This window comes from Kocuria sp. (assembly GCF_030530945.1).
Lineage (GTDB): Bacteria > Actinomycetota > Actinomycetes > Actinomycetales > Micrococcaceae > Kocuria.
The window spans coordinates 122,162-176,090 of sequence record NZ_JAUMTZ010000004.1 but is presented as its reverse complement, the minus strand read 5'-3'; the positions used below and the strand labels follow the sequence as shown (position 1 = coordinate 176,090).

General features: G+C 70.9%; 56 protein-coding genes and 1 pseudogene (1 of these 57 only partly in view). 28 read left to right on the top strand and 29 right to left on the bottom strand.

The annotated features are described in order from the left end of the window. Positions 1 to 1,268 carry the 3' portion of a YeeE/YedE thiosulfate transporter family protein gene (locus tag Q4A22_RS11830; protein WP_368410595.1) on the top strand. The gene continues 190 nt to the left of window position 1, outside the view, so only the last 1,268 of its 1,458 coding nucleotides appear in the window; its start codon lies beyond the left edge, outside the window; the stop codon is at positions 1,266 to 1,268. Between the two features lie 116 nt (positions 1,269 to 1,384). On the opposite strand, the gene Q4A22_RS05975 is transcribed toward Q4A22_RS11830, so the two are convergent. Further along, positions 1,385 to 2,950, bottom strand: a complete 1,566-nt coding sequence (locus tag Q4A22_RS05975; RefSeq protein ID WP_303177822.1) for an MFS transporter — start codon at positions 2,948 to 2,950, stop codon at positions 1,385 to 1,387. A gap of 138 nt (positions 2,951 to 3,088) precedes the next feature. Between Q4A22_RS05975 and Q4A22_RS05970 the strand changes: the two genes are divergently transcribed. The 3 genes from Q4A22_RS05970 to Q4A22_RS05960 are packed head-to-tail and all read left to right on the top strand — an operon-like array spanning position 3,089 to position 5,144. Continuing rightward, positions 3,089 to 4,315: an inorganic phosphate transporter gene (locus tag Q4A22_RS05970; protein ID WP_303177821.1), complete on the top strand. Its 1,227-nt coding sequence runs from the start codon at positions 3,089 to 3,091 to the stop codon at positions 4,313 to 4,315. Next, complete coding sequence (locus tag Q4A22_RS05965) at positions 4,312 to 4,584, top strand: hypothetical protein (RefSeq protein WP_303177820.1); 273 nt, start codon at positions 4,312 to 4,314, stop codon at positions 4,582 to 4,584. The genes Q4A22_RS05970 and Q4A22_RS05965 overlap by 4 nt, the downstream gene beginning before the upstream one ends. Further along, positions 4,581 to 5,144, top strand: coding sequence for a DUF3349 domain-containing protein (locus Q4A22_RS05960; RefSeq protein ID WP_303177819.1), 564 nt, complete (start codon positions 4,581 to 4,583; stop codon positions 5,142 to 5,144). The genes Q4A22_RS05965 and Q4A22_RS05960 overlap by 4 nt, the downstream gene beginning before the upstream one ends. 97 nt (positions 5,145 to 5,241) lie before the next feature. Here Q4A22_RS05960 and Q4A22_RS05955 read toward each other — a convergent pair whose 3' ends face one another. Then, complete coding sequence (locus Q4A22_RS05955) at positions 5,242 to 6,102, bottom strand: helix-turn-helix domain-containing protein (RefSeq protein WP_303177818.1); 861 nt, start codon at positions 6,100 to 6,102, stop codon at positions 5,242 to 5,244. Positions 6,103 to 6,293: 191 nt separating this feature from the next. Here Q4A22_RS05955 and Q4A22_RS05950 point away from each other — a divergent pair, with 191 nt between their 5' ends. Both Q4A22_RS05950 and Q4A22_RS05945 read left to right on the top strand, forming a co-directional pair. Continuing rightward, a complete protein-coding gene (locus Q4A22_RS05950; RefSeq protein ID WP_303177817.1) occupies positions 6,294 to 7,223 on the top strand; it encodes an alpha/beta hydrolase in 930 nt (309 codons plus the stop codon). Between the two features lie 109 nt (positions 7,224 to 7,332). Beyond that, positions 7,333 to 8,199: an oxidoreductase gene (locus tag Q4A22_RS05945; RefSeq protein ID WP_303177816.1), complete on the top strand. Its 867-nt coding sequence runs from the start codon at positions 7,333 to 7,335 to the stop codon at positions 8,197 to 8,199. 240 nt (positions 8,200 to 8,439) lie between these two features. On the opposite strand, the gene nagB is transcribed toward Q4A22_RS05945, so the two are convergent. The 3 genes from nagB to Q4A22_RS05930 are packed head-to-tail and all read right to left on the bottom strand — an operon-like array spanning position 8,440 to position 11,701. Continuing rightward, positions 8,440 to 9,210 carry a glucosamine-6-phosphate deaminase gene (gene nagB, locus Q4A22_RS05940; RefSeq protein WP_303177815.1) on the bottom strand — a complete coding sequence of 257 codons (771 nt, stop codon included), beginning with the start codon at positions 9,208 to 9,210 and terminating at the stop codon, positions 8,440 to 8,442. A gap of 9 nt (positions 9,211 to 9,219) precedes the next feature. Continuing rightward, positions 9,220 to 10,449: an N-acetylglucosamine-6-phosphate deacetylase gene (locus Q4A22_RS05935; RefSeq protein ID WP_303177814.1), complete on the bottom strand. Its 1,230-nt coding sequence runs from the start codon at positions 10,447 to 10,449 to the stop codon at positions 9,220 to 9,222. Further along, entirely contained in the window at positions 10,439 to 11,701 is a 1,263-nt protein-coding gene (locus tag Q4A22_RS05930; RefSeq protein ID WP_303177813.1) for a PTS transporter subunit EIIC, read from the bottom strand. The genes Q4A22_RS05935 and Q4A22_RS05930 overlap by 11 nt, the downstream gene beginning before the upstream one ends. 183 nt (positions 11,702 to 11,884) lie before the next feature. On the opposite strand from Q4A22_RS05930, the gene Q4A22_RS05925 reads away from it, so the two are divergent. The 6 genes from Q4A22_RS05925 to Q4A22_RS05900 all read left to right on the top strand — a co-directional run bounded on the left by Q4A22_RS05925 (position 11,885) and on the right by Q4A22_RS05900 (position 17,425). Continuing rightward, on the top strand, positions 11,885 to 12,115 hold the full coding sequence (locus tag Q4A22_RS05925; RefSeq protein WP_303177812.1) for a PTS glucose/sucrose transporter subunit IIB: 231 nt from the start codon (positions 11,885 to 11,887) through the stop codon (positions 12,113 to 12,115). After that, positions 12,112 to 12,585 (top strand): glucose PTS transporter subunit IIA, encoded by a 474-nt coding sequence (locus tag Q4A22_RS05920; RefSeq protein WP_303177811.1) that lies wholly within the window; start codon positions 12,112 to 12,114, stop codon positions 12,583 to 12,585. Before Q4A22_RS05925 ends, Q4A22_RS05920 begins: the two co-directional genes overlap by 4 nt. A gap of 6 nt (positions 12,586 to 12,591) precedes the next feature. Continuing rightward, a complete protein-coding gene (locus Q4A22_RS05915; protein WP_303177810.1) occupies positions 12,592 to 13,299 on the top strand; it encodes a GntR family transcriptional regulator in 708 nt (235 codons plus the stop codon). A gap of 261 nt (positions 13,300 to 13,560) precedes the next feature. Beyond that, positions 13,561 to 14,478, top strand: a complete 918-nt coding sequence (locus tag Q4A22_RS05910) for an aldo/keto reductase (RefSeq protein ID WP_303177809.1) — start codon at positions 13,561 to 13,563, stop codon at positions 14,476 to 14,478. Between the two features lie 118 nt (positions 14,479 to 14,596). Beyond that, complete coding sequence (locus Q4A22_RS05905; protein ID WP_303177808.1) at positions 14,597 to 15,475, top strand: alpha/beta fold hydrolase; 879 nt, start codon at positions 14,597 to 14,599, stop codon at positions 15,473 to 15,475. Between the two features lie 495 nt (positions 15,476 to 15,970). Further along, positions 15,971 to 17,425, top strand: coding sequence for an amino acid permease (locus Q4A22_RS05900; protein ID WP_303177807.1), 1,455 nt, complete (start codon positions 15,971 to 15,973; stop codon positions 17,423 to 17,425). 142 nt (positions 17,426 to 17,567) lie between these two features. Here Q4A22_RS05900 and Q4A22_RS05895 read toward each other — a convergent pair whose 3' ends face one another. Next, positions 17,568 to 17,990, bottom strand: coding sequence for a MarR family winged helix-turn-helix transcriptional regulator (locus Q4A22_RS05895; protein WP_303177806.1), 423 nt, complete (start codon positions 17,988 to 17,990; stop codon positions 17,568 to 17,570). Positions 17,991 to 18,152: 162 nt separating this feature from the next. Here Q4A22_RS05895 and Q4A22_RS05890 point away from each other — a divergent pair, with 162 nt between their 5' ends. Next, positions 18,153 to 19,463: an HAAAP family serine/threonine permease gene (locus Q4A22_RS05890; RefSeq protein ID WP_303177805.1), complete on the top strand. Its 1,311-nt coding sequence runs from the start codon at positions 18,153 to 18,155 to the stop codon at positions 19,461 to 19,463. A gap of 25 nt (positions 19,464 to 19,488) precedes the next feature. Here Q4A22_RS05890 and Q4A22_RS05885 read toward each other — a convergent pair whose 3' ends face one another. Beyond that, the gene (locus Q4A22_RS05885; protein ID WP_303177804.1) at positions 19,489 to 20,544 is read right to left on the bottom strand and encodes a 3,4-dioxygenase subunit beta; all 1,056 of its coding nucleotides are present in this window, start codon (positions 20,542 to 20,544) and stop codon (positions 19,489 to 19,491) included. A 216-nt stretch (positions 20,545 to 20,760) separates the two neighbouring features. Between Q4A22_RS05885 and Q4A22_RS05880 the strand changes: the two genes are divergently transcribed. Both Q4A22_RS05880 and Q4A22_RS05875 read left to right on the top strand, forming a co-directional pair. Then, on the top strand, positions 20,761 to 22,086 hold the full coding sequence (locus Q4A22_RS05880; RefSeq protein WP_303177803.1) for a deoxyribodipyrimidine photo-lyase: 1,326 nt from the start codon (positions 20,761 to 20,763) through the stop codon (positions 22,084 to 22,086). A 23-nt stretch (positions 22,087 to 22,109) separates the two neighbouring features. Continuing rightward, positions 22,110 to 22,865 (top strand): SDR family oxidoreductase, encoded by a 756-nt coding sequence (locus tag Q4A22_RS05875; protein WP_303177802.1) that lies wholly within the window; start codon positions 22,110 to 22,112, stop codon positions 22,863 to 22,865. A 32-nt stretch (positions 22,866 to 22,897) separates the two neighbouring features. Here Q4A22_RS05875 and Q4A22_RS05870 read toward each other — a convergent pair whose 3' ends face one another. The 4 genes from Q4A22_RS05870 to Q4A22_RS05855 are packed head-to-tail and all read right to left on the bottom strand — an operon-like array spanning position 22,898 to position 24,842. Continuing rightward, positions 22,898 to 23,164 (bottom strand): type II toxin-antitoxin system RelE/ParE family toxin, encoded by a 267-nt coding sequence (locus Q4A22_RS05870; protein WP_303177801.1) that lies wholly within the window; start codon positions 23,162 to 23,164, stop codon positions 22,898 to 22,900. After that, positions 23,148 to 23,381 carry a ribbon-helix-helix protein, CopG family gene (locus Q4A22_RS05865; protein WP_303177800.1) on the bottom strand — a complete coding sequence of 78 codons (234 nt, stop codon included), beginning with the start codon at positions 23,379 to 23,381 and terminating at the stop codon, positions 23,148 to 23,150. Before Q4A22_RS05865 ends, Q4A22_RS05870 begins: the two co-directional genes overlap by 17 nt. A gap of 55 nt (positions 23,382 to 23,436) precedes the next feature. Then, positions 23,437 to 23,913, bottom strand: a complete 477-nt coding sequence (locus Q4A22_RS05860) for a GNAT family N-acetyltransferase (protein WP_303177799.1) — start codon at positions 23,911 to 23,913, stop codon at positions 23,437 to 23,439. A 14-nt stretch (positions 23,914 to 23,927) separates the two neighbouring features. Further along, positions 23,928 to 24,842, bottom strand: a complete 915-nt coding sequence (locus Q4A22_RS05855; protein WP_303177798.1) for a sulfite exporter TauE/SafE family protein — start codon at positions 24,840 to 24,842, stop codon at positions 23,928 to 23,930. Between the two features lie 244 nt (positions 24,843 to 25,086). Here Q4A22_RS05855 and Q4A22_RS05850 point away from each other — a divergent pair, with 244 nt between their 5' ends. Then, positions 25,087 to 25,254, top strand: a complete 168-nt coding sequence (locus Q4A22_RS05850; protein ID WP_303177797.1) for a hypothetical protein — start codon at positions 25,087 to 25,089, stop codon at positions 25,252 to 25,254. A gap of 73 nt (positions 25,255 to 25,327) precedes the next feature. On the opposite strand, the gene Q4A22_RS05845 is transcribed toward Q4A22_RS05850, so the two are convergent. From Q4A22_RS05845 to Q4A22_RS05835, 3 genes are all read right to left on the bottom strand, one after another. Beyond that, positions 25,328 to 25,606, bottom strand: coding sequence for a CDGSH iron-sulfur domain-containing protein (locus Q4A22_RS05845; RefSeq protein WP_303177796.1), 279 nt, complete (start codon positions 25,604 to 25,606; stop codon positions 25,328 to 25,330). Further along, the gene (locus Q4A22_RS05840; protein WP_303177795.1) at positions 25,603 to 26,661 is read right to left on the bottom strand and encodes an iron-containing redox enzyme family protein; all 1,059 of its coding nucleotides are present in this window, start codon (positions 26,659 to 26,661) and stop codon (positions 25,603 to 25,605) included. The genes Q4A22_RS05845 and Q4A22_RS05840 overlap by 4 nt, the downstream gene beginning before the upstream one ends. Before the next feature lie 229 nt (positions 26,662 to 26,890). Next, the gene (locus Q4A22_RS05835) at positions 26,891 to 29,110 is read right to left on the bottom strand and encodes a catalase (protein WP_303177794.1); all 2,220 of its coding nucleotides are present in this window, start codon (positions 29,108 to 29,110) and stop codon (positions 26,891 to 26,893) included. Between the two features lie 129 nt (positions 29,111 to 29,239). Between Q4A22_RS05835 and Q4A22_RS05830 the strand changes: the two genes are divergently transcribed. After that, complete coding sequence (locus Q4A22_RS05830; protein ID WP_303177793.1) at positions 29,240 to 29,827, top strand: GNAT family N-acetyltransferase; 588 nt, start codon at positions 29,240 to 29,242, stop codon at positions 29,825 to 29,827. A 37-nt stretch (positions 29,828 to 29,864) separates the two neighbouring features. On the opposite strand, the gene Q4A22_RS05825 is transcribed toward Q4A22_RS05830, so the two are convergent. From Q4A22_RS05825 to Q4A22_RS05815, 3 genes are read right to left on the bottom strand one after another with little or no spacing between them, the layout of a single operon-like run. Beyond that, the gene (locus tag Q4A22_RS05825) at positions 29,865 to 30,527 is read right to left on the bottom strand and encodes a hypothetical protein (RefSeq protein ID WP_303177792.1); all 663 of its coding nucleotides are present in this window, start codon (positions 30,525 to 30,527) and stop codon (positions 29,865 to 29,867) included. 5 nt (positions 30,528 to 30,532) lie between these two features. After that, a complete protein-coding gene (locus Q4A22_RS05820; protein WP_303177791.1) occupies positions 30,533 to 32,113 on the bottom strand; it encodes a PTS ascorbate transporter subunit IIC in 1,581 nt (526 codons plus the stop codon). Positions 32,114 to 32,155: 42 nt separating this feature from the next. Further along, positions 32,156 to 32,989 (bottom strand): PTS sugar transporter subunit IIA, encoded by an 834-nt coding sequence (locus Q4A22_RS05815; protein ID WP_303177790.1) that lies wholly within the window; start codon positions 32,987 to 32,989, stop codon positions 32,156 to 32,158. Positions 32,990 to 33,510: 521 nt separating this feature from the next. Here Q4A22_RS05815 and Q4A22_RS05810 point away from each other — a divergent pair. Together Q4A22_RS05810 and Q4A22_RS05805 are read left to right on the top strand one after the other, a co-directional pair. After that, the gene (locus Q4A22_RS05810) at positions 33,511 to 33,933 is read left to right on the top strand and encodes an organic hydroperoxide resistance protein (protein WP_303177789.1); all 423 of its coding nucleotides are present in this window, start codon (positions 33,511 to 33,513) and stop codon (positions 33,931 to 33,933) included. Positions 33,934 to 33,992: 59 nt separating this feature from the next. Further along, entirely contained in the window at positions 33,993 to 34,367 is a 375-nt protein-coding gene (locus tag Q4A22_RS05805; RefSeq protein WP_368410584.1) for a hypothetical protein, read from the top strand. A gap of 96 nt (positions 34,368 to 34,463) precedes the next feature. Here the strand turns inward: Q4A22_RS05805 and Q4A22_RS05800 are convergent, their stop codons facing one another. The 6 genes from Q4A22_RS05800 to Q4A22_RS05775 all read right to left on the bottom strand — a co-directional run bounded on the left by Q4A22_RS05800 (position 34,464) and on the right by Q4A22_RS05775 (position 38,671). Next, a complete protein-coding gene (locus tag Q4A22_RS05800) occupies positions 34,464 to 35,078 on the bottom strand; it encodes a bifunctional 2-polyprenyl-6-hydroxyphenol methylase/3-demethylubiquinol 3-O-methyltransferase UbiG (protein ID WP_303177788.1) in 615 nt (204 codons plus the stop codon). A 129-nt stretch (positions 35,079 to 35,207) separates the two neighbouring features. After that, the gene (locus Q4A22_RS05795; protein WP_303177787.1) at positions 35,208 to 35,717 is read right to left on the bottom strand and encodes a methylated-DNA--[protein]-cysteine S-methyltransferase; all 510 of its coding nucleotides are present in this window, start codon (positions 35,715 to 35,717) and stop codon (positions 35,208 to 35,210) included. Next, the gene (locus Q4A22_RS05790) at positions 35,714 to 36,658 is read right to left on the bottom strand and encodes a DNA-3-methyladenine glycosylase (RefSeq protein ID WP_303177786.1); all 945 of its coding nucleotides are present in this window, start codon (positions 36,656 to 36,658) and stop codon (positions 35,714 to 35,716) included. The genes Q4A22_RS05795 and Q4A22_RS05790 overlap by 4 nt, the downstream gene beginning before the upstream one ends. A 160-nt stretch (positions 36,659 to 36,818) precedes the next feature. Next, the gene (locus tag Q4A22_RS05785) at positions 36,819 to 37,319 is read right to left on the bottom strand and encodes a TspO/MBR family protein (RefSeq protein WP_303177785.1); all 501 of its coding nucleotides are present in this window, start codon (positions 37,317 to 37,319) and stop codon (positions 36,819 to 36,821) included. A 118-nt stretch (positions 37,320 to 37,437) separates the two neighbouring features. After that, entirely contained in the window at positions 37,438 to 38,193 is a 756-nt protein-coding gene (locus tag Q4A22_RS05780) for an alpha/beta hydrolase (RefSeq protein ID WP_303177784.1), read from the bottom strand. A 28-nt stretch (positions 38,194 to 38,221) separates the two neighbouring features. Then, positions 38,222 to 38,671, bottom strand: a complete 450-nt coding sequence (locus Q4A22_RS05775) for a pyrimidine dimer DNA glycosylase/endonuclease V (RefSeq protein WP_303177783.1) — start codon at positions 38,669 to 38,671, stop codon at positions 38,222 to 38,224. Between the two features lie 189 nt (positions 38,672 to 38,860). Here Q4A22_RS05775 and Q4A22_RS05770 point away from each other — a divergent pair, with 189 nt between their 5' ends. The 4 genes from Q4A22_RS05770 to Q4A22_RS05755 all read left to right on the top strand — a co-directional run bounded on the left by Q4A22_RS05770 (position 38,861) and on the right by Q4A22_RS05755 (position 43,368). Beyond that, a complete protein-coding gene (locus Q4A22_RS05770; protein WP_303177892.1) occupies positions 38,861 to 39,532 on the top strand; it encodes a DedA family protein in 672 nt (223 codons plus the stop codon). An 86-nt stretch (positions 39,533 to 39,618) separates the two neighbouring features. Next, on the top strand, positions 39,619 to 40,248 hold the full coding sequence (locus Q4A22_RS05765; RefSeq protein ID WP_303177782.1) for a TetR/AcrR family transcriptional regulator: 630 nt from the start codon (positions 39,619 to 39,621) through the stop codon (positions 40,246 to 40,248). Between the two features lie 74 nt (positions 40,249 to 40,322). Further along, complete coding sequence (locus Q4A22_RS05760; protein WP_303177781.1) at positions 40,323 to 41,531, top strand: PLP-dependent aminotransferase family protein; 1,209 nt, start codon at positions 40,323 to 40,325, stop codon at positions 41,529 to 41,531. 100 nt (positions 41,532 to 41,631) lie between these two features. Then, positions 41,632 to 43,368, top strand: a complete 1,737-nt coding sequence (locus tag Q4A22_RS05755; protein WP_303177780.1) for a choline/carnitine O-acyltransferase — start codon at positions 41,632 to 41,634, stop codon at positions 43,366 to 43,368. Between the two features lie 166 nt (positions 43,369 to 43,534). On the opposite strand, the gene Q4A22_RS05750 is transcribed toward Q4A22_RS05755, so the two are convergent. Next, positions 43,535 to 43,711: a hypothetical protein gene (locus Q4A22_RS05750; protein ID WP_303177779.1), complete on the bottom strand. Its 177-nt coding sequence runs from the start codon at positions 43,709 to 43,711 to the stop codon at positions 43,535 to 43,537. 3 nt (positions 43,712 to 43,714) lie between these two features. After that, positions 43,715 to 43,906: a hypothetical protein gene (locus Q4A22_RS05745; RefSeq protein WP_303177778.1), complete on the bottom strand. Its 192-nt coding sequence runs from the start codon at positions 43,904 to 43,906 to the stop codon at positions 43,715 to 43,717. 53 nt (positions 43,907 to 43,959) lie between these two features. Here Q4A22_RS05745 and Q4A22_RS05740 point away from each other — a divergent pair. Together Q4A22_RS05740 and Q4A22_RS05735 are read left to right on the top strand one after the other, a co-directional pair. Then, positions 43,960 to 44,157, top strand: a pseudogene (locus tag Q4A22_RS05740) (hypothetical protein); the annotation flags it as partial. A 94-nt stretch (positions 44,158 to 44,251) separates the two neighbouring features. Then, positions 44,252 to 45,052 (top strand): SDR family NAD(P)-dependent oxidoreductase, encoded by an 801-nt coding sequence (locus tag Q4A22_RS05735; protein WP_303177777.1) that lies wholly within the window; start codon positions 44,252 to 44,254, stop codon positions 45,050 to 45,052. A gap of 72 nt (positions 45,053 to 45,124) precedes the next feature. Here the strand turns inward: Q4A22_RS05735 and Q4A22_RS05730 are convergent, their stop codons facing one another. Next, complete coding sequence (locus Q4A22_RS05730; RefSeq protein WP_303177776.1) at positions 45,125 to 45,565, bottom strand: PaaI family thioesterase; 441 nt, start codon at positions 45,563 to 45,565, stop codon at positions 45,125 to 45,127. Between the two features lie 293 nt (positions 45,566 to 45,858). Between Q4A22_RS05730 and Q4A22_RS05725 the strand changes: the two genes are divergently transcribed. Then, complete coding sequence (locus Q4A22_RS05725) at positions 45,859 to 47,265, top strand: aldehyde dehydrogenase family protein (RefSeq protein WP_303177775.1); 1,407 nt, start codon at positions 45,859 to 45,861, stop codon at positions 47,263 to 47,265. 125 nt (positions 47,266 to 47,390) lie between these two features. Here Q4A22_RS05725 and Q4A22_RS05720 read toward each other — a convergent pair whose 3' ends face one another. After that, entirely contained in the window at positions 47,391 to 48,905 is a 1,515-nt protein-coding gene (locus tag Q4A22_RS05720) for an MDR family MFS transporter (protein WP_303177774.1), read from the bottom strand. A 191-nt stretch (positions 48,906 to 49,096) separates the two neighbouring features. On the opposite strand from Q4A22_RS05720, the gene Q4A22_RS05715 reads away from it, so the two are divergent. Together Q4A22_RS05715 and Q4A22_RS05710 are read left to right on the top strand one after the other, a co-directional pair. Continuing rightward, positions 49,097 to 50,179, top strand: coding sequence for an alkene reductase (locus Q4A22_RS05715; protein ID WP_303177773.1), 1,083 nt, complete (start codon positions 49,097 to 49,099; stop codon positions 50,177 to 50,179). Positions 50,180 to 50,439: 260 nt separating this feature from the next. Continuing rightward, on the top strand, positions 50,440 to 50,646 hold the full coding sequence (locus Q4A22_RS05710) for a cold-shock protein (protein WP_019310274.1): 207 nt from the start codon (positions 50,440 to 50,442) through the stop codon (positions 50,644 to 50,646). Positions 50,647 to 50,852: 206 nt separating this feature from the next. Here the strand turns inward: Q4A22_RS05710 and Q4A22_RS05705 are convergent, their stop codons facing one another. Together Q4A22_RS05705 and Q4A22_RS05700 are read right to left on the bottom strand one after the other, a co-directional pair. Further along, the gene (locus Q4A22_RS05705) at positions 50,853 to 51,800 is read right to left on the bottom strand and encodes an amidohydrolase family protein (RefSeq protein ID WP_303177772.1); all 948 of its coding nucleotides are present in this window, start codon (positions 51,798 to 51,800) and stop codon (positions 50,853 to 50,855) included. Positions 51,801 to 51,935: 135 nt separating this feature from the next. Continuing rightward, positions 51,936 to 53,540, bottom strand: a complete 1,605-nt coding sequence (locus Q4A22_RS05700) for a GMC family oxidoreductase (protein WP_303177771.1) — start codon at positions 53,538 to 53,540, stop codon at positions 51,936 to 51,938. Positions 53,541 to 53,929: the final 389 nt, after the last annotated feature.

The following is a 53,929-nucleotide window of genomic DNA, read 5'->3' as shown; positions in this document are numbered from 1 at the left end:
CGGACTACCCGTCCTTCATGCCGCTGGCGGTGGTCGTGGGCGGGTTCATGTTCGGTGTGGGCATCATCCTGGCCGGTGGCTGCGCCTCCGGCACGTGGTACCGCTCCGGTGAGGGCCTGGTGGGCTCGTGGATCGCCCTGGCCGCCTACGCGCTGTCCGCCGCGGCCATGAAGACGGGTGTGCTCAAGGGGTTCAACTCCGGGATGAAGTCCTGGGACACCGGGCTGACCACCATCCCGGGTGCGCTGGGGGTCTCGCCGTGGCTGTTCGTGATCGTGCTGGTCGCGGTCACGGGTGTGATGGTGCGCCACTTCCGCAACCGTGAGAAGAGCGCCGTGCAGCCCGCCCGCCTGGCCAACCGCCCTGCGTGGAAGCACCCCCTGCACGTCTACACCGCCGGTGTCCTGGTGGGCCTCCTCGGGGTCGTCGCGTGGCCGCTGTCCGCGGCGACCGGTCGCAACGACGGCCTGGGCATCACCACTCCCACCGCGAACCTGCTGAACTTCCTGGTCACCGGGGCGGACGGGAAGCTGGACTGGGGTGTGATGCTCGTGCTGGGCATCCTGGTGGGCTCGTTCCTCGCGGCCCGTGCCACGGGCGAGTTCCGCGTGCGCGTCCCGGACGCGAAGACCACCGTTCGCTCCATTGCGGGTGGTCTTCTCATGGGCGTGGGTGCCGCGCTGGCGGGCGGCTGCACCGTGGGCAACGGCATGGTCCAGACCAGCCTGTTCACGTTCCAGGGCTGGATCGCCCTGCTGTTCATCGCCCTGGGTGTGGCCGCGGCCACCAGGATCTGGCTCAAGCCCACCGTCACGCGTCCCGAGCAGGGTGCGGTCGGGGACACCTACTCCACCGCCGAGAGCCTGGACCACACCGTGGACACCACCGCCCCGGACGACAACTCGATCGACGCCGCCCCCTCCGCCACCGCGCCCCGCCCCACCGGCGGCAACGTGTTCCCGGGCTTCGCCGCGGCACCCACCGCACTCATGGTCAGGAACCCGAGCGCGGCGCCGTCGAAGAAGCTCACGGACCTGGGTGACGGCTACTACGCCCTGGACTCCCTCGGCGCGGTGTGCCCGTTCCCGCTGATCGAGGCCAAGGACGTGATGCGCACCCTGAACCCCGGTGACCACCTGGTGATCGACTTCGACTGCACCCAGGCCACCGAGGCCATTCCCCAGTGGGCCGCCACGGACGGCCACGAGGTCACGGACTTCGCGGAGAAGGGCGACGCCAGCTGGCAGATCACCCTCAAGAAGGGCTGACCCGCCCGCCGTTCCCACGGACGACGCCGCCGCGCCACCTCCACGCCTCCACTCCCCTCCGCGGGGGCCACGGCAGGGAGAGGCGCGGGGGCGTCGTCGTCCCGTCGAGCGGGAGGTCAGGCGGCGGGGGCCTGCCGCGCCCGGTGGCGCATGTCCCGCAGGGCCACGAGCAGCGCGAGCGCCACCACCAGGACCACCATCCCGAGACCCGCGGCGATGCCCACGGCCCAGCCCTGGGAGGCCACCGCGGCGTAGGCCGCCGCCGTGATCATGGCGATGCCCACGGCGGTGCCCACGCGCTGGCCGGTCTGCATGACGCCGCCGGCGCTGCCCGCGTACTCCAGGGGCACCTCCGCGAGGGTGAGCGTCTGGTTGGGGCTGACCACCGCGCCCTGGCCCAGGCCCACGAAGCCCATGGTGAGCACGAGCCACCACTCGCTGACGCCCCAGGTGTCGTGCAGCAGGATGATCCCGGCGCTGAGCCCGAGCCCCAGGATCACGCTGGCCATGCCCAGGACCACGATCCGGCGTCCCATCCGGTTCACCAGGGAGCCCGCGATGTTGGAGGCCACGGCACTCGCCACGGCGTTGAGCAGGCCCACGCAGCCGGCGGCCAGTGCGGTGTGCCCGAGGCCCTGCTGCATGTAGAGGGTGATGAGCACCCACACGCTGGTGATGCCCAGGAAGTAGAGGGAGATCAGCAGGGTGCCGTTGAAGAAGCTGCTGACCTTGAAGATGTCCAGGTCCACCATGGGCTGGTGTCCGGAGGCCTTGGTGCGCTTCTCCCACGCGATCCATAGCACCAGGAGCACGGCGGCCACGGCGAGCAGCGCCCACGTCCACGGGCTGGCGCCCGGGGAGCCGGCTTCGATGAACGGCAGCAGGGTGGCCAGCAGGGCGAGGCCCAGCAGCACGGCGCCCACGGGGTCCATGCCCTTCAAGGCATGGAGGAGGCCGGTGTCCTGCGGCCGGAGGACCAGGGGGCGCGGGAACCACAGGAAGGCGAGCACGAGCGCCACGACACCCACGGGGACGTTCACCGCGAAGAGCCACCGCCAGCCGTGCTCGGTGCCGCCGCTCTGGATGAGTAGACCGCCCAGGACGGGTCCGATGGCCACGGAGACGCCCACGGCGCTGCCCAGCATGCCGAACGCCTTCCCGCGCTCGGCGCCCTTGAAGTACTGCTGGATCATGGCCACGCCCTGCGGGTTGAGCAGGCCGGAGCCCACGCCCTGCACGAAGCGCGCCGCGATGAGCATGGTGGGGTCCGGGGCCAGCCCCGCGGCGATCGAGGAGAGGGTGAAGACCAGCACGCCGAGCATCCACAGGAACCCGCGTCCGAAGATGTCCCCGGCGCGACCACCCGCCACGAGCACCACGCCGAAGGTCAAGGCGTAGCCGGAGAGGATCCACTGCAGCTGGGACTCTGAGGCCCCGATGCCCTCCTGGATGGAGGGCAGGCCCACGTTGATGCTGCTCACGGCCACCAGGGACATGAAGATGGCCACGAGCAGCACGGCCAGGATCTGCCACCGCCGGGGATCCGTGCCGTGGGCGTAGCCCCGGTGGGTCTCCGGGTCCTGGCGCGGGGACACGACGGGCAGCTCGCCCGTTCCCGTGGCGGGGGAGCGCTCGTGCCAGTTCTCGTGGTGCTCGCCGCTGTGGTGGGCTCGTGAAGTCATGGGGGAAGTATGCGCGGGGGCTCAGACGCGGCCCGTGCCCGGGCCACCGGCCGGGAAGTGGGGTGCGCCTGCATGCTCTCCTGGGCCGTCCGGGGGGCGCGTTTGGACTGTGGGCGCCGGGGCGTTCATCCTGGGAGCATGACAGTCGAACTGGTGATCCTGGGCCTGGTGGTCGTGACCGCTCTGGCCTTCGACTTCACCAACGGATTCCACGACACCGGCAACGCCATGGCCACCTCCATCGCCACGGGGGCTCTCTCCCCCCGGACGGCCGTGGCACTGTCCGCGGTGCTGAATCTGGTGGGGGCGTTCCTCTCCGTGGAGGTGGCCACCACGGTCACCAAGGACGTGCTGCTGGTGCAGACCCCGGACGGTGGGTTGGTGCCCGGGCTGGACCCCACACTGGCGCTCACCCTGATCTTCTCGGGTCTGATCGGCGGCATCCTGTGGAACCTGGCCACCTGGCTGTTCGGGCTCCCCTCCAGCTCCTCGCACGCCCTGTTCGGCGGGCTCATCGGTGCCGGCCTGGCCTCCCTGGGGGTTGCCGGGGTCAATTGGTCCGGCGTGGTGCAGAAGATCCTGGTCCCGGCCGCGCTCGCACCGTTCATCGCCGGGTGCGTGGCCGCCGTGGGCACCGCACTGGTGTACCTGATCGGGAGGGCGGCCTCCCAGGACCACCGGGACAGGGGGTTCCGGTGGGGACAGGTGGGAACGGCGTCGCTCGTCTCGCTGGCGCACGGCACCGGTGACGCGCAGAAGACCATGGGTGTGATCGCCCTGGCGCTGATCGCGCACGGCAGCCTGAGCGTGCAGGGGATCGAGTCCGACGGGCTGCCCGTGTGGATCATCGTCAGCTGCGCCGTGGCCATCGCACTGGGCACGTACCTGGGCGGGTGGCGCGTGATCCGCACCCTGGGCAAGGGACTGGTGGAGATCGAGCCCCCGCAGGGCATGGCCGCGGAGGCGTCCTCCGCCGCCATCATCCTCACCTCCAGCCACTTCGGCATGGCGCTGTCCACCACGCACGTGGCCACCGGCTCCATCCTGGGCTCGGGTGTGGGCAAGCCCGGTGCCCGCGTGCGGTGGGGCGTGGCCGGGCGCATGGTGGTGGGCTGGCTGCTCACCCTGCCCGCCGCGGCAGTGGTGGGAGCGGTGTGCTTCGTCATCGCCCGAGCGGTCGGCGGTCTGCCCGGGGCCGTGGTGATCTTCCTGATCCTGGTGGCGGCCTCCGCCCTGATCTTCCTGCGCTCGCGGCACCAGAAGGTGGACCGGCACAACGTCAACGCGGACTGGGACGAGGACACCAACTCCGTGACCCCCGGTGACTCCGCCCGGACCGCGCCCAAGGAGGCCGCGCACTCATGATCGTGGACATGGCGAAATCCGCCCTGACCGTGCTGCTGGCCGGACTGTGCTTCGGCGCGGGGCTGCCGGCCCTGTTCACGGTGGGCATCACCCTGTGGAGCCGCGCCACCCCACAACCCCGCCCGGACGGCACCGCGCACCGCAGCGTCCCCGCCCTCGTGGGGGCTGTGCTGTGCTTCGCCGTGGTGGCAGCCGCGGTGGTGATCGGGGTTCTCTGGATCACCCGCAAGAGCTTGGACCACTACCTAGGGATCTCGGTGTTCGGATGATGACCTTCGACGCGGCGCTCGACCACATTCGGGCCGCCTACCCCCACGGCGTCCCCCTGGAGCAGCACGCACCCCTCGCGGAGCTGCTGGCCCGCACCGTGGGCCCCCACCGCACCGAGCGGCTGCTCGAGACGCTCGGGATCCCCGCGGGTGACCTCCTGGGGCCCGCCACCGCCTCCGAGACCCAGCTGGGCGACGTCGCCGCGGAGCTGGCCCGCGCCGGGTGGCCCCTGGTGGGCGCGAACCAGGACGAGGCGCCCCGCCAGCCTGGGTACGTGGCCCGGGTCATGAGCTGGCTGCGCGCCGACTACCCCAACGGGGTGCCCGCCCAGGACTACCTGCCGGTGCTCGCGGTGCTGCGACCGCAGCTCGCGGAGGAGGACATGGCCGCGATCGCGGAGCAGCTCGCGCAGGACGCCCGCGCCCACGGTGTGGCCCCTTCCGAGGCCGATGCCCGCGAGGCGATCCACCGCGCCACGGAGGACGAGCCCAAGCCGGAGGAGCTGGAACGCGTCCGCGCGATGCTCGAGGCGCACGGCTGGCCGTTCGAGGGGGAGTAGGGGCGGAAGCCGCACGGGCGCGGCGCACCCTGAACGTGTGAGACATCCGAGGCACGCTCTGCCCTGCGAAACAATGTTTCCGTGGGCAGAGCGTGCCTCAGATGTTGGCGGCGTCCGCGGCTCGGCTCAGCTCCGCCAGCTTCCGGGCGTCCTCCGTGCCCGGGTCCGCGGACCACAGCACGAGCTGCTGCCGCACCGCCCCTGAGTAGGTGAACGAGTCCCAGTTCAGGCGCAGCCGTCCGGCGGTGGGGTGGACCAGCACCTTGGCGCCGAAGTCCTGCTCGTGGATGCGGTGCTCGGCCCACCACCGGCGGAAGTCGTGGTCCGCGATGGACAGCCGCCCCACCAGGGCCGCGAGCTCCGGCTCCTCCGGGTTCTCGGTGGCCTCCCGGCGGAGGATCCCCACGCACGTGCGCGCCACCGTCTCCCAGTCCTCGTAGAGTTCGCGCATGCGCGGGTCCGTGAACATCAGGGAGATGTAGTTGCGGCGCGCGGAGGGGAGCCGGGCGAAGTCGGTGACGAGCGCCGTCGCCAACGTGTTCCACGCGAGAACGTCCATGCGCGGACCCATGACCAGGGCGGGCAGCTCGGTGAGCTGGTTCAGGAGGAGTTGCAGGCGCCCGTCCGCGGCCTCGTGACCGGGGGAGGGCGCCGTGTAGCCGCGCGCCCGGTTGAGCAGGTCCTCGGCGTACGCGGTCTGCTCGGGGGACAGCTGCAGCACCCGGCACAGCGCTGAGAGCACGTGCGGGGTGGGCGTCAGCCGTCCCTGCTCCACGCGCGTGTAGTAGTCCACGCTCACCGCCGCCACCTGCGCGACCTCCTCCCTTTTGAGCCCGGGAACGCGCCGTGCGGCCCCGGAGGCCACCACGTGCGCGGGCAGGGTGGAGGGGCTCACGTCCGCGCGGCGGGCGCGCAGGAAGTCGCCGAGGACCTTCAGCTGAGGGGAGGAAGCGGGCATGGCCCCACCGTAGCCAGCGGCGTGGCGCTGTTCCTGGGAGGGATTGTTCCCAGGTAGAGGCTGTCCCTGCACGTCGTCGGGCGGATGAGGAACAGTGGAGGACGTGGCACGGGGCTCCGTCCCCCGTCCCGCGGAGACGCACCAACCCTGCAACCCGTAGACCCTGACATCCAGAACCTTGAGGAGTCGAGATGACCGACATCCAGCACGTCACCTTCCGCAACGGAGACATGTACTGGGACATGGCGGCGGACCTGCACTTTCCGCCCGAGTTCGACGAGACCAGGAAGTACCCCACCGTCGTGGCGGCCCATCCGATCGGCAGCTGCAAGGAGCAGACCTCGGGGAACATCTACGCACCGGCGCTCGCGGAGGCCGGCTACGTGGTGATCGCCTTCGACGCCAGCTTCCAGGGTGCGAGCGGCGGCGAGCCGCGGTTCCTGGAGGACCCGGCTCAGCGGGTGCAGGACTTCAGCCGCGTGGTGGACTACCTGGTGACCCTCCCGTACGTGGACGAGGACCGGATCGGCGTCCTGGGCATCTGCGGGGGCGGCGGGTACACGTGGAAGGCCGCGCAGATCGAGAAGCGCTTCAAGGCCGTCGTCTCCATCACCGGCGTGAACTTCGGCCGCATGCAGCGGGACATGGCCCGCAAGGCAGGTCTGCACGCCGCCCTGGCCGGGATCGCGGCGCAGCGCACCAAGGAGGCGCGCGGGGCGGAGAGCGAGGCGGTCGGTTTCCTCCCCGAGACCGAGGCGCTCGCGAAGGCCACGGGTGACATCGACATCATCGAGGCCTACGACTACTACCGCACCGACCGTGGGCGCGCAGAGAACGGTTGCGTGACCTTCGAGGCCGCGCACGGCCCCGCCGCCATGGGCTGGGACGCCGTGCACCTGGCGGACGAGCTGCTGGACCAGCCGCTGCTGATCGTGGCCGGGGACAAGAAGGGCGGCTTCGGGGCGTACGACGACGCCCAGACGGTGTACCGCGTGGCCGCCTCCGAGGACAAGGACCTCGTGATCCTCGAGGGCGTGTCCCACTACGACCTCTACGACCAGCCGCAGGGTGCGGGCAAGGCGCTGGAGCGGGTCATCCCGTTCTTCGACGCGAAGCTCTGAGGCTTTTTCCGACCCCCTCCACCCGGCTCTTCCGCCGCCCTCTCGCTGCTCCGGTGGCGACCCTCCGACTTCCGGGCCGATCTCCTGACCCGCACACGAAAGGACTTCCATGAGCACCCCCAAAACCTGGTTCATCACCGGTGCATCCTCCGGTTTCGGCCACGCCCTCGCGCAGGCCGTGCTGGAGCGCGGCGACCGCGCCGCGGTCACGGCCCGCCGCACCGAGACGCTCGAGGAGCTCGCCGCTCCCTACGGGGACCGCGCGCTCGCGCTGACCCTGGACGTGACCGACGACGCCGCCCGCCGCGGTGCCCTCGCACAGGCCACCGGGACGTTCGGTCGCATCGACGTGCTCGCCAACATCGCGGGCACCGGTGCGTTCGGTCCGCTGGAGGGGTTCACCTCCCAGCAGATCCGTGATCTGCTGGAACTGGACTTCTTTGCCCCCGCGGAACTGGCGCGGGAGGTGCTGCCGCAGATGCGCGAGCAGGGTTCCGGGCACATCCTCAACCTCACGAGCATCGCCGGGCTGGTGTCCTTCCCGGGCAACGGCCTCTACAGCTCCGCCAAGTTCGCGCTGGACGCGTTCAGCGAGGCCCTGCACCACGAGGTCAAACCCTTCGGCGTGGACGTCACCACCATCGAGCCGGGTGCGTTCCGCACCGGTTTCGCGGGCAGTGCCGCCATGCGCGCGGAGAAGGATCTGCCCGCGTACGCGGAGCTGGTGAGGGCCACGGACGAGTACTTCGAGGACCAGGACGGCCAGCAGCTGGGCGATCCTGCCAAGGCCGCGCAGGTCATCATGGACGTGGTGGACAGCCCCGAGCCGCCCGTGCGCCTGCTCCTGGGCAAGGACGCCTACGACCTCTGGGACAGCGCCGTGGAGTCCCGCCGCAAGGACACCGAGCCCTGGCGCGCGCGCTCCGAGGCCACCGCCTTCCCGGACGGCAAGGAGAACACCATCCAGGCCCCGTGAGCCGCTGACCGCCGCTCAGCACAGCACCGCCCCGGGTGCCGTCCCACGACGGCGCCCGGGGCGTTGCTCGTGTGCGGAACCGGGCGGCGTCGTCCTCCGATGGCGGGCCGCCGACGACGCCGCCCGCCCACCGTCGCTTCGCCCGGCACCCGGGTGCCCGCGTGGGTGCCCGGCGGGGGGGGGGCAGTGCGGCGTCGTCGGGCCGGTGCGCCGGCGGGGAGTGGACGGGGAAGGCGCGGGTCAGCGATGCCCGCGGAGTAAGCGCGCGGCCTCGCGGTAGTAGTCGAGGTACTCCAGCTCGCCGGCGGCCTCACGGTCCAGGACCACAGTGGCCCGGGGGTGGAGCTGCAGGACGGAGGCGGGGCAGCGGGCGCTGACGGAGCCCTCGGCCATGTCCCGCACGGCGCGGGCCTTGCCGCGGCCCTCGGCCAGGAGCAGCAGCTCGCGGGCCTCGCGGATGGTGCCCAGCCCCTGGGTGAGGCACAGGTGTGGGACCTCCTCGTCCGTGAAGAACCGGGCGTTGTCTGCACGAGTCTGGCGGGTGAGAGCGCGCACCGTGGTGCGGGAGGCCAGCGAGGACGTCGGCTCGTTGAACCCGATGTGCCCGTTGGTGCCGATCCCCAGCAGCTGCACGTCCACCCACCCTGCGCGGGCCAGGGACTCCTCGTAGCGGTGGGCCTCGGCGGTAGGGTCCGGAGCGTCTCCGCGGGGAGTGTGCAGCCGCTCCACCGGCAGGTCCACGTGGCTCACGAAGTCCCGCAGGATGGTCGCGCGGTAGGACTGTTCGTGCTCGGGTGCGAGCCCCACGTACTCGTCCAGCGTGAAGGCGGTGGCGGCGGAGAAGCTGAGGCCCTCCTCGTGGTGCCGGCGGATCAGCTCCCGGTAGGTGTCCTGGGGTGTTCCCCCTGTGGCGAGGCCCAGGACGGTGGGCCCCTGGCGCACGGCGCGTTCCAGCACGTCCGCGGCCGTGGTGGCCACCTCGTCCAGGGTGTCGCACACGATGATGTGCATCTTCGCTCCTCAGGTGGTGACGGGTGTTCCGCGGCGGATCACGGACTCCACCGCTAGCTCCGGCGAGACGACGACCAGGTCCGCCCTGGCACCGGCCGCCAGGTAGCCCACGTCATCCAGGCCCACCGCGCGGGCGGGGGTCCAGGAGGCGGCGGTGACTGCGTCCTGCAGCGGGATCCCCCACCGCACGCAGTTGCGCACGTCCTCGATGAGACGGCTGGTGCCCCCGGCGATGGCGCCGTCGGTGGAGCCCGGCTGGGAGGGGGCCAGTCGGGCGACGCCGCCGCCGACCTCCACGCGCAGTGCCCCCAGGGTGTAGTGGCCGTCCGCCATGCCCGCCGCGGCCATGGCGTCGGTGATGAGCGCGACGGCTCCGGGGCCCACCAGGGAGAACACCATGCGCACGATCTCCGGGTCCACGTGCACCCCGTCCGCGATCAGCTCCAGAACCATGGCTGCCGGGTCCTCGTGGGCGGCCTCCATGAGCACCGGGATGGGGCCCGGCACTCGGTGGCCGAGGGGCGGCATGCGGTTGAACAGGTGCGTGGCACTCCACGGCCCGCCCGTGGGATCGCCTGCGAGCGCGTCCCGGGTCTGCTGCGCGGTGGCGGCCGTGTGGCCCAGGGAGGGCACCACTCGGTACTCCCGGCATAGGGCCACCAGCTCCGCGAAGCGCGGGGTCTCCGGGGCCAGTGTCATGGACCGCACGGTGCCCTCACCGGCCCGCAGCCACTGCTCGAGCAGGTACGGGTCCCCGGGGATGATGGCGTGGGGGTCCTGGGCGCCGCACATGGTGGCGGTGATGAACGGGCCCTCCAGGTGCAACCCGGCGAGGTCCCCGCGGTGCACGAGCTCCCGGAGGGCGTGGATCTGTTCCAGCAGCACGTCCGAGGGAGCCGAGACCAGGGAGGCCAGCACCGAGGTGCTCCCGTGGGCGGCGTGGTGGCGGGCCGCCCGCAGACTTCCCGCCACGTCCGCGGAGAACGTGGCCCCGGCCCCACCGTGGCAGTGGACGTCCACGAGCCCGGGCAGCACCAGCGGAACCCGGCGGGCGGCGTCGCGCAGCTCGGCGGGGGCCTCAGCGGCGGGGCCGCACCACGTGATGCGCTCGCCCGCCACGGCGAGCACGCCGTCGGGCAGGGGCACCTCCCCCGGGGCGCCGGTACAGATCCGACCCCGCAGCGCCCACGGCTCCTCGTCCGGTCCGGTGGGGGACAGTGGGGCGGGGTCAGTCGGCACGGGTCTCCTCCAGCGGGGCGGCGTCGTCCTCACGGCCCGGGGTCTTGAGGTTCCAGCGGCGGATCACGAAGCGGAACAGGACGTAGTAGACCACCGCGTACCCCAGGCCGATGGGGATCAGCAGCAGCGGTTTCGTGGCGATGCCCATGTTCAGCACGTAGTCGATCGCCCCCGCGGAGAACCCGAAGCCGTCGTGGATGCCCAGAGCATTGGTCAGTGCCATGGAGGAGCCCATGAGCACCGCGTGGATGATGTACAGCGGCCAGGCCACGAACATGAAGGAAAACTCGAGCGGCTCGGTGATGCCGGTGAGGAACGCGGTGAGGCCGGTGGAGAGCATGATGCCACCCACCACCTTCTTCTGCTCCGGCCGAGCCTCCTGCCAGATGGCGAGTGCCGCGGCGGGCAGGGCAAACATCATGATGGGGAAGAAGCCGGTCATGAACACGCCCGCGCTGGGGTCTCCCGCGAAGAAGCGGTTGAGGTCTCCCTGCGTGCCGTTGTAGTCGCCCAGGATGAACCACACGATGGAGTTCAGGATGTGGTGCAGGCCCAGGGGGATGAGCATGCGGTTGAGGAACCCGTACAGCCCGCTTCCCGCCACGGCGTTGTCGGACACGGCGTGGCCCACGGCGGTCAGGCCGCGGTCGAAGAGCGGGTAGATGAACGCCAGCACCACGCCGATCACGATGGCGGCCAGTGCGGTGAGGATGGGCACCAGGCGGCGCCCGGAGAAGAAGCCCAGCCAGTCGGGGAGCTTGGTGCGGTGGAAGCGCTGCCAGATCAGGGCGGAGGTGAGGCCCATGATGATGCCCGCGAGCACGCCGTAGTCGATCTTGGGTGCCTTCCCGGCCACCTCCGTGGTGCCGAGCACGAGCGGGGCCATGGCCTCGAAGACGTTGGTCATCACCAGGTAGCCCACCACCGCGGCGAGTGCGGTGGAGCCGTCCCCCTTGCGGGCGAAGCCGAAGGAGATGCCCACGGCGAAGATCAGCGGCAGGTTGTCGAACAGTGCCCCACCGGCGGCGCTGATCACGTGGGCGGCGGTGGCGAACCAGCCGATGCTGCCCAGGAGGTCGTCCTGGCCCAGGCGCAGCAGCAGCGCCGCCGCGGGGAGGGCGGCGATGGGCAGCATGAGGCTGCGGCCGAAGCGCTGGAGGTTCTGCAGGGACTTGCCGCTGCGCTTGGGCTTGGCCGCTGTGCTCGACGGCGCGCCGTTGCCGGCGGTGGCGGGGGTGTTCTCCGCGCTCATGAGGGCCTCGTTTCCACGTGGGTGCTGCTTGTCCCGGACACCGGGAGTCAGTACAGTCGGGGCAACTGGTTATAACCAGTGATCACCATCACTGTGATGTGCGGGAGAGCACTTGTCAACCACTCGGGCGGGCGCGCGGCGCGGAGCCCGGGGACCGCACTCCGGAGACCACGAGGAGACACCATGTCCAAGGCTGAACAGATTCTTTCCGCACTGGGTGGCGCGCAGAACGTCGAGGAGATCGAGGGCTGCATCACGCGCCTGCGCACGGAGGTCTCCGATCCCTCTCTGGTGGACCAGGCCGCGCTGAAGGCCCTGGGCGCCCACGGCGTGATGGCCGCCGGGACGGTGGTGCAGGTGGTCGTGGGCCCCGAGGCCGAGAGCCTGGCCGAGGACATCCAGGACCTCATGTGAGCGAGCACTCCCGCACGACCGTCCACGCGCCCCTGGCAGGGCGGCGCCTGGAGCTCTCCCAGGTCCCGGACCCCGTGTTCGCCCAGGGGATGGTGGGTCATGGCGTGGCCGTGGAGCCCGTGCAGCAGGACGGGTCCGTGAGCGTGGTGGCCCCCGTGGCGGGGCGCATGCTCAAGGTCATGCCCCACGCGTTCGTGGTGCACACCCCCTCCGGCGCGGGGGTGCTGGTGCACCTGGGGATCGACACCGTGAAGCTCCAGGGGGACGGGTTCACCGTGCACGCGCAGAAGGGGGACCGGGTGGAGGTCGGGGACCCCGTGGTGGACATGGACCTCTCCCGCGTCCACGCCGCCGGGCTGAGTGCGTGCTGCCCCGTGGTGGTGCTGGACAGCACCGCGGAGGCGATCACCACGCTCACGGATGCCGAGCAGGTCGCAGTGGGGCAGGACCTCTTCGCCGTGTCACAGTAAGGTCCCGTGAACCGCGAACCCGAACTGAAGCACGAGCGCGTCCGGCACCACCTCCTGGACATGGCCACCCGTGAGCTGCGGCCGGGCGACATGCTGCCGGGGGAGCGAGTGCTGGAGGAGCAGCTGGGCGTCTCGCGGATCACGATCCGCCGGGCCATCTCGGACCTGGTCAACGACGGCGTTCTAGTGCGGGTCAAGGGCAAGGGAACGTTCGTGTCCCACGGCCGCGTGCGCTCCGCGCTGCACCTGGCCTCCTTCAACGAGGACATGCTCGCCGCGGGCCACCAGCCCTCCACACGGGTGATCACGGCCGAGGTGGACCACCCCGGTGGGGAGGCCGAGTCCCACCTGAGGGTCCCGGGGCCCGACGACGTCTTCCTGCTGCGCCGGCTCCGGCTGGCGGACGCCCAGCCCGTGAGTGTGGACGAGTCCTGGCTGCCCGCCCACCGGCTTCCGGGTCTGCGCGCCACAGAGCTCACGGGTTCCCTCTACGGGCTGCTCGCCGCGGATGGACTGCCCGTGACGCACGTGGAGCAGACGGTCGAGGCGGCCGCGGCCAGCTCCCAGATGGCCGGCTGGCTGCAGATCGCGGAGGGTTCCCCCGTGCTCCTCTTTCGCCGCCGCTCCTACTCGGGCGAGATCCCCGTGGAGTACTGCCTCTCCACCTACCGCGCGGACAGGTACCAGCTGTCCATGCGCCTGACCGTGGGGTAGGTTCCGCGGCCCGTGGAACGCGCCCCGGCGCACCGTCCCACGACGGCGCCCGGGGCGTTGCGCGTGTGCGGAACCGTGCGGCGTCGTCATCCGATGGTGCGCCGTCGCCCCCGCCGCCCGCCCACCGTCGCTTCGCCCGGCACCCGGGTCCCCGCACGGCCGGCACCGGGATTGCGCGCGTAGCATCGCGCGAGGAATACCCGGGCGCCGCACGAGCAGCGTGGGCGCCCGGACGGGCGAGGGACGAACCGAGGGGAACCCATGGACACACAGCACACCGCACCCGCCGAGCAGGCCGGGACCGTGCGGATCGGCGCGCGGACCGTGGCGCGGATGGGGTACGGGATGGGGAGTCTGGCGCGGGCGGCGTCGTCCGGCGCGGACGGTTTCGATGCGGGTGTGCGGCTGCTGCGGGAGGCGCACGAGCTGGGTGTCACGTTCTACGACACCGCCGAGTTCTACGGCGCGGGACTGGCCAACCGGCTGCTGGCCCGGGCGTTCGGTGACCGGCGGGACGAGGTGGTCTACGCGAGCAAGGTGGGTGCGCGGCCGTTGACAGACGGGCCCGTGCCCATGACGGCCGCGCAGAAGCCCCACGAGCTGCGCGAGGCCGTCCACCAGAACCTGCGGAACCTGGGGACCGAGCACCTGGACCTGGTGTACCTGCGGCGCATGGACATGCGGCCCGGGCTCGTGATCGAGGACGGCAGCGAGCAGAAGGTGACCCTGGAGGACCAGCTGGCCGAGCTCGTGGCGCTGCGGGACTCCGGGGAGATCGGGGCGATCGGGCTGAGCCACGTGTCCCTGGAGCAGTTCCGGGCGGCGCTGCCTGCCGGGATTGCGGCGGTGTCCAACATCCACAACATGCTCCACCGCGAGCACGAGGACCTGCTGCGCCTGGCGGAGGAGCACGACGTCGTGTGGTCGCCGTACTTCCCCCTGGGCGGCGGCGGGTACGCGGGACTGCCGAAGGTCACCGAGGAGCCCGCGGTGCGCGCGGCCGCCGAACGGCTGGGCGTGACCCCCAACCAGGTGGGCCTGGCGTGGCTGCTGGCCCGCACGCCGCTGTCCCTGGTGATCTCCGGGACGGCGAGCTCCGAGCACCTGCGCGAGAACGTGGGGGCGGCGCGGGTGCGGCTGCCGGAGGACGTGCTCGCGGAGCTGAACGGGGTGGGCTGAGCGGCACACCGTGGAGGGCCCGCTCCGCCCGGCGAACCTGTGACTTCGCGGGCGGGGGGCTGGGTCCTGGCCGCCACGGGTCCTCCACGCTGCCACCCGGGAGGCGGAGAATGGGCGCATGTTCGAGAACTTCGAGACCCACAGCGTTCCCGTCCCCGGTGCCACCATCCACGCGCGGACCGGCGGGCGGGGCGAGCCGCTCCTGCTTCTGCACGGCTTCCCGCAGACCCACGCCATGTGGCACCGCCTGGGGCCGGCTCTTGCGGCGGACCACCGCGTGGTGGTCGCGGACCTGCGCGGCTACGGGGACTCCACGGCCCACGGCGACGACTTCAGCTTCCGGGCCATGGCCGCGGACATGGTGGCCGTGATGCGCCACCTGGGCCACGAGAGCTTCCATGTGGTGGCCCACGACCGCGGCGCGCGGACCGCCCACCGCATGACCCTGGACTTCCCGGACGCCGTGCATTCCGTGGCGCTGCTGGACATCCTCCCCTCGCCCACCGTGTGGGAGCTCATGGACGACTGGCTGGCCACCCGGTACTACCACTGGCTTTTCCTGGCCCAGCCCGCCCCCATGCCGCAGCTGCTCATCAGCGGGGAGCCGCTCACCTTCCTGCACTCGGCGCTGGGCGGCCTGGGCGGGACCCCCGGCTCGCTGGACATGTTCGACCCCGAGGCGCTCGCCGCGTACGAGGCCGCCGCCCAGAACCCGTCCGTGGTGGCCGCGTGGTGCGCGGACTACGCCGCGGCAGCCGGGATGGACAGGCAGCACGACGACGCCGACCGCGGCACCTCCCGCGACATCCCCGCCCTGCTGCTCTGGGGAGAGAACGGTGTGGTGGGTGCCCAGACGGACCCCCTGGAGGCGTGGCGTCCGTGGCTGCCCCGCATCACCGGGCGCTCCCTGCCCACGGGGCACTTCATGGTGGAGGAGCGCCCGGACGAGGTGCTGGCGGAGATCCGGCGCCACCTGGCGGGCACGACCCGGCTGTGACGAGAGGGTGGGGGGCCCGCCCGCGCCACTCGGGAATGCGGTGACCCCCCCGGGGAAGCCGGCGAGCGGCGTCGTCGTCCTGACGCGGTGCCGTAGCATCTGCGTGTCTGGGGTTTCAGGCGGCATCCGTTGCTGGCCCACCCCGCGCTTCCCGGTGTCGGGCTCGTGTGGAGCAGAATGTCCTTCGGACCACGTACAAGCACCACGAGGCGGCCCGGAACGACGGCATCGCGGGGGAAGGACGCTGCATGACGACCACTCGGCTCACCCCGCCGGGTTCCGCCGTGTGGAGCGGCAGGATGGAACGGGAAACCCCCGAGCACCTGCGCTGGCACCAGATGGCTCGTCCAGACAGCACTGCGGCGGCGAACCCGCCGTCGAGCTCCCCGGCCTCTCATGTGGTGAGGCGTGCGCCACACTGAGCGCCGCCAGCCAGAGCAGCATCGAGAACACCCAGAGCACCGGCACCGCCGGTCCCAGCACGGGAGATCCCCAATGAGCAGTTCCGCCCCGCAGACCCCCGCCCCACAGGCGGCCCCGCAGGAGAGCCACACGCTCGCCCGCGGCCTGAGCATGCGCCACATCCAGTTCATCGCCCTGGGCTCCGCGATCGGCACGGGCCTGTTCTACGGCTCCGCCACCGCCATCCAGGCGGCCGGGCCCTCCGTGATCCTGGCGTACCTGATTGCCGGAGCGGTGGTCTACATGGTCATGCGGGCGCTGGGGGAGATGGCCGTGCGCCACCCTGTACCGGGCTCCTTCGGCCACTACGCCTCGCGCTACCTGGGTCCGTTCGCGGGCTTCGTCACGGGCTGGACGTTCGTGTTCGAGATGATCGTGGTGGCCATCGCGGACGTCACCGCCTTCGGTGTGTACATGGGCTTCTGGTTCCCGGACACCCCCCGCTGGATCTGGGTGGCCGCGGTGATCCTCTTCATCGCCGCCATCAACACCCGCAACGTGAAGATCTTCGGTGAGACGGAGTTCTGGCTGACCATCATCAAGGTGGGCGCCATCATCGCGATGATCGCGGGCGGCATCGTGCTCATGCTCATCGGCGTCTCCTTCGCTCCCGGGGAGACCGTGGGTCCGCAGAACCTGGTGGACCACGGCGGCTTCATGCCCAACGGCGTGGGCGGTCTGCTGGCCGCGCTCTCCGTGGTGGTCTTCGCGTTCGGCGGCATCGAGACCATCGGCATCACCGCGGGTGAGGCCGGCGATCCGGGGCGCTCCATCCCGCGCGCGGTCAACTCCGTGCCCGCCCGCATCCTGCTGTTCTACGTGGGCACCATGGTGGTCATCATGTCCCTGGTCCCGTGGAACACCATCACCGGGGACGCCAGCCCGTTCGTGCAGATCTTCTCCGCGCTGGGCATCCCGGCCGCGCCCACCATCCTGAACATCGTGGTGATCGTGGCCGCCATCTCCGCGATCAACGCGGACACCTTCGGTGCCGGGCGCATGCTCTTCGGTCTGGCCGAGCAGGGCCAGGCGCCCAAGGCGTTCACCAAGGTTTCCAAGGCCGGCGTCCCCTGGCTCACCGTGGTGGTCATGGCCGTGGCGCTGGGCATCGGCGTGGTCCTCAACGCGGTGATCCCCGAGGACGTGTTCGTGGTGATCGCCTCGATCGCCACGTTCGCCACCGTGTGGGTGTGGCTCATGATCCTGCTCTCGCACATCGCCATGCGCCGCGAGATCGAGCGCAAGAACCGCCCGGAGTCCGCGTTCAAGGTGCCGTTCTGGCCCGTGGCCTCCTGGGCCGCGACCGCCGGAATCCTGTTCGTGGTCGCGATGCTCGGCTGGTTCCCGGACACCCGTGTGGCGCTGGTGGTGGGCGCCGTGTGGCTCGTGCTCCTGGGCATCGGGTACGCGCTGTTCGTCAAGGGCGGTGGCCGCCACCGTCCCGACCTGGACGACCCCACCGCGCTGATCTCGCTGCCCCGCACCTGATCTCCCGCTGGAAGAGCCCCGGGGTGCGGATATTCGCACCCCGGGGCTCTTCCGTTCCCGGACGACGCCGCTCGGCACGCGTGCGCGCCCCCGTTCCGGGGGTCTCGGTCTGGCAGAGTATCGGCCTGGCGGAGAAGAGGTGTCAGATGCTGCGGCAGAGCCGCTGCGCCAGATCGTGCAGGGCCAGCCGGTCCCGGACGCTCATCTCCAGGCTGTCCAGCAGGGCCTCCTGCATCTGCGCGGCGTCCTCCTCCAGGGCGCTGCCCTTCTCCGTGAGGGAGATGACCACGGAGCGCTCGTCCTGCTCCGAGCGCTTGCGGGTCACGAACCCGCCGGCCTCCATGCGGCGCAGCAGGGGCGAGAGGGTGCCGCTGTCCAGCATGAGGGCCTCGCCCAGCTGGTTGACCGTGCGGTGGTCCTGCTCCCACAGCACCACCAGCACCAGGTACTGCGGGTAGGTCAGGCCCATCTCCTTGAGGGGTTCCCGGTACGCACTGGTGACCTTGCGGGAGGCCGAGTACAGCGCGAAGCACAGTTGCGTGTCCAGGCGGAGGTCGGGAGTCATGCACACATGCTACGCGAGGGGTGCCGGGCGGGGGTGGTGGCGTGACGTGGGACAACGGGGCTTTGTTGAACAATCCTGGGGAGTCGCGTATATATATGACCCGGCTCACAGGGTGCCCGCATCCTCTCGCCCCTTCCCTTCCTCGACAGCACGGAGACCCCGGTGCCGGATCACGACATCACGCCCACCAACGCCCCAGGTTCCGCCGCGACCACGGCGGCCACTTCCCAGACCCCGTCCCACGCGCCGGCCAACCGCCGGTTCGAGACGAACTGGGCCATCTCGCTCTTCGGCACCGCAGTGGGTGCCGGTGTGCTCTTCCTGCCCATCAACGCGGGTCTGGGCGGACTGTGGCCGCTGCTGGTCGTGACCATCCTGATCGGCCCCATGACCTACTTCTCGCACCGTGCGCTCTCCCGCTTCGTGTGCGCGTCCCCCGTGCCCAGCGAGGACATCACCGGGGTGGCCCGCCGGGCGTTCGGCGAGGGCCTGGGCCGGGTCATCACCGTGGTGTACTTCCTGGCCATCTACCCGATCGTGCTGATCTACGGCGTGGGCATCACCAACACCGTGGACAGCCTGCTGGTCAACCAGTTCCACCTGGCCTCCCCGCCGCGCTGGCTGCTGTCCGGGCTGCTGGTGGCCGCAATGATGGCGGTCATGCTCGGCGGCCAGCGGATCATGCTGGTCATCACGCAGTGGCTGGTCTACCCGCTGATCCTGATCCTGCTGGGCGTCACCCTCTACCTGATCCCCAGCTGGGACCTCAGCGTGTTCCACGGTGTGCCCGCGCCCGGTGACTTCCTGATGTCCGTGTGGATGATCATCCCGGTGCTGGTGTTCGCGTTCAACCACTCCCCGGCCATCTCGCAGTTCTCCGTGGCCATGAAGCACGAGTACGGGGACCGGGCCAGCCAGCGTGCCTCTGTGGTGCTCAAGCGCAGCACCGTGCTGCTGGTCATCTTCACCATGGGCTTCGTGTGGTCCTGCGTCCTGGCGCTCGGGCCCACCGGCCTGCAGGCCGCGAAGGACCAGAACCTGCCCGTGCTGTCCTACCTGGCCAACGAGAACGGCAGCCCGTTCATCGCCTACCTGGGCCCCGCCGTGGCGCTGGCCGCGATCGCCTCCTCCTTCTTCGGCCACTACATGGGGGCCGCCGAGGGTGCCGTGGGCATCGTGCGCTCCACCGTGGACCGGGACGGCAGCAGGATCAGCGACAGGACGCTGAAGATGGTGGTGGCGGCGTTCATCTTCGTCACCACGTGGCTCGTGGCCATCGCGAACCCCAGCATCCTGTCGCTCATCGAGTCCCTCGCGGGTCCGGTGATCGCGGTGATCCTCTACCTGATGCCCATGTACGCCATCCGCAAGCTCCCCGCGCTGGAGCCCTACCGCGGGAAGATCTCCAACGTGTTCATCACGGTGGCCGGCGTGGTGGCCGTGAGCGGCATCATCTACGGGCTGGTCTCCTGACCCTTTCCACCCGCGCCCCTGGCGGTCACTGACCCGGGGCGCCCCCTCCCGCAGCACCCGGTTCGGCTCCGCCACCGGGTGCTGCGGCCGCTGTGGGCTCGGTGCTGGTGTCCACGGGCACGTCGATGGTGAGCGTGTACCCCGTGGACACCGACCCCGTCACCTTGGGTGTCTGCATGTCCACCCCGTCGGAGAACACGTTGTCGGTCTTCAGGCTCACCTGGGACAGGTTGGTGGCGGAGTCCGGGTAGCGGGAGTCCTTGTACACGGCCGTTGCCATGCTCTGCGGGATGGCGATCTGCGAGGTCAGCACCGCGTTGCCGGCGTCCGTGATGGAGCCGATGTCCGGGAAGACCTCGAAGTGGATGTGCGGCCAGCGCCCCGCGTAGCACCCGGGGACCACGGACGTGAACGTCACTTTCCCATCCTTGCCCACCACCTGCACGCCGCGCAGATAGGTCTCGTCCGTGACGCCGTCGGAGTACATGGAGTAGTTGCCGTCCGGGTCGCACTGCCACACGTACACCGCTGCCCCGGTCATGGGCCCGTCGTTCTTGACCATGTCCACGATGTTCATGGTCAGGGTCATGGCCACCCCGTCCACGGCGGTGCTCCCGCCGATGCTCTTGGTGATGTCGCTGCGCTGCACCCCGGAGACATCCAGGACGTCCTGGCCGTTGGAGCCGTCTCCCGGGTACGGGCCGGCGGTCTCCTGGGGCATCTCCTCGTCGTAGGTGGCCGTGGGGGACGGGGTCGCGCTCGCGGTGGACGACGACGCCGCGGAACCTGACGGGCTCGCACTCGAGTTCCCGCCGCACGCCGCCAGCAGCAGCACGCTGGATCCGGCTCCGAAGATGCCCAGGGCGCGGCGCCGGTCGATGAGGGTGCCGAGGTCGAACGCGAGACCCTGGTCCTCCACGTCCTCGTCCTGGCGGTCCAGCACCCGGCCCTCGAAGGAGCGGGGGCGCAGCCGGGAGACCCTGCCCCGGGTGCCACGCTCCTCGTCGGGGGTCTGCTCCAGCCTCGTCTCGGAGGCGGCGGGGTAGGCACGGATGCTGCGGCGGGGGCGGATGGGGGTCATGGTGGATTCTCCTCAGGGCATGGTGTCTCGGGATCTTCGGCCGCCCACGACGCTACGGAGCCCCTCTGGGGCCGGGATGGACAGGGCCTTGAACCGGGGTGGGACGTGCCCGGGGCCTTGCTGGAACCGCCCTGTAGATTGACGGGGAGCCGGATCCCCGCGTCCACCGGGGCCCGGGGCTGCGAACCCGGGACAGGGCCGGGGTGAGGAGATCAGATGACCACCGTGGTGCTGTTCCGCGACGACCTGCGGGTGAGTGATCACCCGGCGCTGCACGAGGCCGTTACCCGTGGGGAGCCCGTGGTCTGCCTCTACGTCCTGGACGAGGAGTCCGAGGGCGTGCGGCCCCTCGGTGGCGCGGCCAGGTGGTGGCTGCACCACTCCCTGACCTCCCTGGCCGCAGACCTCGCGGAGCTGGGGGTGCCTCTCACGCTGCGGCGAGGACCGGCGGGGACGGTGGTGCCCGGCGTCGTCCGCGAGACCGGGGCGGACCGGCTGCTGTGGAACCGGCGCTACGGCGGCCCGGAGCGCGCGGTGGACGCCTCCCTCAAGGAGTGGGCCGGGGAGAACGGGGTGGAGGCGCACTCGTATGCCGGTTCACTCATGTTCGAGCCGTGGACCATCACCACGCAGAACGGGGATCCGTACCGGGTGTTCACGCCGTTCTGGCGGGCGTGCACCAGCGGGCCGCCGCCCCGGGAACCGTACCCGGCGCCGTCGTCCGTGGCACCCGTGGACCCGGCACCCGCCTCCGACAATCTCGACGACTGGGCTCTGCTGCCCACCAGGCCGGACTGGTCCGGGGGCCTCGCCCGCACGTGGACCGTGGGGGAGCGGGCGGCGCACGAACGGCTGGACGACTTCCTGGACGAGCGGCTGCCCCGCTACGCCGAGGACCGGGACGTGCCCGCCAAGCCCGCGACGTCCCAGCTGTCACCCCACCTGCGCTGGGGCGAGATCAGCCCGTGCACCGTGTGGCACACCGCCCTGAACCGGGCGGAGAACCCCGGGAAGTTCCTCACCGAGCTGGGGTGGCGAGAGTTCTCCACGTACAACCTCTACATCCACCCGGACATGGCCACCCGCAACATCAACCCCAAGTTCGATGCCTTCCCCTGGCCGCCGCTGGACGAGGACGCGCTCGCCGCGTGGCAGCAGGGGCGCACCGGGATCCCCCTGGTGGACGCCGGGATGCACGAGCTGTGGGAGACCGGGACCATGCAGAACCGGGTGCGCATGGTGGTGGCGTCCCTGCTGTCCAAGAACCTGCTGATCGACTGGCGGCTGGGCGAGCAGTGGTTCTGGGACACCCTGGTGGACGCGGACCCCGCGAGCAACCCCCACAACTGGCAGTGGGTGGCCGGGTGCGGGACGGACGCCGCGCCCTACTTCCGGATCTTCAACGCCGAGACGCAGCAGAAGAAGTTCGACCCGGACTTCGTGTACGTGGACCGCTGGAACGGACGCCAGGAGGGTGTGGAGCCCATCGTGGACCTCAAGGAGTCACGCGCGCACGCGCTGGAGCTGTTCAAGTCCCTGTAGGGGTGCGGGACTACCCTGGCCCCATGAAGATCACAGTTCTCGGTGCCAGCGGACATTTCGGATCGAACCTCTCGGAGGTGCTGGAGGGGCAGGGCCACACCGTGGTGCGGGCCAGCCGCAGCACGGGCGTGGACGCCGTGGCGGGCACGGGTCTGCGCGAGGCGTTCGCGGGTGCGGATGCGGTGGTGGACGCCCTGCACATCAACTCGTTCAGCGCCCGCACGTCCGTGCCGTTCTTCGAGAGGGCGGCCGGCAACACCGTGGGGGCGGCCCGCGAGGAGGGGGTGGGTCGGATCGTGTGCCTCTCCATCGCCGGGGCGGCGGACCCACGGGTGAACGGCGGGTTCGGCTACTACAAGGGCAAGGCCGTGCAGGAAAGCATCTACCAGCAGTCGGACGTCCCCTCCACCACGCTGCGCTCCACGCAGTGGTTCGACTTCGTGCCCTCCATGACCAGCCTGGTGGTCAAGGGCAGGGTGGGGGTGCTGCCGGAGATGCTCATGGCGCCCGCACTCCGTGAAGAGGTGGCCGAGTACATGGCCGAGCTCACCACGGCCCGCCACGAGGCGCACACCGACATCTTCTGTGTGCGTGGCCCGGAGGCGGGCACCATCGCCGACTTCGCCCGCCGCATCTTGGCGGCCGGCGGGGACCTGGGCGGCAAGAAGCCCTCCGTGATCAGGACGGCGCCGTACCTGGGCCGCGGCATCGCGAACGGTGGCCTGATCCCGCAGGGCGGGCACGTCACCCCCACCCGCTTCGAGGACTGGCTGCGCTGACGGTGCGCCTCGGTGCTCGGTCAGCCCGTCCGTCAGCCGTCGTAGGCGCGTGAGCGGTGGTCCACGTCGATTGCGTAGATGGCCACCGTCTCATCGCGGATCTCGCAGACGACGCGGTAGTCGCCCACCCGGTAACGCCAGAAGCCAGCCAGAGGGCCAGTGAGTGCCTCGCCTCGGTTGCGTGGGTTGTCAAGTGCCGAAACATCCCTCATGTAGCGGATGATCCGCTTGCTGACGGGGCGGTCTAACTTCTTCAGGGCTCGCAGTGACGTTCTGGAGAACTCAATTCCCCAGGTCAAGAATGGCCTCCACCTCGGCCAGCGAGTAGGTGCGTTCGCGGCCGGCACGCACATCCTGGGCCGTTTCGAGGATCTCGTAGTCGCGAACCAGCTGATCGATGTGTGTCTCCACGGCTTCCCGCAGGTAGTAGGACTTCGAGCGTCCGGTGCGTGCAGCAAGGCGCTCCAGCTTGGCCCCGGTTTCGTCGGACAGCTTCACGGACGTGGCCACGGTCATGGTGACATCCCCTTTCAGGGGTGAATTGACTACAGGTAGTCAATTCTACCCACCGTCAGGAGGGCGGCAACGGATGGTGCGCACCATCTCGCGGGCGCTCGATCCCGAAGAAACGGCCTAGCGCTTCGGTGCCCTCGCAGACCACCGGCGCCTCGGGGCGGATGAACGTTGCCGGGGTGACGACGACGCGCTGCTCCTCCGTGCCCACGGCGCCGTCACGGGTGTGCTGCACGATGCGGGAGCGGCCGTTCGCCACGTACCCGGTCTTGCGGCTGACCGCGGCGGAGGCGTGGTTGCCCACCACGTACTCGGAGTGGCACGCCAGCGCGCCCAGCTCGTCGAACGCGAAGGCCATGGCCATCTGGCGCATGAGAGTGCCGATCCCCTGACCGTGGTGTGACCGGCCCAGCCACGACCCCGAGGTGACCGTGCGGACGACCGGGAAGTCCTCGTCCCGCAGCACCCGCAGCTCCACGTCCCCGCACGTGATGCGCAGTCCGAACGGCGGGAAGATCTCCTCGAGTGCGAGCATTCGTCTGGGTCCCCTCACACCTTCTCCGGCACCCGCACCTCCGCGTCCTGGGGCGCCGCGCGGCGCTCCGCGACCTCCCTGCGGACCACCCACACCAGTGCGACGACCCACAGGATCGCGAGACCCGTGAGGAGCAGGCCCGGGGCGGCGTCGGGAAGGGCGCCGCGCACGCCGTCCAGGTGCAGCAGGGTGCGCGCGTTGGTCACGATGATCAGTCCCCCGGCGCCCACGGCCAGGATGCGCGGGGCGAGCAGCCGCACGAGCCAGGCCGCCAGTGGCGCGGCCGCGACGCCGCCGATCAGCAGGGCGAGCACCATCCCGTAGTCGATGCCCTGGCTCCCCAGGGAGAGCAGGAACCCCGCGGAGGCGCCCAGGCTGACCACGAACTCGGACGTGTCGATGGAGCCGATGACCTTGCGCGGCGCGATCTTCCCGGATGCGAGCAGCGTGGGGGTGCCCACGGGGCCCCACCCGCCGCCGCCGATCGCGTCCATGAACCCGGCCACCGCGGCCAGGGGCACCAGGAACGCGGCGGGCACGCGGCCGTGGAAGGAGGGGCGCCGCCCGCCGATGCTGAGGAAGCGCCAGACCACGTAGACCCCGAGCAGCAGGAGGATGGTGGACATGACCGGCGCGGCGGCGTCGCCGGAGACGGTGAGCAGGTTCGCGCCGAAGAACGCGGCGATCCCACCGGGGACGGCCATGAAGCCCACCACGCGCCAGTCGATGTTGCCGAAGCGCCAGTGCGAGAACCCGGAGGCGAGGGTGGTGCCCACCTCCGCGAGGTGCACGGTGGCGGACACGGATGCCGGGGTGAGCCCGGCCGCCAGCAGCAGGGTGGAGGAGGTCACGCCGTAGGCCATGCCCAGCGAACCGTCCACGAGCTGCGCTCCGAAGCCCACGAGGGCCAGCACGATCAGGGTGCGCACAATGCCCCTCCCGGGGTAGTCAGTCGGCGGTGGAACCGGTGAATCGCCCCAGCGTAGGAATCTCGGCGGACCCCGCCCAAGCCATGTTTCGCCGTGCGACGCCCCGTGTCCTTGCATGTCAGGGTCTTGACACAAGACCTTGCGCCGTGGCCCGGATCACCCCTTGTCAGCGGACAGCAGGCTGACGAAAATGAGGTGGTCGGTGATTCCCGCCGATCGAACCGTCCACAGGAAGGACAGGACCGTGGCAGAGAAGAATCCCGCCAGCGCCGGCGAAGAGTCGATCAAGATGAATCCCCAGGAGGAGGCCGCGGCCATGGCCCGCGACACCCAGGTGGATGCGGAGCCCGCCGACGAGGGCGTGGGCGCCATGACCGACAACAAGGGTGAGGCACCGGCCACCGAGAACTGAGCACCCCTGGAACGCAGAACGGCGCCCCGCAGGCCTGTGCCGCGGGACGCCGCTCTGTGCGGACGGTGGGCGCTCAGTCCTCCTCGTCCGCGTCCTCACGCGGGTTGGCGATGTTGTACCGCGGCGGGCGGGTGCGGAAGTTCGCGAGCTTGTGGGAGCCGTCGCAGAACGGCGCGATCGAGGACATGTTGCACCGGCACAGGGCGACGACGCGGCGGGGCGGCTTCTGCGGCTCGGCCCCCGGTTCCGGGGCGATCATCACGTCCCCGCGCACCAGCAGCGGTCCGTTGGGGCAGGGGGTGATGACCACCGGGTCCGCCGCGGCGGGCTCCTCGGGGCGGTCCCCGCTCACAGGGCGGCCTCGGCGTGGTCGGAGCGCAGGGACGAGCGGTCACTGCTCCAGCACTCCAGCATGTGGTCCCCCATGAGCCCGTCCACGTAGAGGCACGCGGCCGCCCCGAAGAGCACGTCCTCCAGCAGCTCGGGCTCGTCCTGGGCGAGGGCCCCGGCGAGGTCACGGGCGGCGATCTGCTCGTGGACGGCGTCGGCCTCCACGTGCTCGTCGTAGTACCAGGTGACGTCCTCGCCGTAGCCGAGCTTGCGGAACGCGCGGCCGTAGTACTTGTTGGGGATCGAGGAGGTCATCTCGAACGCCGCGAGGTGGCCGGCGATCGCGCCGCGCAGCCGGCGGTGCAGACCGAACAGGCTCATCACGTTCATGGACGCGAGCGTGGGGGCGGGCACCAGGTCCAGGTAGTGGTCCAGGGTGTCGTCCAGCCCCAGGCCGCGCATGCTCTGCGCGAAGATCGTGGCGTGCACCCGGTCCGGGCGGCCCCCGCCGTACTCGTCTGACTGGATCTCCATCAGCGCGGCCTTCGCGCGGCCCCGCAGCCGGGCGATGCCCCACGAGTGCGGGTCCGCCTCGCGCAGCGTGTAGATGGAGCGGTGGATCAGGAACTCCCGCAGGATCTCCTCGCTGGGGTGCCGGGCGAGCCACGTGGCCAGGGTGGGCTTCTCGGCCCCGCCGGTGATGGCGAACATCGTGTCCACGAGCTCGACGCCGTCCCCGGGCATCGGGTTCGGCATGGGAACCCGTTCCCGCAGCTCGCGCTCGAAGCGCTCCTCCAGCACGGCGCGCACACGCAGCAGCTGGGGGTCCCACTCGCGGTCCCCGGTCACGAACTCTGCGGGCCCGTAGTGCAGCAGGTACAGCAGGAACAGGGACAGCTGGACGTCCTCGTCCGCGAGCACGTCCTCCGTGCTCTCCACTGCGCTGGCGACGGCGCTCGCGAGCGCCTCGTAGGCGGCTTCCGGGGTGTCCTGCGGGCCGGTCAGGACCTCCAGCAGGGCTGTGCTCACGGGGCCCCGGGCTGCCGGGGCGGCTGTGCGGACGGGGGTGGTGGTCATGGTGTGTGCTCTCCGGTCGGGGAAATCGGTGGATGGTCCGATGCGTGGTTCCCTGCGGTCCGGTGGGACCGCGCGGGATCGTCCGAGGTGCTGGTCCGTGGCGGGGGCCACGGCGGGGGCGGCAACGCCCGGGGTGCCGGCGGCGTGGTCCGCGGAGGCGGGAGCGCCCGCCCGCGCGGCGCGTCCAGGACGCGCTGCGCGGGCGGGCGGAACTCCCGGGCGGGGCTGCTCAGGCCAACATACCGGTGGTCGGGAAGCGCTCCCAGACCCGGTGGCTGCCGAGCAGCTCCACGACGTCCGCCACGGCGTCCTCCGCGGAATCCGCCGAGACCACCCCGGCGGTGTGCCCGATCTGCAGCGCGTCCAGCGCGGTGGCGCCGGGGCCGAACGCGGCGATCGCCTTGGCGTGGCGCCACATCTCGTTGAGCAGCAGGCTCACGCGGGGATCCACGTCACCCGGGCTGGGTGCTCCGGCCTTCGCGTCCAGGCCCGCGGCCACCTGGTGCGCGGGTGCACCGGCGGTGGTGACCACCACGGCGTCGAACTCGATGGAGCGCGCCGTGAGCAGGGTGCGGTGGGCCACCACGCCCGGGGCCACCTCGCCGCCCTGGGGTGCGATCACGAGCGGGACCATGTCCGCGGCGTCGATCCGGGAGATCAGCGTGGTGAGCTGCCCGGGGTCCGTGTCCGGGCCCACGAGGATGCCCACCTGGCGGCCGTCCACGGGCCATGTGCCACCCACCTGGGACAGCGCCGGCGAGGGCTGCACGTCCTGGGCGGGCGCCTCGGTGGGCTCCTGGTCCGGCAGACCGAGCGACTGCGCCACGGTGTGGCCCAGGGCGGGGTCGATCGCGAACAGGTGGCGCACCTGGCGCACCCGGATGGTCTCGTCCCAGCACTTGCCGAGCTCGAACGCGTACGCCTGCGCGGTGTGCTCGCGCTCCACCTCGCTCAGGCTCAGCCAGAACATGCGGGCCTGGGAGAAGTGGTCCTCGAAGGACTGCGGGCGCTCGCGCTCCTTGACGGACTCCGCCACGGGAGCGGGGACGTCGATGAACGCGTGCTCGTTCTCGGGCGTCTCGAAGGGGTTGCCGCCGTCCAGCGAGTTGGGGCGGTACGGGGCCACCCCGGAGTGCACGGCGCCCTGGTGGTAGCCGTCCCGCAGCATGTCGTTGACCGCCGTGTGGGGGCGGTTGATGGGCAGCTGGTTCCAGTTGGGCCCACCCAGACGGGTGATCTGGGTGTCCAGGTAGGAGAACAGCCGACCCTGCAGCAGGGGGTCGTTGGTGACGTCGATGCCCGGGACCAGGTTGTTCGGGTTGAACGCCACCTGCTCGGTCTCCGCGAAGTAGTTGGAGGGGTTCCTGTCCAGGGTCATGAGACCCACCGGCTGCACGGGGACCAGCTCCTCCGGCACGATCTTGGTGGGGTCGAGCAGGTCGATGCCCTGGAAGCTCTGGTCCTCGGTGTCCTCGAAGACCTGCACCCCCAGCTCCCACTGCGGGTACGCGCCGGCCTCGATGGCGTCCGCGAGGTCCCGGCGGTGGAAGTCCGGGTCCGCGCCGTTGATCAGCTGCGCCTCCTCCCAGGCCACGGAGTGCACGCCCAGACGCGGCTTCCAGTGGAACTTCACCAGCACGGTGGAGCCGTCCTCGGCCAGCAGCCGGAAGGTGTGGATGCCGAAGCCCTCCATGGTGCGCAGGGAGCGCGGGATGCCGCGGTCGGACATGTTCCAGATGGTGTGGTGCTGGGCCTCCGTGTGGAGGGACACGAAGTCCCAGAAGGTGTCGTGCGCGGACTGCGCCTGGGGGATCTCGCGGTCCGGGTGGGGCTTGCCCGCGTGGATCACGTCCGGGAACTTGATGGCGTCCTGGATGAAGAACACGGGGATGTTGTTGCCCACCAGGTCCCACGTGCCCTCGTCCGTGTAGAACTTGGTGGCGAAGCCGCGGGTGTCACGGGCCAGGTCCCCCGAGCCGCGGGAGCCCAGGACGGTGGAGAAGCGCACGAACACCGGCGTCTCCTTGCCCTCCGCGAAGACACCGGCCCGGCTGATGCGGGACGCCGTGCCGTAGGAGCGGAACGTGCCGTGCGCGCCGGTGCCGCGGGCGTGGACCACGCGCTCCGGGATGCGCTCGTGGTCGAAGTGCGAGATCTTCTCGCGGAAGTGGTGGTCCTGCAGCAGCACGGGCCCGCGGGGGCCGGCCTTCAGGGACTGGTCCGAGTTGGTGAGGCGTGCGCCGTGGGCGGTGGTGAGGTACTCGCCCTGCTGCGCCATGCTGGACATCGGGGCGTCGGTGGGTGCCCCGGTGGGGGACACCCGCTCGGGCGCTCCCTGGTCCGGCTTGGGGGGCAGGGGCTCGCGCGGTGTGGTGGGCTCCTCGAGGGAGGTCTCCCCAGTGCCGGGCACGCCCGGGACCTGGGGGGTCTGGTTCTCGTGGGTGGTCATGGTGGTCCTCCTCCGGAGACGGCGTGCGCCCGACGGGTGAATATTGGGCGCAACACACCAAGGATGACAGCGTGCTGAGGGATCTGGCTACACCTGTAGGAGTGGCCCCGCCCGTGAGACAGTGACCTCATGACGTGGACACCCGTGACACTCGAGGGGCGCCTGGTGCGCCTGGAACCGCTGCGCCGCGACCACCTGGAGGGTCTCGTGGAGGCCACGGAGGACGGGCGCATGTGGGAGCGCTGGTACACCAGCATCCCCGCCCCGGACGGCATGGCGGCAGCCATCGAGCAGCGCCTCACCTGGCTGGAGCAGGGGTTCATGCTGCCCTTCACCGCCGTGCGGCAGGCGGACGGCGCCGTGCTGGGCATGACCTCGCTCTACGACCCCCAGTGGGCGGTGCCCCGTGTGAGCGTGGGCCACACCTGGAACCGTGCCTCCACCCACGGCACGGGCACCAACGCCGAGTCCAAGCTGCTGATCATGACCCACGCGTTCGAGGACCTCGGCTGCCGGTGCGTGCGCTACGAGACCAGCTGGGCCAACCAGCAGTCCCGCGCCGCCATCGAGCGGCTGGGTGCCCGCCTGGACGGTGTGCTGCGCGGGGACCGCCTGGAGTCCAACGGGGTGCTACGGGACACCGTGGTCTACTCGGTGCTCGCCCACGAGTGGCCCTCCGTGCGCACGGGCCTGCAGACGCGGGTGGCCGCGCACTAGGGCGAGCGGACGACGCCGCCCGGGCGGCTCTGCGGGCTCAGGGCACCGGGGTGACGGGCGCGGGGGAGACGATCGGGGCGGCGTCGGGAACCCGGACCGTGCTGGTGAGCGCGGTGAGGCTGGGACGGCGCGGGGTGGAGCTGAACCCGAAGTCCGGGGGTGGGGTCATGTCCGTGAGCGTGCCCAGGGCCCGGCCGTCCCAGGAGGCGCGGGAGAACGTGATGGAGTGCAGGTCGTACGCGGAGTACCACTCGGTGCGGTCGTTGCCGGCGGTGCCCAGGGTGCGAACGCCCGGCATCACGCGGTTGGCCACGGGGTCCGTGAGGTGGGCGAAGCCCAGGGACGTGCCCAGGGGCCGCGGGACCGCCTGCAGCAGGTAGCCCAGCGCGGAGCGGGGACCCACGCTGAACTGCCACCTCAGCGGACCGGCGGTGACCGTCCAGCGCGAGGCGCGGGAGAAGCCCGTGCGGACCACGTCCACGGGCACCCGGGTGACGGTGTCGAACGTGTAGGTGTCCGAGACGAACCCCGCCACCCAGTCGTCGGGCGCCAGCAGCTCGCGGCGGCCGTCCGGGTGGGCGACCATCACGTCCGCGAACGGGCCCTGCGGGGTGCGGTCCCAGCAGCCGAGCACCAGGCGCGTGCCGCCCGAGGTGCCGACGCCGGCGATGTGGCCGGTGAAACGGTGGGTTTGGGTCATGGGGTTCAGGGTAGTGGTGGAGGAGCGGGTGCTCCCGGGGGCGGTGCGATCTTCGGATACGAGGTGCCTGTAGCGGCCAAGCCGTCGCTGGGAGTGGGCTTTCTCAAGGCCCCGTCGTCCAGTACGGCGCCGGTGTCTCCGGCGGGCGCAGCTGCACGTGCGGGGGCAGGATCCCAGCCTCCGTCGACTACTCGCTTCTGCACCGCGATGGCTCCGATCAGCAGGGCCAGCCCGATGAGCGCGAGGATGATCGAGCCCATAACCACACCGGGTTTGGCTCCGTAGCCGATGAGGATGCCGAACCACCCGAAGTCGGTATCCCCGAAGGTGGTGTTCTCGGAGCCGAGGCTGCCCAGAACCCGGAGCAGGAGTGCTGGCAGGAAGGTCACCAGGAGACCGTTGACGAACGCCCCGGCCACCGCGCCGCGTCGGCCGCCCGTCGCATTGCCGTAGACGCCCGCCGCACCGCCGGTGAAGAAGTGGGGTACCAGTCCTGGGAGGATCAGAGCCAGGCCGAACAACGGTCCGAAGACTGTGCCCAGCAGCAGGAGCCCTACCAGACCGCCAACGAAACTCGAGATGAAGCCGATGAGCACGGCGTTCTGGGCGAACGGGAAGACGATCGGGGCATCCAGTGCGGGGACAGCCCCGGGCACCACTTTGGCGGCGATTCCCTGGAACGCTGGAACCAGTTCGCCGAGGATGGTGCGCACCCCGAACAGGATGACGGCCACGGCAATGCCGAACTGTAGGCCCTGCGTCACTGCCTGCATCAGGTAGTTTCCCGTGTCTGTGGCCCCGTTCTCGAATGCCTGGAACGCCGTTTCCGACCCGGCGCGGACCAGGTAGACGATGGCGACGATGACGTACATGACCACCATAGACAGAGCCGTGGCCACCATGGAGTCGCGCAGGAACCGCAGACCCTCGGGGACCTTGATCTCCTCCGTGGAACGGCTCTTGCCCTTCGGATCCACCCAGCGGCCGACGGTGCCGGCGGCAATGTATCCGAGTGTTCCGAAGTGGCCGATCGCAATGGAGTCGTCCCCGGTGACCTTGCGGGTCCACGGCTGGGCCAGAGCGGGCAGTGCCACCATCAGAATGCCCAGCAGGACTGCCCCGAGAATCACCACGACAGGTGTGGGCATTCCCGCAGAGGCCATGACGATCGTGATCAGAGTGGCCATGAACAATAAGTGGTGCCCCGTGAGGAAGACGTAGCGCAGAGGCGTGAAGCGGGCGAGCAGGATGGCCACGACGAAGCCCAGGATCATGAGCCAGGAGACCTGGGAGCCGTACTGCTGCTGTGCGATGCCGGCAATGGCCTCGTTGGTGGGGACGACGCCCTGAGTGCCCAGTGCACCTTGGATCATGGTGCCCAGTGGTGAGAGCGAGGACGTCACCAGGGTGGCGCCAGCCCCGATGAGCAGGAATCCCAGGACTGCCTTGACGGCTCCACCGGCAACCTGTCCCGCGCTCTTGCGCAATGCGATCAGACCAATGGCTGTGATGATGCCGATGAGGTAGGCGGGCACGCTCAGGACCTCGTTGACGAGAAACTGGGCGATGGCGGCTAAGACGTTCATGTGCGTGGCTCTTCCGGTGGGAGGAGGGCGAGGGGTGGTGGATCAGACGTCGTAGCGACGCCGCAGCGCCGCGTCGATCTCTGCCTGAGACGTGAAGTTGTCGATGACCTCCACGGGGACGCCGACATCCCCCAATGTCTGCGCGATGGCACCGGAGGTCATGAGGAAGTCCGCTTCCTTGGCGCGACCCTTGGCGGAGATGGTGTCCGTGGCTTCAATGGTGAGGTATGGGCCCCACCCCCATCGGTCCAGGACCTGCTCGGTCGTGTTCTTCAGGAACAAACTCGTGCCCAGGCCGTTGCCGCACACGGTGAGCACCAGCCCCTTGGAGGGGGTGCCGGTGGATTGCCTGGCGGTGCGTCCGGCTGTCTCGGTTCTGTCGGCCGCCGCAGGGGCGGAACCTGTGTCTGCGTTCCTCTTCGGCTCGCTGCCGCTGTCCAAAGCCGCCAGGACGGCCTCCGGCGACGACGCGGTGTCCAGGGCTCGACGGCGCTCCGGATTTCCCAGCACCCGCGCGAGCGAGGCAAGGGCCGCCTGGTGAGCCTTCGAGTCCACCGAGGCCAGGGCCATCACCAGCCGCACGGGGTCATTGGACTTGTGCCCGAACTCCACAGGTCCGCTGAGCCGGAGGAACGAGAGGCCGGTGCTGGCTACAGAGTCGTCGGGACGGGCGTGGGCCAGCGCAAAGCCGGGTGCGATCACGATGTACGGCCCGTGCTTCTCCACGACCTCGATCATCGCTCGGGTATACGAGGGCCCGGCGATTCCGGCATCCGTCAGCAGTTCACCGGAGAGGCGGATGGTGTCACGCCAGTCCGTCGCCGCGGCGTCGAGTCGGATGGCTGACGCGGGGATGAGGTCACTGAGCTCTGACATCTGAAAATCCTTCTGGATCGGTGATCACGATGAGAACCCGGCGCATCATCCCAAGGGCGGTAGTTGGTGCAGAGCGAGGAAGCTACCGCAAGCGTTCTAGGCCTCCATTGACGGTGGTGTGCGCCACTTCACGTGATGCTAGTGGGAGAGGTCCGATCAGTTCCAGAGTTTGTGCGCATGCTGTGCTCCACGTGTTGATGCGAGGAGGCGGGGCACGGAAAAGCGACGTGTCACCGCCACTCCGATGATGCGAGGTGGTTGCCCGCTCGCTGCTCGACATTGGACGGGCTGGCAAACAAGATTGTGGACAACCAAAAAGTACCCAACTAGAATCAACCCCCGTCGCCCCGAGCGGTCCCGGCCCCCGCCGTGGCACCGCACACCCGGGGTGGCCACGTGTCACGAGTGGGTGTTCCGTGCTCCGGCCCGGATTCGCCCTCCCGTGCGCGGTGCCCCCATGGCGGGTCTCGGTTCTTGGGGGGTCGAGACTCGCCAGCCCCGCCAGCAGAGGAGAAATCACCATGGACGCTCTCTACACCGCAGAAGCACTCGCCCAGGGCGCCGGCCGCAACGGCAGCGTCGCCACGCAGGACGGGTCCCTGAAGTTCGACCTCGCCGTCCCCAAGGAGATGGGCGGCACCGGCAACGGCGCCAACCCCGAGCAGCTCTTCGCCGCCGGCTACGCCGCGTGCTTCCACTCCGCGCTGCAGATGGTGGCTCGTCAGCAGAAGGCATCCCTGGGTGACTCCGCCGTGGGTGCCCGTGTCCAGATCGGCAGCAACGGCGAGGGTGGCTTCGGCCTGGCCGTCCAGCTCGAGGTCGTCATTCCCGACATGGAGCAGGACAGGGCCCAGGAGCTCGCGGACGCCGCCCACCAGGTCTGCCCCTACTCCAACGCCACCCGCGGGAACATCGAGGTCACCGTGACCGTGGTGGACGAGTGACGCGCCGCGCTGCGCCCGCTCGCCGCGCAGCGGAAAGGCTGTCCCCGGCGCGCCACATCGTGCGCACCGTCCTGGGTGGCTTCCTGGCGTTCGCGGGTGTGAGCCACCTGACCTTGGCGCGGAACGAGTTCCAGGCGCAGGTCCCGGACTTCGTTCCCCTGGACGTGGACACCACCGTGGTGGCCTCCGGGGTGGTCGAGATCCTGCTGGGCGCGGCCCTGGTGTTCGCACGCTCCAGGCGCGGCACCGTGGGTCTCGTGGCGGCAGGCTTCTTCGTCGCCGTGTTCCCGGGGAACCTGGCCCAGTGGATCCACCACCGGGACGGCTTCGGCCTGGACACGGACACCAGGCGACTGGTGCGGCTGTTCTTCCAGCCCGTGCTGATCGCCGCCGCCCTGTGGTCCACGGGCGCGCTCAGGGGCCGCCGCAGGTGACCCCCGGTGGGAGGTGACGGTGCCCGGCGGACGACGCCGCGGCGTCGCCTCCCGCCCGCACGTTCCCTGGCGCGCCCCGGACTCACTCCGCGCGGCTCACGGCCGGCGGGCCAGCACCACGCGGTCCCGGGAGTGACCGCTGCCGGCGCCGTGGGCCACGTGCCGTTCCCGGACCTCGTCCGTCTCGATCTCCCAGCCCAGCGTTCCCAGGTGGTCGACCATGTGCTGCGGCATCACGTAGTCCTGCATGTCGTGGCCGTGCGGCACCTCGTCCATCTCGTGGTGCACGAACAGCATCCTCCCGCCCGGAGCCACCGCCCCCGCGAGGGCGTCCTCCACGCTCGTGCCGTCGTGCCGGGGAATGGCGGGGTACTGCGCGGACACCAGGTCGAACGTTCCTACGGGCCGCTCCCCGAAGCCCTCCACGAGCCACGTGATGCTCACTCCGGCGGCCTCGGCGCGGGCCTGCGCGCGTTCCACCGCCACGCGGGAGACGTCCAGGGCCGTGGCCGTCCAGCCGTTCTCCGCCAGCCACACGGCGTCGGCTCCCTCGCCGCAGCCAACGTCCAGCGCCGTGCCCGGTGTCAGACCTGCCGTGACGGCCGTGAGGGAGTGGTTGGGGTCTCCGCTCCAGAGGTCGGCGGTGCCGTAGCGCTCGTCCCAGTCAGCCGCGGTGCGCGGGGCTTTCTCAGAAGGATTCTCATGTGACATGGGATTCAGGATGGCACCGGGCGCTTGCAGGGACCACCCCGTTCGCCCTGAGCTGTTCCGGCCCCCCGGGGGAGCGGCAGTGTCCCGGGCCGCGGGCTCGCCGTCTTCCCTCGGGTGGACGAGGGCCGTTCACCCTCGGCGCGCGGACTCCCTGTCCAGCAGGCTCCGCTTCACGGGTTCGCCCCACGCGAAGCCGCCCAGTGAGCCGTCCGCGCGCAGCACACGGTGGCACGGCACGAACAGGGCCACCGGATTCCGCGCGCACACCGACGCCGCCGCGCGCACCGCCCGCGGGTTGCCCAGCTCGCGCGCGAACTCCGTGTAGGTCAGCGGCTCACCGGCGGGAATCCGCCGCAGGGCCGCCCACCCGGTCAGCTGGCCCTCGGTGCCGTGCAGCTCCACGGGCACCTCCGTGACGGCGCCCAGTTCGCCCGCGTAGTACGCCTCCACCGCCGCCAGCGCACGCACCGTCCCCGAGCGCACGTCCTCGGAGGGGGAGGGGCGCGACGCCGCTCGCACCCGCGCCAGCAGGTCCGTCACCGAGGCGGTCCACCCGGAGGCGAGCACCGCCCCGTTCTGCGTGGCAATGGCCGTGAAGGGGCCGTCCGGGGTGTCGACGGTCTGGGCGGTGAGTGTCATTCCTTCTCGCTCTCCCTGAAAGAGGTGGGTGGGGTCAGCGGACCCCACAGGTGGGTGGTGGCGTAGCTGCGCCACGGGGCGGCGTCCCGCGCCCACGCCGTGAGCGCCTTTTTGTCACCGGGCAGTCCGATCCGCTGCGCTCCGGCGCGCAGGGCGCCGTCGTCCGCCAGGAACACGTCCGGGTCCCCGCACACCCGCATGCGCACGTGGTCCGCGGTCCACGGCCCCACGCCGGGAAGGGCGAGGAGCGCGGAACGCTGCCGGGCGGCGTCGTCGTGGGCGGACAGGGTCAGCTCACCCGAGGCGAGGGCGCGCGCGGCGCCCAGCACCGCGCGGATCCGCGCCCTGGGGCCGCGCAGGAACCGCTCCCCGTGCTCCGCGACGGCCCGGGCGGTGGGGAACATGTGCGTGAGCCCCGGTGCGAAGGGCGGTGCGAGCTCGCCCATCTCGCGCGCGCGGGCGCCCAGCATGGTGCGGGCCGCGGCCAGGGAGATCTGCTGGCCGATCAGGGTGCGGATCAGCGTCTCCTCCGGATCCAGGGAGCCAGCCACCCGCAGCCCGGGCCGCGCGGCCACCAGCGGGGCCAGTGCGGGGACGCGGGAGAGCGCCTCGTCAATGGGCGCGGGATCGGTGTCCAGGTCGAAGAGCCGCCGCACCCCGGCCACCAGGTCGGGGACGTCCGCGGGGTCCGTGACCCGCGCCCGCAGGCGCAGTCCGCCCCGCTCCTCGGACACCCGCAGCCACCCGGGACCCCCGGGCAGGCGCACCGTGCGCGCGTACGAGGTGGGGCTCCCGAGCTCCACACCCTCGACCGCGTGCACGGCGAACCACACGAACAGCTCGCGCGCGTCCAGCGGCTCGTGGTGCTCCAGGGGCAGATCCACCTCGTGGGGCACGACGCCGCCGCCCCGCGCGGGTGCGGCGGTCTGGGTGTGCGTCATGCCCCCAGACTCCCACGCGCCTGCACGCCGTGCCAGAACGAGCCCGCCCGCGCGGGGCGGGTCGGGCTCGTTCCGGGGTTCCGCGGTGCGGGCCGCGCGGGTTCGCGCCGAGGTCGGACAGGGCGCTGCGGCGCGGGGCCTCAGTTCATGGCGCGGGGACTCAGTTCATCAGGGCGATGCCCAGGTTCAGCGCGGCGGCGAAGGTGACCCACGCGAGGTAGGGGAGCATCAGCACGGCGGCGGCCCGGCGGACCTTCCAGAAGACCACCACGCACCAGACCACGGCCACCCAGAGCAGGGAGATGTCCGCGAACGCCAGCCAGTACAGCTGCGCACCGAAGAACAGCGGCGTCCACAGGGCGTTGAGCACCATCTGCACGGCCCACAGGGACAGTGGGAAGGAGAAACCTCGGGCCCGGTAGACGAGCCAGCCGGCCACCGCGATCAGCGTGTAGAACACGGCCCAGGCGGGGCCGAACAGCCAGCTCGGGGGAGCGAAGAACGGCAGGTCCAGCCGCGAGTAGACCTCCTGCGCGTTCGACGACGCCAGCGCACCCACGGCGGCCACGGCCACCACGATCAGCACGAACGGGATCAGGGAGAGCAGGGAGCGCGCTCCACGGGCGGGGGTGGTCCGGGTGGTCTGTGCGGGGGTGCTCATGCGGTGGGGTGTCCTTGTCCATGTGTGGGCCATCGGCAACGGGCACTCCCAGGATACGGGGAGATAGCGTGAAAAGTGAACTACTAGAAAGGCGAGATATTGGCCACGTCCGTGGGGGTCAGCGCCCTGAGCCGATCAGGTCCTGCGCCACCCGCTGGGTGACCGTGCGGTCCATCTGCCCGTCCGAGATGCTCGCCTGCCCGTCCCCGGCCTGCGGGCCGTAGTCCCCGAAGCTCGCGTGGTTCGCGCCGGGCACCTCCACCATGGTGGCGTCCTGTGGCAGCTCGCCCCGGGCGTCCGCGATCTTCTGCGGGGTGGACAGCCCGTCCTCCTGGCCCCCGATGCTCAGCACCGGCAGGTGAGCTTCCGAGAGGTCCGTGGCGCAGTACGAGCCCAGCAGCAGCAGGCCGCTGCTCTCACGGGCCACCTGGCACGCCCGCACCCCGCCCATGGAGTGCCCGCCCACCAGCCACTCGTCCACTCCGGGCACCAGGTCCGTGAACGTGGCGAGGTCGCGGCGGTCGAACAGTGCCAGGTTCAGCCACGGCCGGGGAATCACCACGGTCATCCCCTCCTCCGTGACCAGCCCGGAGAGGCGCGCCGCGTACGCCTCCGCCTCCACCTTGGCGCCGGGGTAGAACACCAGACCGCGCGAGGAGCCGGAGGGGTGCGCGGGACGCAGCACCACGGCGTCGTCCTGCTGCTCCACGACCACCGCGGGATCCTCCTGCACGGAGCGCAGCGGGCCCGGCTCGGCGGCCATCACGCCCGTGCGGCTCCAGACCACGAGGGCCAGGGCGGCCACCACGAGGACCGCGACCACCACGATCGCCGTGGTGCGGAGCCAGGTGCGGGAGCGGCGGGAGAGAGGCATGAGGCGATCCTAGGGGAGCGAGGACCCCTCAGCCCCTGACCTTCTCCCACTCCGCCACGGGCCCCGGAACGGGGACGAACAGCGGATGGGGTGCCACGGCGTCCGGGTCCGTGCCGTCCAGCGCCGAGCGCGCCCACTCCGGATCCCGGGCCAGCACCTTCTCCAGCAGGAACTCGAACTCGTAGCGCAGCTGGCCCCGGGTGACCGTGATGGACAGGGGCTCCGTGGCGCGCTCGCGGGCCAGGCGTGTGCGGTCGAAGCGGTAGCCGCGGCGGTCGGCCTCGTCGGCGACGCCGTGCAGGTACGTGGCCGCGAACAGCACCGGATCGCTCGTGGCGCGGAAGCGCCGCAGCTGCGGGTGGCGGGTGTAGCCGGCGGTCTCACCGAGCAGCACCTTCTGTGCCAGCAGACCCTCCCGCCAGCACGCCACCAGGGCACGACGATCCAGCAGGGACGGGTGAACGGACCACAGACGCATGGACCCATTCAACCGCGGGTCTCCGACTCCCACACGGCCGGGGGTGGCTTGGTCTCTGTGGCCCCCGTCCGAGTGGGGCCTCCCCGTGGGCGCCCAGGGGAGCCCCAGGTGCCCCCGGTAGCGTGGGCACACCTTGACCGCCGTTTTCGACGATCACCGTGGAGACCCCTCTTGTCACCTGCCGCACCGATGACCGCCGCCAATGCCCCCGAGCAGCTCTCCGGGATCTCAGGTTGGGTGGTGGACGTCATGGACGCCATCGGCGCCCCCGGTGCGGGACTGCTCGTGGCGCTCGAGAACCTCTTCCCGCCCCTGCCCTCCGAGGTGATCCTCCCGCTCGCCGGCTTCGCCGCCAGCCAGGGCAGCATCAGCCTGTGGGGCGCCATCCTCTGGACCACCCTGGGCTCCGTGGTGGGGGCCGTGGCCCTCTACTGGATCGGTGCCGCACTGGGCGCCCGCCGCCTGCGCGCGATCGTGGACCGGATGCCCCTGGTGGACCTGCAGGACCTGGACCGCACGGAGGCGTGGTTCAACCGCCACGGGCGTGCCACCGTGTTCTTCGGGCGCATGGTTCCGGTCTTCCGCTCGCTCATCTCCATCCCTGCCGGGATCGAGCGCATGCCGCTCGCGGCCTTCGTGGTGCTGAGCGCGGCGGGTTCACTGATCTGGAACACCCTCTTCGTGCTGGCCGGATACGTCCTGGGGGAGAACTGGCACGTCGCGGAGGCGTACGCCGGGGTGTTCTCCCGGGTGGTGCTGGTGCTCGTGGTGGCCTGCCTGGTGTGGTTCGTGGTCAAGCGTGTGCGGCGCAACCGGCGGCGCGCACCCGGAGGTCGGGACGGCTCCGACGCGGCGGTGTGAGCCCGCGCCACGGGGCGTCTTCCACCTCTCCGACACGTTTGTCACCCAACGGGGAGAAGTGCCCTCTGACCAGTAGCATTGCCCGCGTGGCGCGCCCCCGGAAGTTCACCGAGACCACCCGCAGAGCCCTCATCAGGGATGCCGCCGAGCAGATCCTGGCAGGCGGGGTGGACTCGGTCTCCCTGCGGCCCCTCGCCGCCAAGCACGGCTGCTCCACCACGGCCATCTACACCATGTTCGGCAGCAGGGACGGGCTGATCGCCGCGGTGCGGGACGAGGCGATCGTCAGCTACCGCCGCGCTCAGGACGCCGCCCTCACCCCGGGCCCACCGCTGCCGAACCTCCTGGCCATGGGCCAGGCCGCCCGCCGCTGGGCGCTGGCGTACCCGGAGCTGTACCACGTGATCGTGGGCAGGGGCGGTCCCTGGCGCGGTTCGCGCCGCCACGACGGCCGGGAAGTCCCGGACCCGGCCGAGCTCGCGGAGACCGCCATGGGGCCCATCCACGAGCTCATCCACGCCGCCCTCCGGGAGGGCACGTTCCACGGTGGGTCCGCCGTGCAGATCGGCGCGAGCCTGTGGACCGGGGTGCACGGGTGGCTCTCCATCGAGATGGTCCGCCCGGTGATCCCCCACGCGGATCCGGACGCCGCCTACGACCGCCACGTGCGGGCCCTGCTGCGGGCCTGGTGCGCGGACACCCCGTTCCGGCACTGACCCCGGACGCGCGCAGTGCGGCAGGGCGGCGTCGGGCGCGCGGCAGGGGCGGGGGGTGGTGGAACAATGGCGGCATGAGCACTTCGGAGACCTTCTCGTTCCGTATCGCCGACCGCCTGCGCGGGGTGGATTCCTCACCCGTGCGCGACCTCCTGGAGGTGGTGTCCAAGGAGGGGGTGATCTCCTTCGCCGGCGGCGTCCCGGACCCCGAGTACTTCGAGGTGGCGGACGTGAGGGCCGCGTACCAGTGGGTCTTCGAGAACCATCCCCTGCGGGCCCTGCAGTACGCCTCCAGTGAGGGCGAGCCCGAGCTGCGCGAGCAGGCCGCGCGCCGCATCAGCCGGCACCTGCCCACCACCGCGGACCAGATCCAGGTGACCACGGGCTCCCAGGAGGGGCTGTTCGTGGTGGCCCAGGCGCTGGTGAACCCGGGGGACACCATCCTGGTGGAGCGGCCCACCTACCTGGCCGCGGTGCAGGCCTTCGACCTCAACGGCGCGCACATGGTGGGTGTGCCCACGGACGAGCACGGCGTGCTCCCGGACGAGCTCGAACGCCTCATCGGAGAGCACCACCCCAAGTTCGTGTACCTCATCCCCTCCTTCCAGAACCCCTCGGGCATCTGCATGTCCGTGGAGCGCCGGCAGGCAGTGGCGGACGTGCTGCTGCGCACGCGCACCGCACTGGTGGAGGACGATCCCTACGGCGAGCTCTGCTACACGGGCGAGCCGCTGCCGCCCATCGCGTCCCTTCCGGGGATGTCCGCGCAGACCATCCTGTTGAACTCGGTGTCCAAGATCATCGCGCCGGGCGTGCGCGTGGGGTGGATGCGCTCCGAGGGGCCCATCCAGTTCACCCTGACGGTGGCCAAGGGGGCCATCGGGCTGCAGTCCCCGGTCCCGGACCAGCTGGCCGTGGCGCACTACCTGGAGACCGCCGACGTCGAGGCGCACCTGCAGCGGGTCCGTCCCGTCTACGCCGAGCGCGCCCGCGCCATGCACGCCGAGCTGGAGAAGATCCTGCCCGCCGGGGCGCAGGTCACCCGCCCGGACGGCGGCATGTTCCTGTGGGCGCGGCTGGGGCACGGGATCGACACCGCCCGGCTGCTGGAGATCGCGGTGGAGGAGGGGGTGGCGTTCGTGCCGGGCGCCTCGTTCTACGCCCACGACGCGGACGAGTCCACCATGCGGCTGTCCTTCGTGACCCACGGTCCGGAGAAGATCCGCGAGGGTGTGCAGCGGCTGCGGCGCGCCCTCGACAGGTACCAGGCCGAACTCGGCTGACCGCACGGCTCCGCACGGCGCCCGGTACGGGAACCGGTGGGCCCGCGGCGCACCCGCACCCGCGCGGGATGCAGGAGACCGCCCGTTGAAAGGACACCCCATGAGCGCGAAGCCGCTGCCCGTCCCGCCCCTGGAGGACACCCTCGCCCGGTTCCTCACGGCCGCTGAACCGCTCGTGGACCGGGACGCACTCGAGCGCACCCGTCGCGCCGCGGAGCGCTTCGGTGCCGAGGAGGGCCCGCGCCTGCAGGCCGCCCTGGAGGATTTCGCCCGCTCGGAGGACGCCCAGGGCCGCAGCTGGCTCTCCCGGGAGTGGCTGGACGGCTACCTCACGGTGCGCACGCCCCTGCCGCTGACCACCAGCGTGGGCTTCCAGATCACGGGGGACTTCGGCGCTCCCGGCCTCGGGCGCGCCGCCGAACTCGTCCACCGCGCCGCGTGGGTGCACCTGCGCGAGCTGCGCGGGGAGACACCCCAGGAGACGGACCCGCGGGGCAACCCCGTGGACATGACCCAGTGGGAGTGCCTCACCGGCGGCATCCGCCACCCCCGCCCGGAACGGGACGAGATCCGCAGACCGGGGCGGGCGTCGTCGTCGTCGGAGGGATCGGCGGGCGGGGCCGTGGAGATCGGGGTGATCCACCGCGGGCGGCTGCACGCGCTGCCCGTCAGCACCACAGATCGCCAGCCGCTGCCCCTGCGCTCGATTGCCGAGGGCCTGCGGACGGTGCTCGAGCGGGACGAGCCGCGGGAGCAGGAGCTGCCGTTCGGTGCGCTGTCCTACCTGGGCAGCGGGGTGGCCGCCCCGCTGCTCGACCGGCTGACGGCGGACGCGCACAACGCGGAGGTCTACGACCGCCTCGCACGCATGCTGTTCGTGGTCAACGTGGTGGAGGCGGGCGCGGCGGTCGGGGAGCACCTGGAGCGCGCGGCGTTCGAGGTGGGGCACGCGTGGGCGTACAAACCCATCACCTACGAGGTGTGCCTGGAGGACGACTGGCTCGCGGTGCTCGTGGAGCACAGCACCGTGGACGGCGCCACGATCCTCGCGGTGGCCGGGGCGCTGCGGGATGCGCCGGTGCCGGACGAGCCGCTCGCCCCCGGAGTGCCGGAGCCGGAGGCGCTCGCGTGGGAGCTGGACCCGGACCTGCGCGACGAGCTTGTGGCAGCTGTGGCGGGCTACCGCTCCGAGGCCGCGCTGCTGGGCGTGCACCGCGTGTTCACGCCCCGCCCGCACCGCGCCGAGCTGCCCTTCCGCATCAGCGACGACGCCGCGCAGCAGTTCATCATGCTCCTCGCCCAGGTCAGTGCGTACGGCGGGGTGCGGGGAGTGTACGAGGCCGTGGACATGCGCGAGTTCCAGGCCGGACGCACCGAGTGCCTGCGGCCCGTGACCCCGGAGGCCGTGGCCTTCGTGAACGCCCTGCACGAGGGCACCGCCACCGAAGAGCTCTTCCGTGCGGCACTGGACGCCCACCGCGACTGGGTCAAGGCCTGCAAACGTGCGCACGGGGTGGACCGCCACCTGCTGGGACTCGCCATGATGGCCCGCGAACTGGGCGAGCCCTCGGTGTTCTTCGACGAACCCGCGCTCGCCGCGGTGCGCCACGACTTCCTGTCCACCACGTCCATCGGCGGGCCGGACCGGATCGTGCGTTTCGCGTTCGCCCCCACCACCGCCGAGGGCTTCGGGGTCACCTACACGGCGTGGCCCGACGGCTACGAGTTCTGCGTGAACCACCGCCGGGACACGAGCGAAGACTTGGAAGGCTTCGCGCATGCCCTCACGGCTGCCGCACGGACGTTCTGGGACTTTGTGGGGACGCTGCACGCGTGAGGTGATCGGTTGTGCACCCTCCCGGGGTCTCGGTCGGCTGGTGAGTCCGAGTGCTTCCCGGGGCGGCGCGATCCCGGCGGGGCCATGAGAATGCCCGGCCAAGGGGACCGGGCATTCTGCGACGCGTCTCGGCGTGCGCCGCGTGGGGTGGAACGGGTGACCGGGCCTAGTTGCTCGTGTCCGGCTCCCTGTCCTGCATGTCCGTCATGGCGCCGATGCCGCCGTCCGCGGGCTGCGGCTGGGTGAGGTCGTCCGCGAGGTACTCCCGTTCCTGCTCGGGGGTCATCCCCAGGGTGCGTTCCCGGGCAGTCTGGTCCCCACCCGTGCGTTCCGTGCCCGGCACCTCTCAGCCCTCGCGCTGGGCGAGGATGTCGTCCAGGGTCTCGCGCACGGCCTGGCGCGCCGCCACTCGCGAGCTCGCCGCCCGCTGCTGCTCGTGGTTGTCCGCGTCCTCCACGCGCTGCTTCTCCTCGTCCTCGCGCTCCTTGGCCTTGTCGCGGGCGTTCTGCAGGGCATCCCAGATGCTGTTTTCACTCATACCGCCATTCGACCACTCCCCTCCGCGCCCCACAACCGTCTCGCGGGCACCGCGTGAAGCAACACATCCGCCACTTTTGTCGGGCAGGGGTGCGTGCTGCTGGCGCCTTTCCCGGTGCGCCCCGGCTGCGCAGGACGGGGTGTATTGCGGAGGGGTTCCTGGGAGACTTGGTGCTGCTGGACCGGAACCCCTTCGAGGTGGACGCCCGAGGACTCCAGGACGTCACCGCAGAGGCAACCGTGTGCGACGGGCGCACCGTGCACCGCACGGACCGCGTCCGAGCCGCACCCGCGGCCCGGCGCTCGGCCGCGGAGGAGCCGCGGCCCCAGATCGAAGGAGATCGTCATGACCGAGAATCCTGCTGCTCCCGCCATGCTCAACGCCGAGTGGGTGGAGAAGGCCACGCCCGAGCGCTTCGCGGGGCAGACCGTGGTGGTGACCGGGGCGGCGTCGGGCATCGGCCGTGCCGTGGCCACGCGCGTGGTCGCGGAGGATGGCCGCGTGGTCGCGGTGGACCTCTCCGAGGACGGGCTGAAGAGCCTCGCGGAGGAACTGGGCGAGAACCTGGTGCCCGTGACCGCGGACCTCACACGGGAGGACGCGTCCCAGAAGGTTCTGGATGCCGCTGACGGGCGGATCGACGCGCTCGTGAACAACGCCGGGATCATGGACAACTTCTCGCCGGTCCACGAGGTCACGGACGCCACGTGGCAGCGAGTGTTCGCCGTGAATGTGGAGGCCATGATGCGCCTGACCCGCGCCGTGGTGCCCCTCATGATGGAGGCGGGCCACGGCAGCGTGGTGAACCTGACCTCGGAGGCCGGCCTGCGGGGCTCCGCGGCGGGCATCGCCTACACCGCCTCCAAGCACGCCGTGGTGGGCATGACCCGCAACTGCGCGTTCATGTACGCCACGTCCGGGCTGCGCTTCAACGCGGTGGCTCCCGGCGGCGTGGCCACGGGCATCGAGATCCCCAAGGACGCCTCCCAGTTCGGCGGCGCCCGGCTGGCCACGGTCCAGGCCAACATGCCCGGGGTGGCCAGCGCGGCTCACCTGGCGTCCGCCATCTGCTTCCTGGCGAGCGACGACGCCGTGAACGTCAACGGCGCAGTCCTCCCCTCGGACGGGGGCTGGTCCGCGGTCTGAGTCCGGACGCACAGCGGCCCCCGCGACACCCTTCCGGGAGTCGCGGGGGCCGCTGCGTCCACGGTCCCTGGGTCAGGCCTGGACCTGGGTCTTGGGCGCCGGCGGGGTGGTGCCCTGCCCGGTGAAGTAGGCGACCACGCGCCCGTCGGCCTCCAGCACGACGTCGCAGATCTGGTTCCTGCCGAAGCTCACCCGGCGCGTGGCGGTGGCCGTGATGGTCTGGCCGGTGTGGGCGGGGGCCGTGAAGGTGATCTCCGCGTTGCGCGTGACGATCGGGGCGCCCGCGGTGGCGCAGCAGTACGCCAGGGTGGTGTCCGCGAGCGTGAAGAGGTAGCCGCCGTGGCAGATGCCGTGGCCGTTGGCCATGAAGTCCGAGACGGTCATGGTCATGCTCACCCGCCCCTGCTCGATCTCGCCCAGCTCCATGCCCAGGTGCAGCGGGGCCGGGTCGTTGCGCAGGATCTCGTGCAGCATCTCGCGGATGGCGTTCATGTCGTTGGGATCGGCGTGCATGGGCGTCCTTCGGGGTCGGGGTCCGGCTCGCGACGGTGCGGGCCGGAGGGCTGCGCCCGCGGGCGGGCGGCGGGGTCCGAGAACACTGTAGGGGCGAGATGCCGCCGAACTGCTCCCGGGACGTGCGGTGACGGCTCCCGTGCGTGAGGTGGACAGAGTGCGGAAGAGGTGGTGGGGCGTCGTCACACGGGAGCGGCTGCCGTCTCCCTGCATCAGAAATAAGTGATCCACGGCACAATAGCCGTAGTCGGCCTCGCTCACCCGCGCGGCCTCCCCACTCCCAAGGAGTCACCGTGCACACCTGCCAGGACCTGCTGTCCGCCATCACCGATCCGTCCGGCCGAGAGATCCTGGACCCCGCCACCGGTGAGGTGGTCGGCCGCGCTCACGAGTCCACCGTCGCGGAGCTCGACGACGCCGTGGCCGCCGCCCGCGCGGTGCAGCCGGAGTGGGCGGGGCTGGGCCACGCGAAGCGCTCCGAGTACCTGCACCGGGCCGCGGACGCCGTCGAGTCCCACGCGGAGGCGCTCGCGGAGCTGCTGTCCCGCGAGCAGGGCAAGCCCGTGAAGAACGGCCCCAACGCGGCGTTCGAGGTGGGTGGCTGCGCGGCGTGGCTGCGGGCCAGCGCGGACTTCCCCCTGGAGCCCGAGGTGCTCGTGGACGACAAGAGCGGGTACGCGGAGCTGCAGTACGTTCCCCTGGGCGTGGTGGGGGCCATCGGGCCGTGGAACTGGCCCATGATGATCACCGTGTGGCAGGTCGCGGCGTCCCTGCGCATGGGCAACACCGTGGTGGTCAAGCCCTCCGAGTACACGCCGCTGTCCGTGCTGGGCCTCGTGCACGTGCTCAACCAGGTGCTGCCCGCGGACGTCCTGCGCGTGGTCCCCGGTGGCGGCGAGGTGGGCGGAGCGCTGTCCTCCCACGAGGGCGTGGACAAGATCATGTTCACGGGCTCCACCAGGACCGGCCAGGCCATCATGCGCTCCGCCGCGGACGGCCTGGCGCGGCTCACCCTGGAGCTCGGCGGCAACGACGCCGGGGTGGTCCTCCCGGACGTCGACCCCCGGGCCGTCGCGGAGGGCCTCTTCTGGGGCGCCTTCATCAACACGGGCCAGACGTGCGCCGCGCTCAAGCGGCTGTACGTCCACGAGGACGTGTACGACGCCGTGTGCGAGGCGCTCGTGGAGGTGGCCCGTCAGATGCCCATGGGCAACGGCCGCGAGGAGCAGAACGTGCTCGGTCCCCTGCAGAACAGGCAGCAGTACGACATCGTGGCCGGTCTGGTGGAGGACGCCAGGAACGGCGGTGGTCGGGTACTGATCGGCGGGGACCCGCAGGAGGAGCAGCCCGGCTACTTCTACCCGACCACTCTGGTGGCGGACCTTCCCAACGACAACCCCCTGGTCACCCAGGAGCAGTTCGGCCCTGCCCTGCCCATCGTGAAGTACGCGGACGTGGAGGACGCCATCGCCATGGCCAACGGCCTGGACGTGGGGCTCGGCGCCTCGGTGTGGAGCTCCGACGCGGAGAAGGCGATGGCCGTGGCCCAGCGCCTGGAGGCCGGCACCGTGTGGATCAACAAGCACGGCGGTGTGGACCCCCGCATCCCGTTCGGCGGCATCAAGAAGTCCGGCTTCGGCCTGGAGTTCGGGGTGGAGGGGCTCAAGTCCGTGGCGGCCAGCAAGGTCATCTCCCGCTGACCCTCCGGGCGCCGTGCCCGGCAGCCCTGCTGCGCGCGGCGGCCGCTCCGGAGAAGGGACCGCCGCGCGGCGACCCCGCTGCGGGGGAAGCAACGGGGCGGCCTAGGGTGTGCGGCGGGAGGATGTCATACGGTGGTGCGCTCGTCCTCCCGGTCGAGGGGGCGCACGAACGGGGCGCACACCAGTGCCACCAGCGTGATGGCACCGCCCACCACGAAGGCCCACCTGGCGCCGTCCACCACCGCGAGGGCTTCCGTGGCACCCCCGCGGGCGGCCACCGAGGCGCCCACGGTCATCGCGGCCACCAGGAGGGCGGTGCCAGCGGCGCCGCCGAGCTGCTGCAGGGTGTTGAGGATCGCGGAGCCGTGGCCGTAGAGGTTCCGGGGCAGGCAGCCCAGGGAGACCGTCATGAGCGGGGTCATGAGCATTGCCATCCCGATCGAGAAGACCACGTGGCGGGCGATGATCCCGCTCACCGGGGTGTCCGGGGTGAGGGTGGCGAACCACCACTGGCCCGCGCAGAGCAGCACGGCGCCGGGGATCACGAGGGGCCGCGGCCCGTACCTGTCGTACACGCGCCCGATCACGGGGGAGAGGACCCCCTGCACCAGGCCGCTGGGCAGCAGGATCAGGCCCACGGTGAGGACGTCGATGCCCATGCCGTTCTGCAGGAGGATGGGCAGCACCATCACGGTGCCGAGCATGGCCGCCATGCAGACCATCACGATGGCCACGGAGAGTCGGAAGTTGGGGCGGGTGAACGGGCGCAGGTCCAGCAGGGCGGCGTCGTCCCGGCGCTGCAGACGCACCTGCCGCCGGATGAAGAAGGCGAGGACGACGGCGCCCACGGCCACCGCGGCCAGCGGGAAGAGGGCGCCCTGGAACAGTTCGCCGATGGAGCCCAGGCCGAACACGAGACCGCCGAAGGCCACGGCCGAGAGCGCCACCGAGAATCCGTCGAGGGGCACTGCGCGGGTTTCCCCGGTGCTCCGCAGCAGGAGCAGCCCGACGACCAGCACCACCGCGGCGATCGGCAGCATGAGGCCGAAGACGTAGCGCCAGCCCAGACCGCCCACCACGATCCCGGACAGCGTGGGGCCGATGGCCGGGGCCACGGAGATCACCACGGAGTTCAGCCCCATGACGGTGCCACGGTGCTGCGGGGGAACGTAGGTGAGGGTGGTGGTCATCAGCAGCGGGAGCACGACTGCTGTGCCGAACGCCTGGATGATGCGCCCCGCGAGGATCACCCCGAACGCGGGGGCGAAGGTCACGAGCACCGTTCCCAGCAGGAAGCAGCCCAGGGCGGCCGTGAACATGGCTCGCGTGGTGAAGCGCTGCAGCATCCACCCGGTGGTGGGGATGACCACCGCCATGGTCAGCAGGAAGCCGGTGGTCAGCCACTGGACGGTGTCCGCGCCCACGTGGAACTCCGCCATGAGGTGCGGCAGGGCCACCGTGAGAACGGTTTCGTTGAGGATCATGACCAGGGCGGAGAGCACCAGCACGGCGATCGCGCCGGTGACGTGCCGGGTGGTGGGTCGCTCGGGCTCGGTCTGGAGCGCCGCCTCGGCCGCACGGTCCGCGACGGCCTGCAGCTGACCTGTGGTGAGCTCCTCCTGGGGGTGGAAATCGGGCATGCGGGTACCTGCATTTCTGTGTGGGGATCGGCCTCCATTGTCTCACCCCCCCCACGAGCAGCGCCGCGTGGCCGGGTGGCGTGCCGGGGCCGGGACGGGCGCCGGGAGAAGCTTTCCCCGGGAATGGTGCGCTAAGGAAGTGTGTTGCACGACCGAAGATGCGGCATCACCGATTTCGATGGAGGCACCTCATGCCCACCCTGTTCGACCCCATCACCGTGGGAGCCTTCGAGCTCCGCAACCGCGTGGCCATGGCGCCGCTGACCCGCATGCGCTCGGACGAGGACGGCGTGCCCAAGGACATGAACGTGGAGTACTACGCGCAGCGCGCCTCCGTGGGGCTGCTCGTCACCGAGGGCACGTTCCCGGCCGTGACGAGCCGCGGGTTCTGGGGCCAGGCCGGGATCGAGACCGCGGAGCAGGCCCTCGGGTGGTCCCGCGTGGCCGAAGCCGTGCACGAGAAGGGCGGGGTGGTGTTCATGCAGGTCATGAACGCCGGGCGCGTGTCCCACCCTGAGCTCACGGGTGGCACCACCCCGGAGGCCCCGAGTGCCGTGGGCATCGACCAGCAGACCCACGTGCCCAGCGGCAAGCAGCCCATCCCCGTGCCCCGCGCCCTGGAGGCCGACGAGCTGCCGCGCATCCGCCAGGAGTTCGTCTCCGCGGCCCGCCGGGCGGTGGACGCCGGGATCGACGGCGTGGAGATCCACGGCGCCAACGGCTACCTGCTCCACGAGTTCCTGGCGCCTTCCGCCAACCACCGCACGGACGGCTACGGCGGTTCGCCCGAGAACAGGGCGCGCTTCGTGGTGGAGGTGGTGCGCGCCGTCGCCCAGGAGGTCGGAGCGGACTGCGTGGGCCTGCGCATCTCGCCGGAGCACAACGTCCAGGGCGCGGTGGAGGACGACCACGACGACGTCCGCGCCACCTACCGCGCGCTGCTCTCCGGTCTGCGGGACCTGGGGCTGGCGTACCTCTCCGTGCTGCACCGGGACGTCGACGGGGAGTTCGTCCAGGAGCTGCGCGGTCAGTTCGACGGCGCGTTCTACCTCAACAGCGGGTTCAGCGAGTACACCGAGCTGGCCGAGGCCGAGCACGTCATGGCCGCGGACCTCGCGGACGGTGTGATGGTGGGCCGTGAGCTGATCGCCAACCCGGACCTCGTGGAGCGCTGGCGGGACGGTCTGGAGCTGAACACCCCGGATCCCAGGACCTTCTACCTGGGTGGGCCCAAGGGGTACGTGGACTACCCGTTCGCCACGGAGCAGGCCTGAGAACGCCCCGCCTCCTGTGTGCCGCGGGCACCTGACACGGCCTGCGGCACGCGGGGCTGCGGCCCACCCCCGGTTGACCCTGCGAGACGCAGACAGTACGTTGGACATCAGTTGTTGAAGTTTCGTTTTTGTATTTTAAGCATCACGCACCATCCACGGTGCGGCGGTTTTTCTGAAGAAACGTTCATGGCAAGCATCGCAACGCCGAGCCCCCGAAATTCGGGATGAGCTCACTTTCTTCCAGAAAAGGCAGGTCTGACATGACTACTGGCACCGTCAAATGGTTCAACGCCGACAAGGGCTTCGGTTTCATCGCCCCCGAGGACGGCTCTGACGACGTCTTCGCCCACTTCTCCGGCATCAACTCCGGCGGCTTCCGCTCGCTCAACGAGGGCGACAAGGTGGAGTTCGAGGTGCAGCAGGGCGATCGCGGCCTGCAGGCCACGAACATCACCGTGATTTCCTGATCACAGTTTTTCGGACGGCGACCAGCCGTCGGATGAAAGCACCCCCTGCCACTGGTGGCAGGGGGTGCTCTCATGTACCGGTTGCTCGTTGCTGCGGGCCACGACTCACCTTGACGCACCCCATGACAGGGATGCGTTCGGTGGGAGGCAGGGAACCTGCGGGGTGAGAGCCCAGCCCGAGGAACGGGCTCATGGCCGCGTCTCGGCTATCGGGCGAACAGCCGCCGAGCGTTGCGTGTGGTGAGCTCCCGCCAGCTCCCGGCTCCGTGCGGCGGCACGGCGGCATCGATGGCGGCGATCTGCGCGTCGACCCCGTTTGCCGGGGTCCAGCACGAGTCGCTGCCGTACAGCAGGTGCTCGGTGCCGGCCATTCCGGTCAGGACCGGCACACTCGTGGGGAAGGGTGTGCCCGCCGTGTCGAACCACAGCCGCTGCATCGCCTCGTGCCAGGGCATTGCCCCGGTGCCGGACCCGAACACACGCTGGAACATGGCAATCCGGTCGGACAGAATGGGCAGCGTCGCCCCGGAGTGGGGAACAACCACCCGCAGATTGGGGTACCGGTCCAGAACGCCGGCGAACACGAGGTCGACGATGCTCCTGGAGCTGTCGAACATGAACTCCAGCATGGGGCGGGGCCGGCCGAGGGCCGTTTCCTCCCAGTCGGCAGGTGAGGTGGGATGCACGAACACGGCCGCATTCCGGGCATCGAGTTCCGCCCAGAGGGGGTCCAGGGACGGGTCACCCAGGTACTGTCCGTGCGCGTTGGACTCGAGGACCACCCCCACCGCCCCCTTCCTGCCCAGGGCGCGCGCCGCCTCCTGGACTGCCCCCTCGACGTCAGGAACCGGGAGCGACGCGAAGTACGAGAACCGATCCGGGTGTGCGGTCACCATCGCGGCGGCTTCATCGTTGAGCTCTCGAGCGAGCTCCGCGGCCCGGTCGTCGTCCCCGAAGTGAACGCCGGGAGATGAGATGGAGAGCACCGCGTGTGCGATGCCACGGCGGTCCATGTCCTCGAGCTGCGACGTGAGGGACCAGCTCGGCCAGGCCGGCATCCCGTCCGGGTGCTCGTGCCCGGCGGCGCGAGCTGCTGCGACGTAGTCCTGGGTGACGAAGTGCGCGTGCACGTCGATGAGCGCGGTGTCCGACATGGTGGCTGCCTTTCCTGGGCCAGAGGGGGATGGTTGAACGCCTCATCCCGGGAGGGCCCAAATGTAGCGCGCCTCCTGTGACGGCGCCCGCTCGCCTGGGGTTTTGGGGGCGAGCGGGCGGCGTCGAGGGCGGGGTCACTCACCCAGCAGCATCCGCGCCCCCTTCTCCCCGATCATCGCGGAGGGGGCGTTCGTGTTGCCGGTGGTCACGAACGGCATGATGGAGGCGTCCACCACACGAACCCCCTCGATGCCGCGCACCTTCAGAGTGGTCGGGTCCACCACGGCCATCTCGTCCGCACCCATGCGGCACGTCCCGACCTGGTGGTGGTAGGTGGTCACCGAGCGGTCGATGTAGGCGTCCTCGGACGCCTGGCCCGTGACCTCCGGTCCGGGGTAGACCTCCCGCGCGCCCCACTCCTCGGCAAGCGGTGCGGTTCGGGCCATCTCGCGCGCCTGACGGAAGGAGGCCCGCAACGCCTCCCGGTCCCGGGGGTCCGCGAAGATGTTCGGGTCGTACCGGGCCGGATCCGTGCTGGAGGGGCCGGTCAGCGTGATGCGACCTCGCGAGTACGGACGCACCAGACCCGAGTGCAGGGTGAACGCGTTGGCGGGACCCTCCATCCAGTCGTCGTACATGGGCACGCAGAAGTGGATGGGCTGGGTGTCCGGGCGGTCCTGCTCCGCCGTGGAACGCCAGAACCGGTGCGTCTGGGTGGCCGCGATCTCGTCCCCCGGGTGCTCGATGGTCCGCGCGGTGGCCTCCGCGATCACCGGCACCAGGAGGTGGTCGTGAAGGTTCTCACCCACGCCGGGCAGGTCCAGGACCGGCTCGATCCCCACCTCCCGCAGGTGCTCCGCCGGCCCGATCCCCGAGCGCATCAGGATCTTGGGGCTGTCCAGGGCACCCGCGCACAGGACCACTTCGTCCGCCTCGAGCACCTCGCCGTCCGTGCGGTTGCGGCCCGTGGGCTCCGAGGCCGAGATGCCCTCCACATCCACGTTCTCACCGCGGTGCAGCTGCACCCCGCTCACCCGGCCGTCCTCGACCACCAGGCGTTCCACCACCACGCCGGTCCGGACCTCGATGGCGCCACTGTCCACCCACGGTTTCGCGTAGGCCATGTAGGTGGTCACGCGTCTGCCGTTGCGCACGGTCAGCTGCTCCTGCGAGACGCCGTCCTGGGCGCCCTCGTTGTAGTCCGGGTTGAGCGGCACCCCCACGGCCTCGGCCGCTTCGATGATCGCGTCGAAGATCGGGCTGCGCTCGTAGCTGCCCACCACGGGAACGGGGCCGGCGGTACCGCGGGGCGCGGCGGCGTCGTCCTCCTTGGTGGGTCCTTCGTAGGCCTCCAGGGCCTCGAACACGGGGGCGACGTCGCGCCAGGCCCAGCCGTCGCAGCCCGCCGCGGCCCAGTCGTCGTAGTCGAGGGGATTGCCGCGCACCCAGATGGCCGCGTTGAGGGCGTGGGACCCGCCCAGCACCCGGCCGCGGGGCCAGTGGATCACCCGGCCGGAAGCATGCTCCTGCGGGACGGTGAAGTAGTCCCAGTCCTCCGGGCCGTGCCACAGCTCTCCCAGCCGCGCGAGCCGGGCAATGGCGGGATTGGTGTCCTGGCCCCCGGCCTCCAGGAGGGTGACGCGGTGCCCGGCCTCAGCCAGGCGCCCGGCGACGATGGATCCTGCGGTTCCTGCACCCACCACCACGATGTGGCGGGGGTCCTGTGCTGTGTTCGTCATGCGCCCAGTATGTGATGCAAGGCACAATACGGGTAGGTCTGACGTGCAGAGGTGTTGGGAATGCGCGCCCGGTCATCCATCCAGCCACCCCGCCTGCCGTCCTACCCGTGCCGCTCTTCGTTGCAATAACTGAGCACATGCGGTTTTGGGCGGCTCCGGGTGCATTTGCTCCACCAGAAAGCGTCGGGGGCTGCCCCGCACACGCGCAGGAGTCTGGACGCCGCGGTCATCCCGGTAGCATCAGGGGCGTTGTCAGTGGGTTGACCGCGTATGAGGCCGGGCGCGCGGGTGTCCGTCCTACCCTGGAGCACCTCATGACCGCCACGCCGCCTCCGTCCGACTCCGGTTCTCCCTCCCGGACGACGCCGCCCGCGCCCGCCGCACCCGCC

Excerpts from the sequence above, each read along its gene's own strand:
- Q4A22_RS05960 (WP_303177819.1), top strand. The coding sequence starts at position 4,581 with ATGATGACCTTCGACGCGGCGCTCGACCACATTCGGGCCGCCTACCCC.
- Q4A22_RS05975 (WP_303177822.1), bottom strand. The coding sequence starts at position 2,950 with ATGACTTCACGAGCCCACCACAGCGGCGAGCACCACGAGAACTGGCAC.
- Q4A22_RS05835 (WP_303177794.1), bottom strand. The coding sequence starts at position 29,110 with ATGACCACCCACGAGAACCAGACCCCCCAGGTCCCGGGCGTGCCCGGC.
- Q4A22_RS05720 (WP_303177774.1), bottom strand. The coding sequence starts at position 48,905 with ATGCCCGATTTCCACCCCCAGGAGGAGCTCACCACAGGTCAGCTGCAG.
- Q4A22_RS05745 (WP_303177778.1), bottom strand. The coding sequence starts at position 43,906 with ATGAGTGAAAACAGCATCTGGGATGCCCTGCAGAACGCCCGCGACAAG.
- Q4A22_RS05810 (WP_303177789.1), top strand. The coding sequence starts at position 33,511 with ATGGACGCTCTCTACACCGCAGAAGCACTCGCCCAGGGCGCCGGCCGC.
- Q4A22_RS05735 (WP_303177777.1), top strand. The coding sequence starts at position 44,252 with ATGACCGAGAATCCTGCTGCTCCCGCCATGCTCAACGCCGAGTGGGTG.
- Q4A22_RS05790 (WP_303177786.1), bottom strand. The coding sequence starts at position 36,658 with ATGACGCACACCCAGACCGCCGCACCCGCGCGGGGCGGCGGCGTCGTG.
- Q4A22_RS05800 (WP_303177788.1), bottom strand. The coding sequence starts at position 35,078 with ATGTCACATGAGAATCCTTCTGAGAAAGCCCCGCGCACCGCGGCTGAC.
- Q4A22_RS05970 (WP_303177821.1), top strand. The coding sequence starts at position 3,089 with ATGACAGTCGAACTGGTGATCCTGGGCCTGGTGGTCGTGACCGCTCTG.
- Q4A22_RS05815 (WP_303177790.1), bottom strand. The coding sequence starts at position 32,989 with ATGTCAGAGCTCAGTGACCTCATCCCCGCGTCAGCCATCCGACTCGAC.
- nagB (WP_303177815.1), bottom strand. The coding sequence starts at position 9,210 with ATGCACATCATCGTGTGCGACACCCTGGACGAGGTGGCCACCACGGCC.
- Q4A22_RS05830 (WP_303177793.1), top strand. The coding sequence starts at position 29,240 with ATGACGTGGACACCCGTGACACTCGAGGGGCGCCTGGTGCGCCTGGAA.
- Q4A22_RS05865 (WP_303177800.1), bottom strand. The coding sequence starts at position 23,381 with ATGACCGTGGCCACGTCCGTGAAGCTGTCCGACGAAACCGGGGCCAAG.
- Q4A22_RS05895 (WP_303177806.1), bottom strand. The coding sequence starts at position 17,990 with ATGACTCCCGACCTCCGCCTGGACACGCAACTGTGCTTCGCGCTGTAC.
- Q4A22_RS05715 (WP_303177773.1), top strand. The coding sequence starts at position 49,097 with ATGCCCACCCTGTTCGACCCCATCACCGTGGGAGCCTTCGAGCTCCGC.
- Q4A22_RS05780 (WP_303177784.1), bottom strand. The coding sequence starts at position 38,193 with ATGCCTCTCTCCCGCCGCTCCCGCACCTGGCTCCGCACCACGGCGATC.
- Q4A22_RS05885 (WP_303177804.1), bottom strand. The coding sequence starts at position 20,544 with ATGACCCCCATCCGCCCCCGCCGCAGCATCCGTGCCTACCCCGCCGCC.
- Q4A22_RS05945 (WP_303177816.1), top strand. The coding sequence starts at position 7,333 with ATGAGCACCCCCAAAACCTGGTTCATCACCGGTGCATCCTCCGGTTTC.
- Q4A22_RS05905 (WP_303177808.1), top strand. The coding sequence starts at position 14,597 with ATGTTCGAGAACTTCGAGACCCACAGCGTTCCCGTCCCCGGTGCCACC.
- Q4A22_RS05875 (WP_303177802.1), top strand. The coding sequence starts at position 22,110 with ATGAAGATCACAGTTCTCGGTGCCAGCGGACATTTCGGATCGAACCTC.
- Q4A22_RS05860 (WP_303177799.1), bottom strand. The coding sequence starts at position 23,913 with ATGCTCGCACTCGAGGAGATCTTCCCGCCGTTCGGACTGCGCATCACG.
- Q4A22_RS05820 (WP_303177791.1), bottom strand. The coding sequence starts at position 32,113 with ATGAACGTCTTAGCCGCCATCGCCCAGTTTCTCGTCAACGAGGTCCTG.
- Q4A22_RS05925 (WP_303177812.1), top strand. The coding sequence starts at position 11,885 with ATGTCCAAGGCTGAACAGATTCTTTCCGCACTGGGTGGCGCGCAGAAC.
- Q4A22_RS05770 (WP_303177892.1), top strand. The coding sequence starts at position 38,861 with ATGACCGCCGCCAATGCCCCCGAGCAGCTCTCCGGGATCTCAGGTTGG.
- Q4A22_RS05755 (WP_303177780.1), top strand. The coding sequence starts at position 41,632 with ATGAGCGCGAAGCCGCTGCCCGTCCCGCCCCTGGAGGACACCCTCGCC.
- Q4A22_RS05730 (WP_303177776.1), bottom strand. The coding sequence starts at position 45,565 with ATGCACGCCGATCCCAACGACATGAACGCCATCCGCGAGATGCTGCAC.
- Q4A22_RS05840 (WP_303177795.1), bottom strand. The coding sequence starts at position 26,661 with ATGACCACCACCCCCGTCCGCACAGCCGCCCCGGCAGCCCGGGGCCCC.
- Q4A22_RS05950 (WP_303177817.1), top strand. The coding sequence starts at position 6,294 with ATGACCGACATCCAGCACGTCACCTTCCGCAACGGAGACATGTACTGG.
- Q4A22_RS05760 (WP_303177781.1), top strand. The coding sequence starts at position 40,323 with ATGAGCACTTCGGAGACCTTCTCGTTCCGTATCGCCGACCGCCTGCGC.
- Q4A22_RS05930 (WP_303177813.1), bottom strand. The coding sequence starts at position 11,701 with ATGAGCGCGGAGAACACCCCCGCCACCGCCGGCAACGGCGCGCCGTCG.
- Q4A22_RS05955 (WP_303177818.1), bottom strand. The coding sequence starts at position 6,102 with ATGCCCGCTTCCTCCCCTCAGCTGAAGGTCCTCGGCGACTTCCTGCGC.
- Q4A22_RS05825 (WP_303177792.1), bottom strand. The coding sequence starts at position 30,527 with ATGACCCAAACCCACCGTTTCACCGGCCACATCGCCGGCGTCGGCACC.
- Q4A22_RS05900 (WP_303177807.1), top strand. The coding sequence starts at position 15,971 with ATGAGCAGTTCCGCCCCGCAGACCCCCGCCCCACAGGCGGCCCCGCAG.
- Q4A22_RS05775 (WP_303177783.1), bottom strand. The coding sequence starts at position 38,671 with ATGCGTCTGTGGTCCGTTCACCCGTCCCTGCTGGATCGTCGTGCCCTG.
- Q4A22_RS05700 (WP_303177771.1), bottom strand. The coding sequence starts at position 53,540 with ATGACGAACACAGCACAGGACCCCCGCCACATCGTGGTGGTGGGTGCA.
- Q4A22_RS05795 (WP_303177787.1), bottom strand. The coding sequence starts at position 35,717 with ATGACACTCACCGCCCAGACCGTCGACACCCCGGACGGCCCCTTCACG.
- Q4A22_RS05965 (WP_303177820.1), top strand. The coding sequence starts at position 4,312 with ATGATCGTGGACATGGCGAAATCCGCCCTGACCGTGCTGCTGGCCGGA.
- Q4A22_RS05910 (WP_303177809.1), top strand. The coding sequence starts at position 13,561 with ATGGACACACAGCACACCGCACCCGCCGAGCAGGCCGGGACCGTGCGG.
- Q4A22_RS05705 (WP_303177772.1), bottom strand. The coding sequence starts at position 51,800 with ATGTCGGACACCGCGCTCATCGACGTGCACGCGCACTTCGTCACCCAG.
- Q4A22_RS05880 (WP_303177803.1), top strand. The coding sequence starts at position 20,761 with ATGACCACCGTGGTGCTGTTCCGCGACGACCTGCGGGTGAGTGATCAC.
- Q4A22_RS05785 (WP_303177785.1), bottom strand. The coding sequence starts at position 37,319 with ATGAGCACCCCCGCACAGACCACCCGGACCACCCCCGCCCGTGGAGCG.
- Q4A22_RS05710 (WP_019310274.1), top strand. The coding sequence starts at position 50,440 with ATGACTACTGGCACCGTCAAATGGTTCAACGCCGACAAGGGCTTCGGT.